General features: G+C 63.0%; 45 protein-coding genes and 1 pseudogene (1 of these 46 running past the window's edge). 20 read left to right on the forward strand and 26 right to left on the reverse strand.

Features of this window, described 5'->3' with window-relative positions; translation table 11 throughout:
* Together ACQKPS_RS25445 and ACQKPS_RS25450 are read left to right on the forward strand one after the other, a co-directional pair.
* The coding region (locus ACQKPS_RS25445) for a thiamine pyrophosphate-dependent enzyme (protein ID WP_427605977.1) at positions 1-711 on the forward strand (711 nt) is incomplete at its 5' end.
* A 192-nt stretch (positions 712-903) separates the two neighbouring features.
* Positions 904-1,620, forward strand: coding sequence for a helix-turn-helix domain-containing protein (locus ACQKPS_RS25450; RefSeq protein WP_283725292.1), 717 nt, complete (start codon positions 904-906; stop codon positions 1,618-1,620).
* A 77-nt stretch (positions 1,621-1,697) separates the two neighbouring features.
* Here the strand turns inward: ACQKPS_RS25450 and ACQKPS_RS25455 are convergent, their stop codons facing one another.
* The 3 genes from ACQKPS_RS25455 to ACQKPS_RS25465 all read right to left on the reverse strand — a co-directional run bounded on the left by ACQKPS_RS25455 (position 1,698) and on the right by ACQKPS_RS25465 (position 4,158).
* Entirely contained in the window at positions 1,698-2,339 is a 642-nt protein-coding gene (locus ACQKPS_RS25455) for a 3-oxoacid CoA-transferase subunit B (protein ID WP_254485137.1), read from the reverse strand.
* Positions 2,340-2,347: 8 nt separating this feature from the next.
* Entirely contained in the window at positions 2,348-3,043 is a 696-nt protein-coding gene (locus ACQKPS_RS25460; RefSeq protein WP_054887385.1) for a 3-oxoacid CoA-transferase subunit A, read from the reverse strand.
* Between the two features lie 200 nt (positions 3,044-3,243).
* Positions 3,244-4,158 carry a LysR family transcriptional regulator gene (locus ACQKPS_RS25465; protein ID WP_254485138.1) on the reverse strand — a complete coding sequence of 305 codons (915 nt, stop codon included), beginning with the start codon at positions 4,156-4,158 and terminating at the stop codon, positions 3,244-3,246.
* Positions 4,159-4,331: 173 nt separating this feature from the next.
* Between ACQKPS_RS25465 and ACQKPS_RS25470 the strand changes: the two genes are divergently transcribed.
* From ACQKPS_RS25470 to ACQKPS_RS25485, 4 genes are all read left to right on the forward strand, one after another.
* Positions 4,332-5,300, forward strand: coding sequence for an ABC transporter substrate-binding protein (locus tag ACQKPS_RS25470; protein WP_254485139.1), 969 nt, complete (start codon positions 4,332-4,334; stop codon positions 5,298-5,300).
* A gap of 73 nt (positions 5,301-5,373) precedes the next feature.
* Entirely contained in the window at positions 5,374-6,225 is an 852-nt protein-coding gene (locus tag ACQKPS_RS25475; RefSeq protein WP_254485140.1) for an ABC transporter permease, read from the forward strand.
* Positions 6,222-7,055: a quaternary amine ABC transporter ATP-binding protein gene (locus tag ACQKPS_RS25480; protein WP_427605981.1), complete on the forward strand. Its 834-nt coding sequence runs from the start codon at positions 6,222-6,224 to the stop codon at positions 7,053-7,055. Before ACQKPS_RS25475 ends, ACQKPS_RS25480 begins: the two co-directional genes overlap by 4 nt.
* A 12-nt stretch (positions 7,056-7,067) precedes the next feature.
* Positions 7,068-8,591 carry an HAL/PAL/TAL family ammonia-lyase gene (locus tag ACQKPS_RS25485; protein ID WP_283725295.1) on the forward strand — a complete coding sequence of 508 codons (1,524 nt, stop codon included), beginning with the start codon at positions 7,068-7,070 and terminating at the stop codon, positions 8,589-8,591.
* 9 nt (positions 8,592-8,600) lie between these two features.
* Here the strand turns inward: ACQKPS_RS25485 and ACQKPS_RS25490 are convergent, their stop codons facing one another.
* The 3 genes and pseudogenes from ACQKPS_RS25490 to ACQKPS_RS25500 form a co-directional block, all read right to left on the reverse strand.
* Entirely contained in the window at positions 8,601-9,149 is a 549-nt protein-coding gene (locus ACQKPS_RS25490; RefSeq protein WP_409519902.1) for a methyl-accepting chemotaxis protein, read from the reverse strand.
* Positions 9,147-9,920: pseudogene (locus ACQKPS_RS25495) on the reverse strand (PAS domain-containing protein); the annotation flags it as partial. The pseudogene ACQKPS_RS25495 and the gene ACQKPS_RS25490, both read right to left, overlap by 3 nt.
* Entirely contained in the window at positions 9,913-10,749 is an 837-nt protein-coding gene (locus ACQKPS_RS25500) for an EAL domain-containing protein (RefSeq protein WP_427605984.1), read from the reverse strand. The gene ACQKPS_RS25500 and the pseudogene ACQKPS_RS25495, both read right to left, overlap by 8 nt.
* A 361-nt stretch (positions 10,750-11,110) precedes the next feature.
* Here ACQKPS_RS25500 and ACQKPS_RS25505 point away from each other — a divergent pair, with 361 nt between their 5' ends.
* A complete protein-coding gene (locus ACQKPS_RS25505; protein ID WP_283725298.1) occupies positions 11,111-11,542 on the forward strand; it encodes a multidrug/biocide efflux PACE transporter in 432 nt (143 codons plus the stop codon).
* 31 nt (positions 11,543-11,573) lie between these two features.
* On the opposite strand, the gene ACQKPS_RS25510 is transcribed toward ACQKPS_RS25505, so the two are convergent.
* Together ACQKPS_RS25510 and ACQKPS_RS25515 are read right to left on the reverse strand one after the other, a co-directional pair.
* Positions 11,574-12,296, reverse strand: coding sequence for a FadR/GntR family transcriptional regulator (locus ACQKPS_RS25510; RefSeq protein ID WP_254485146.1), 723 nt, complete (start codon positions 12,294-12,296; stop codon positions 11,574-11,576).
* A 167-nt stretch (positions 12,297-12,463) separates the two neighbouring features.
* Positions 12,464-14,197: an IlvD/Edd family dehydratase gene (locus ACQKPS_RS25515; RefSeq protein ID WP_427605986.1), complete on the reverse strand. Its 1,734-nt coding sequence runs from the start codon at positions 14,195-14,197 to the stop codon at positions 12,464-12,466.
* A 184-nt stretch (positions 14,198-14,381) separates the two neighbouring features.
* Between ACQKPS_RS25515 and ACQKPS_RS25520 the strand changes: the two genes are divergently transcribed.
* The 10 genes from ACQKPS_RS25520 to proP all read left to right on the forward strand — a co-directional run bounded on the left by ACQKPS_RS25520 (position 14,382) and on the right by proP (position 32,534).
* Positions 14,382-15,704, forward strand: a complete 1,323-nt coding sequence (locus tag ACQKPS_RS25520) for an MFS transporter (protein ID WP_427605988.1) — start codon at positions 14,382-14,384, stop codon at positions 15,702-15,704.
* The gene (araD1, locus tag ACQKPS_RS25525; protein ID WP_254485149.1) at positions 15,695-16,684 is read left to right on the forward strand and encodes an AraD1 family protein; all 990 of its coding nucleotides are present in this window, start codon (positions 15,695-15,697) and stop codon (positions 16,682-16,684) included. Before ACQKPS_RS25520 ends, araD1 begins: the two co-directional genes overlap by 10 nt.
* A gap of 29 nt (positions 16,685-16,713) precedes the next feature.
* Complete coding sequence (locus ACQKPS_RS25530) at positions 16,714-18,282, forward strand: aldehyde dehydrogenase (NADP(+)) (protein ID WP_254485150.1); 1,569 nt, start codon at positions 16,714-16,716, stop codon at positions 18,280-18,282.
* A gap of 336 nt (positions 18,283-18,618) precedes the next feature.
* On the forward strand, positions 18,619-19,512 hold the full coding sequence (locus ACQKPS_RS25535; RefSeq protein WP_099815733.1) for a PA4780 family RIO1-like protein kinase: 894 nt from the start codon (positions 18,619-18,621) through the stop codon (positions 19,510-19,512).
* A 324-nt stretch (positions 19,513-19,836) separates the two neighbouring features.
* Positions 19,837-21,978 carry a type I secretion system permease/ATPase gene (locus ACQKPS_RS25540; protein WP_427605991.1) on the forward strand — a complete coding sequence of 714 codons (2,142 nt, stop codon included), beginning with the start codon at positions 19,837-19,839 and terminating at the stop codon, positions 21,976-21,978.
* Positions 21,975-23,393 (forward strand): HlyD family type I secretion periplasmic adaptor subunit, encoded by a 1,419-nt coding sequence (locus ACQKPS_RS25545; protein WP_254485152.1) that lies wholly within the window; start codon positions 21,975-21,977, stop codon positions 23,391-23,393. Before ACQKPS_RS25540 ends, ACQKPS_RS25545 begins: the two co-directional genes overlap by 4 nt.
* Positions 23,394-23,420: 27 nt before the next feature.
* The gene (locus ACQKPS_RS25550; protein ID WP_254485153.1) at positions 23,421-24,176 is read left to right on the forward strand and encodes a hypothetical protein; all 756 of its coding nucleotides are present in this window, start codon (positions 23,421-23,423) and stop codon (positions 24,174-24,176) included.
* A 1,169-nt stretch (positions 24,177-25,345) separates the two neighbouring features.
* Positions 25,346-29,704, forward strand: a complete 4,359-nt coding sequence (locus ACQKPS_RS25555) for a S8 family serine peptidase (protein WP_302329842.1) — start codon at positions 25,346-25,348, stop codon at positions 29,702-29,704.
* A 214-nt stretch (positions 29,705-29,918) separates the two neighbouring features.
* Positions 29,919-30,893 carry a porphobilinogen synthase gene (gene hemB, locus ACQKPS_RS25560; RefSeq protein WP_054887370.1) on the forward strand — a complete coding sequence of 325 codons (975 nt, stop codon included), beginning with the start codon at positions 29,919-29,921 and terminating at the stop codon, positions 30,891-30,893.
* Positions 30,894-31,031: 138 nt separating this feature from the next.
* Complete coding sequence (gene proP / locus ACQKPS_RS25565; RefSeq protein WP_427605994.1) at positions 31,032-32,534, forward strand: glycine betaine/L-proline transporter ProP; 1,503 nt, start codon at positions 31,032-31,034, stop codon at positions 32,532-32,534.
* Positions 32,535-32,537: 3 nt separating this feature from the next.
* Here the strand turns inward: proP and ACQKPS_RS25570 are convergent, their stop codons facing one another.
* From ACQKPS_RS25570 to ACQKPS_RS25585, 4 genes are all read right to left on the reverse strand, one after another.
* Positions 32,538-33,239, reverse strand: coding sequence for a YoaK family protein (locus tag ACQKPS_RS25570; protein ID WP_427605996.1), 702 nt, complete (start codon positions 33,237-33,239; stop codon positions 32,538-32,540).
* Between the two features lie 6 nt (positions 33,240-33,245).
* Positions 33,246-33,872 carry a riboflavin synthase subunit alpha gene (locus ACQKPS_RS25575; protein WP_313202357.1) on the reverse strand — a complete coding sequence of 209 codons (627 nt, stop codon included), beginning with the start codon at positions 33,870-33,872 and terminating at the stop codon, positions 33,246-33,248.
* An 82-nt stretch (positions 33,873-33,954) separates the two neighbouring features.
* A complete protein-coding gene (gene treS / locus ACQKPS_RS25580; protein ID WP_427605998.1) occupies positions 33,955-36,021 on the reverse strand; it encodes a maltose alpha-D-glucosyltransferase in 2,067 nt (688 codons plus the stop codon).
* A gap of 76 nt (positions 36,022-36,097) precedes the next feature.
* Positions 36,098-37,006, reverse strand: a complete 909-nt coding sequence (locus ACQKPS_RS25585) for a LysR family transcriptional regulator (protein ID WP_427606000.1) — start codon at positions 37,004-37,006, stop codon at positions 36,098-36,100.
* A 94-nt stretch (positions 37,007-37,100) separates the two neighbouring features.
* Between ACQKPS_RS25585 and ACQKPS_RS25590 the strand changes: the two genes are divergently transcribed.
* A complete protein-coding gene (locus ACQKPS_RS25590) occupies positions 37,101-37,952 on the forward strand; it encodes a type 1 glutamine amidotransferase domain-containing protein (protein ID WP_427606002.1) in 852 nt (283 codons plus the stop codon).
* A gap of 32 nt (positions 37,953-37,984) precedes the next feature.
* Here ACQKPS_RS25590 and ACQKPS_RS25595 read toward each other — a convergent pair whose 3' ends face one another.
* The 8 genes from ACQKPS_RS25595 to ACQKPS_RS25630 all read right to left on the reverse strand — a co-directional run bounded on the left by ACQKPS_RS25595 (position 37,985) and on the right by ACQKPS_RS25630 (position 47,269).
* The gene (locus ACQKPS_RS25595) at positions 37,985-40,141 is read right to left on the reverse strand and encodes a TonB-dependent siderophore receptor (RefSeq protein ID WP_427606004.1); all 2,157 of its coding nucleotides are present in this window, start codon (positions 40,139-40,141) and stop codon (positions 37,985-37,987) included.
* A 123-nt stretch (positions 40,142-40,264) separates the two neighbouring features.
* On the reverse strand, positions 40,265-41,104 hold the full coding sequence (locus ACQKPS_RS25600) for a TIGR03915 family putative DNA repair protein (RefSeq protein WP_427606006.1): 840 nt from the start codon (positions 41,102-41,104) through the stop codon (positions 40,265-40,267).
* Positions 41,095-42,315, reverse strand: coding sequence for a putative DNA modification/repair radical SAM protein (locus tag ACQKPS_RS25605; protein ID WP_254485163.1), 1,221 nt, complete (start codon positions 42,313-42,315; stop codon positions 41,095-41,097). The genes ACQKPS_RS25600 and ACQKPS_RS25605 overlap by 10 nt, the downstream gene beginning before the upstream one ends.
* A gap of 62 nt (positions 42,316-42,377) precedes the next feature.
* On the reverse strand, positions 42,378-43,913 hold the full coding sequence (locus ACQKPS_RS25610; RefSeq protein WP_427606009.1) for an ArnT family glycosyltransferase: 1,536 nt from the start codon (positions 43,911-43,913) through the stop codon (positions 42,378-42,380).
* Between the two features lie 9 nt (positions 43,914-43,922).
* Positions 43,923-44,195 (reverse strand): lipid-A-disaccharide synthase N-terminal domain-containing protein, encoded by a 273-nt coding sequence (locus tag ACQKPS_RS25615; protein WP_427606011.1) that lies wholly within the window; start codon positions 44,193-44,195, stop codon positions 43,923-43,925.
* Complete coding sequence (locus tag ACQKPS_RS25620; RefSeq protein ID WP_427606013.1) at positions 44,192-44,935, reverse strand: glycosyltransferase family 2 protein; 744 nt, start codon at positions 44,933-44,935, stop codon at positions 44,192-44,194. The genes ACQKPS_RS25615 and ACQKPS_RS25620 overlap by 4 nt, the downstream gene beginning before the upstream one ends.
* 34 nt (positions 44,936-44,969) lie before the next feature.
* Positions 44,970-45,944: an NAD-dependent epimerase gene (locus ACQKPS_RS25625; protein ID WP_427606015.1), complete on the reverse strand. Its 975-nt coding sequence runs from the start codon at positions 45,942-45,944 to the stop codon at positions 44,970-44,972.
* Positions 45,932-47,269 (reverse strand): UDP-glucose dehydrogenase family protein, encoded by a 1,338-nt coding sequence (locus ACQKPS_RS25630; protein WP_427606017.1) that lies wholly within the window; start codon positions 47,267-47,269, stop codon positions 45,932-45,934. Before ACQKPS_RS25630 ends, ACQKPS_RS25625 begins: the two co-directional genes overlap by 13 nt.
* Positions 47,270-47,517: 248 nt before the next feature.
* Here ACQKPS_RS25630 and ACQKPS_RS25635 point away from each other — a divergent pair, with 248 nt between their 5' ends.
* Positions 47,518-48,564, forward strand: coding sequence for a class I SAM-dependent methyltransferase (locus ACQKPS_RS25635; protein ID WP_313202366.1), 1,047 nt, complete (start codon positions 47,518-47,520; stop codon positions 48,562-48,564).
* Between the two features lie 100 nt (positions 48,565-48,664).
* On the opposite strand, the gene ACQKPS_RS25640 is transcribed toward ACQKPS_RS25635, so the two are convergent.
* From ACQKPS_RS25640 to ACQKPS_RS25665, 6 genes are all read right to left on the reverse strand, one after another.
* Positions 48,665-49,909, reverse strand: coding sequence for a saccharopine dehydrogenase family protein (locus tag ACQKPS_RS25640; RefSeq protein ID WP_054887353.1), 1,245 nt, complete (start codon positions 49,907-49,909; stop codon positions 48,665-48,667).
* 33 nt (positions 49,910-49,942) lie between these two features.
* Entirely contained in the window at positions 49,943-51,040 is a 1,098-nt protein-coding gene (locus ACQKPS_RS25645) for a carboxynorspermidine decarboxylase (RefSeq protein ID WP_254485169.1), read from the reverse strand.
* Positions 51,041-51,304: 264 nt separating this feature from the next.
* Positions 51,305-53,008, reverse strand: a complete 1,704-nt coding sequence (locus ACQKPS_RS25650) for an amidase (protein ID WP_254485170.1) — start codon at positions 53,006-53,008, stop codon at positions 51,305-51,307.
* Between the two features lie 136 nt (positions 53,009-53,144).
* A complete protein-coding gene (gene yghU, locus ACQKPS_RS25655; RefSeq protein WP_254485171.1) occupies positions 53,145-53,984 on the reverse strand; it encodes a glutathione-dependent disulfide-bond oxidoreductase in 840 nt (279 codons plus the stop codon).
* Between the two features lie 134 nt (positions 53,985-54,118).
* Positions 54,119-54,721, reverse strand: coding sequence for a helix-turn-helix domain-containing protein (locus ACQKPS_RS25660; protein WP_176510322.1), 603 nt, complete (start codon positions 54,719-54,721; stop codon positions 54,119-54,121).
* Between the two features lie 39 nt (positions 54,722-54,760).
* Positions 54,761-56,713: an FAD-dependent oxidoreductase gene (locus ACQKPS_RS25665; RefSeq protein WP_427606021.1), complete on the reverse strand. Its 1,953-nt coding sequence runs from the start codon at positions 56,711-56,713 to the stop codon at positions 54,761-54,763.
* A 188-nt stretch (positions 56,714-56,901) separates the two neighbouring features.
* On the opposite strand from ACQKPS_RS25665, the gene ACQKPS_RS25670 reads away from it, so the two are divergent.
* Positions 56,902-57,671, forward strand: partial view of an ABC transporter substrate-binding protein gene (locus ACQKPS_RS25670; RefSeq protein WP_427606023.1) — the 5' portion only. It continues 274 nt past the right edge of the window; 770 of the gene's 1,044 nt are visible here — the first part of the coding sequence; the start codon lies at positions 56,902-56,904; its stop codon lies off the right edge, out of view.

Here is a 57,671-nt window from a genome sequence, read left to right on the forward strand (position 1 = left end):
GACATCGCCAACGCCGTGTGGCAGATCAGCGAAGCGCTGAACGACACCGCGCACTGGGACTTCACCCGTCTGATGGCCATTCGCGAAGCGAACGAGGCGCAGATCGCCGAAGGTGCCGACGACAACCGCTTCCCGGTCTACCCGCAGCGTCTGGTCGCCGACATCCGTCGCGTGCTGCCGTCCGAAGGCATCGTGGCCCTGGACAACGGCATCTACAAGATCTGGTTCGCCCGTAACTACAAGGCGCACAAGCCGAACACCGTACTGCTCGACAACGCCCTGGCGACCATGGGCGCGGGCCTGCCATCGGCCATGGCTTCGCACCTGGTGTACCCGGATCGCCCGGTAATCTCGGTGTGCGGCGACGGCGGCTTCATGATGAACAGCCAGGAGCTGGAAACCGCAGTTCGTCTGGGCATGCACATCACCGTGGTGATCCTGCGTGACGACGGCTACGGCATGATCCGCTGGAAGCAGGCCAACATGGGCTTCACCGATTTCGGCCTGGACTACGGCAACCCGGACTTCGTCAAATACGCCGAAGCCTATGGTGCCCAAGGCCATCGCGTGGAATGCGCGGATGCCTTGCTACCGTTGCTCGATCACTGTATCTCCAATCCAGGGGTGCACGTGATCGACTGCCCGGTGGACTACAGCGAGAACGACTTCATCCTGAACATGCAGTTGCGTGAGCGCAGCATGGCCATCTGAGCCACGCTTTGCAGCGGGCCGGCAGGCGCGATGACGGGCCTGCTGGTCTTCTGCTCAAGGTTCTTCACCGTCGACGATGATGGTGCCGCATCGGCTCTTGCTGGCATGATGGCGGTTGCCAGGGCATTCGCAGATAATGATTTATCTGGGCCCTGACAAAGACCTGGGCAAATCAAATGTGAGGATCTACGGATGGTTAATGTTCGGCCGCGTCCTGCGGTGAATGGCGTGGCTTCGGCTGACCGCGTGCTGACAGTGCTCTCGGCGTTCCAGGTGGGCGACACGTCCTTGACCCTTGTGGAGCTTGTCGAGCGTACCGGACTGATCAAAAGTACCATCATGCGTTTGATGGTCTCGCTGGAGAACCATGGTTTCGTCAATCGCATGGCAGATGGGCGCTACCAGCTGGCCAGTGAGGTCATGCGGCTCAATGCGGTGTATGAGGAGGGCATTGATCTGGAGCGCCACGTGATGCCCAGGCTGCACCTGTTGGCAGAACGTACCGGCGAGACGGCCTCGTTCTACGTGCGACACGGCGCGTATCGGATGTGTCAGTACCGCGTCAATTCGCCCCATCGACTGCGCATGCACGTCCAGCCCGGCGACATGCGGCCGATGGACGACGCCGCTGGGGCCCAGGCGTTGCGCGCGCCGTTCGCCAGCGGTATCGCCATGCAAAAGCCGTTTTACTCGATGGGCGCCACCGACCCGCATGCCGCATCGGTCGCCTTTCCCGTGTACGGCGCTGGCGACGAGCTGATCGGCGCACTGGTGCTTTCCGGCCCATCCAGCCGGCTCACCCCGGAATGTGCCGAAGCTTTCAATGACATCTTCTTCGACGCTACCCGGGACCTGATGCGCAGCCTTGGCTGCAAGGCCGCAGATGGCTCGCCGGCAGCCGCGAAGTAGTCATCCCGGGCAGGGCGCGAGACTGTCAGAGCGCAATGATCGCTGTAACAGCTCGCCGCCCGGTCAGGTTCAGCAGATCACCGAATCAGCGGCACGCCACTGAGCTTCTGCAGCTCGTCGAAGTCGATATCCGCGCAGATTTCTACCACTTTCAGGCCATCGGCGGTGACTTCCAGCACGGCCAGGTCGGTATAGATGCGGCTGACGCAGCCGATGCCGGTCAGCGGGTAGGTGCACTCAGGCACCAGCTTGCTTTCGCCGGTCTTGGTCAGGTGGTCCATCATCACGAACACCTGGCGGGCGCCCGTGGCCAGGTCCATCGCGCCGCCCACGGCGGGGATCGAACCTTCGGCGCCGGTGTGCCAGTTGGCCAGGTCGCCCTTGACCGACACCTGGAAGGCGCCCAGTACGGCGATGTCCAGGTGGCCGCCACGCATCATCGAGAACGAGTCGGCGTGGTGGAAGAAGGCACCGCCGGTGAGCAGGGTCACGTGTTGCTTGCCGGCGTTGATCAGGTCGTCGTCTTCTTCACCTGGCGCAGGGCTCGGGCCCATGCCCAGCAGGCCGTTCTCGCTGTGCAGGAACACTTCCTTGTCGCCCAGGTAGTTGGCCACCAGGGTCGGTGCGCCGATGCCCAGGTTGACGTAGGCGCCTTCCTGGATGTCTGCGGCCACGCGCTGGGCCATCTCGGTGCGGGAGAGCTTTTTGGTGATGGTCATGGCAGGCCTCAGACAGCGTTGGCGATCGAAGAAGCGGCAGCGCCGGAAACGGCGACCACGCGCTGGACGAAAATACCCGGGGTGATGATGTGCTCCGGGTCCAGTTCACCGAGCTCGACGACCTGGTCGACCTGGGCGATGGCGGTCTTGGCGGCCATGGCCATGATCGGGCCGAAGTTGCGCGCGGCCTTGCGGTAGACCAGGTTGCCCCAGCGGTCACCCTTGTGCGCCTTGATCAGTGCAAAGTCGGCGTGCAGTGGCATTTCCAGCACGTACATGCGGCCGTCGATCTCACGGGTTTCCTTGCCTTCGGCGAGCAGTGTGCCGTAGCCGGTCGGCGAGAAGAACGCCCCGATGCCCGAACCCGCTGCGCGTATACGCTCCGCCAGGTTGCCTTGTGGCACCACTTCCAGTTCGATCTTGCCGGCGCGGTACAGTTCGTCGAACACGTAGGAGTCGGACTGGCGCGGGAAGGAGCAGATCACCTTGCGCACGCTGCCGGCCATCAGCAGAGCGGCCAGGCCGATCTCGCCGTTGCCGGCGTTGTTGCTGATGATGGTCAGGTCGCGGGCACCGGTGGCGATCAGGCCATCGATGAGTTCGGACGGCATCCCGGCGGTGCCGAAGCCACCGACCATGATGGTCGAACCGTCGGTAATCCCTTCCACCGCGCTGGCGATGGACTCAAACGTTTTATTGATCACAGCGAGCTCCTGGTTCTTCCTGGAGTATGAATTGTCGACCTGCCGCGTGTTGACGCGGTGGGGCCATTCAGCGCGTTGGCGTTGTGTGCTGACGTGCCCATAGCGTGCCGCAATAGCGTGAAACAGTAGAGAGGGTGGAGAGGAATTTGTGCGATTACCGAACTGTTGTGCGATTTCTGAGCGGCCCGGATCCCTGGTAATCACTCGGATGCAAACGACGGTCGCTCGGCGAACCAGGCCACCGCCAGCGCCTTGAACGCCTCGGCCGAAGGTGTCAGCGGATAGCGCTGGTCATGCGCCAGGACGATGCTGTGGGTGGGCAACTTCTCCTCGGTCGGCCGACAGACCAGTGCTTGTCCGTCGTAGCTACGGTCACCAAATGGCCGGGTGTAGATCAGCGCCACGCCAAAGCCGTTGGCGACAAGGCTACGCTGCAGCTCGAAGGTGCGCACACGGTGCACAACGGCCGGTGAAAGGTCGTAGAAGCTGAACAGGTCCAGCACATGCTGCCAGCTTTGCGCCTGATCGGTGACGACCAGGGTGTATTGCGCCAATGCCTTGAGGCTGACGCGCGGCTCCTTGGCCAAGGGGTGATCGGCCGCCAGCAGTACCTGAGCGGTCAGCTCGCACAGCTGTGTGCAGTGGGTGTTCGGTGGCAAACCCAGGTCGTAGGTGATCGCCAGCTCTATCGCCCCTTCACTGAGCCGCTTGCCCACGAAATCGAAACTGCCATCGCGCATGTCGACCGTGACCCGTGGGCAGGACTCCTGCATCCGCCGCACGATCTGCGGCAGGCAATAGGGCGCCAGGTCTTCGAAACAGCCGACCACCAGTTCGCCGACGCACTCACCGGCATTGGCATTGATTTCGGCAAAGGTCTGAGCCTCTGCCAGCACGCGACGGGCCTGGACCATGACTGTGCGACCGAAGGGCGTGAGCGATATGCCCAGGCCCCTTTGGCGGATGAAGATCGACTGCCCCAACACTTCTTCCAGCTCGGTGATGGCGGCCGAGATGGAGGGTTGTGAAACATGCAGCTCCATGGCCGCAGCCGTCAGGTTTCCATGCTTGGCCGCTGTGAGCGCATAGCGCAGTTGCCGCAGGGTGAACTTCATAGGTTTTTCCTTTGTGATGCATCAGCTCTTATTATTTTATCCTTTTTTTACATTGTGAAATATTTCTCCTGCGCAGTGCTCACCAAGGACGGCACGCCAGCCCGGCTGGCGTCCCGCTTTGGGCCGGATGCCCTCGAATACTGCAATCCATGTTCTTGTTTGGGAGCGTCACAATGACAATTACAAAGGCTCTGCTGACCACGACACTTTCTCTCGGGTTGCTGGCGTGCGCTGGCGGCAGCCAGGCCGCCAGTTGGTGCGAGTCTGGCAAACCGGTCAAATTCGCCGGTTTGAACTGGGAAAGCGGGATGCTGCTCACCGATGTGATGCAGTTCGTGCTGAAAAACGGTTACGGCTGCGATACCGATAGCCTGCCGGGTAACTCCATCTCCATGGAGAACGCCCTGAGCAGCAACGATATCCAGGTATTCGCCGAAGAATGGGTAGGGCGCAGCGAGGTCTGGAACAAGGCTGCGGCTGCCGGCAAGGTCGTCGGCGTCGGCGCGCCGGTGGTGGGCGCGGTCGAAGGCTGGTACGTGCCGCGTTATGTGATCGAAGGCGATGCCAAGCGCAAACTTGAAGCCAAGGCACCCAACCTCAAGCGCATCGCCGACCTGGGGCAGTACGCTCAGGTCTTCAAGGACCCGGAAGAACCGGACAAGGGGCGCTTCTACAATTGCCCGGCCGGCTGGACCTGTGAGCTGGACAACAGCGAAATGCTCAAGCAATACGGCCTGGAAAACAGCTATACCAACTTCCGCCCGGGCACCGGCCCGGCGCTGGATGCCGCCGTGCTGTCGAGCTACAAGCGGGGTGAGCCGATCCTGTTCTACTACTGGTCACCGACGCCGCTGATGGGCCAGGCCGACCTGGTCAAGCTGGACGAGAAACCCGGCGTGGACAAGTCCGTGACCATCCAGGTGGGGGTGTCCAAGGCCTTCCACGAGCAGGCGCCGGAACTGGTGGCAGTCCTGGAAAAGGTCAATCTGCCGATCGACCTGCTGAACCAGAACCTGGCGCGCATGAGCAAAGACCGCATCGAGTCGCCGGAGCTGGCCAGGTTGTTCCTCAAGGAACACCCCGAAGTCTGGCACAGCTGGGTCAGCGAAGACGCAGCCAGGAAGGTCGATGCGGCACTCTGAAACCGTGGTTCGTCCGGCGCTTGCCGGATAAACCCGCGTTGGTCCGCTCCATGCACTTGCTCGAGACAATTCCATGTTTCCCAAAAACTTCACGTTCTCCATTGCCGACTGGGTCAATGGCTGGGTCGATGCGCTGGTAAGCAACTATGGCGATGTGTTCCGGCACGTCTCCGACACCCTGTTGTGGGCCATCGTCAACCTCGAAGGCCTGCTGCGCGCGACCCCTTGGTGGCTGGTGCTGGCCATCGTCGCGGGTATCGCCTGGCACGCCACCCGTAAGCTCGCGGCCACCGCAGTGATCGTCGGCTTGCTGTTCCTGGTCGGGGCGGTAGGCCTCTGGGACAAGCTGATGCAGACCTTGGCGCTGATGCTGGTGGCCACGCTGATCTCGGTGCTGGTCGGCATTCCGCTGGGGATCCTGTCGGCGCGCAACGACCGCCTGCGGGCGGTGTTGATGCCGCTGCTCGACATCATGCAGACCATGCCCAGCTTCGTGTACCTGATTCCGGTGCTGATGCTGTTCGGCCTGGGCAAGGTGCCGGCGATTTTTGCCACTGTCATCTATGCCGCCCCGCCACTGATCCGCCTGACCGATCTGGGGATTCGCCAGGTGGATGGCGAAGTGATGGAGGCGATCAATGCCTTCGGCGCCAATCGCCTGCAGCAACTGTTCGGCGTGCAACTGCCACTGGCGTTGCCGAGCATCATGGCCGGTATCAACCAGACCACCATGATGGCCCTGTCGATGGTGGTGATCGCGTCGATGATCGGTGCCCGCGGCCTGGGTGAAGACGTGCTGGTCGGCATCCAGACCCTCAACGTCGGCCGCGGCCTCGAAGCGGGCCTGGCCATTGTGATTCTGGCGGTCGTGATCGACCGTATTACCCAGGCTTATGGCCGGCCACGGCATGGGGTGGGCAAATGAGCGCCAAGCAGATGATGAACAAGATCGAAGTAAAGAACGTCTTCAAGATTTTCGGGGCGCGCGCCGAAGATGCCCTGACACTGATCCGCCAGAAAAAGGCCAAGGACCAGGTGCTGGCCGAAACCGGCTGCGTGGTCGGGGTCAACGACCTTTCGCTGTCCATCGGCAGCGGTGAGATCTTCGTGATCATGGGCCTGTCGGGCTCGGGCAAATCGACCCTGGTGCGCCACTTCAACCGCCTGATCGACCCCACCAGCGGCCAGATCCTGATCGACGGCGAGGACATCCTGCAATACGACCTGCCGGCGCTGCGTGAATTCCGCCGGCACAAGATCAGCATGGTGTTCCAGAGCTTCGGCCTGCTGCCGCACCGCAGCGTGCTGGACAACGTCGCCTATGGCCTGAAAGTCCGTGGCGAAAACAAGGCCACGTGCAGTGAGCGAGCCCAGCACTGGATCAACACCGTGGGCTTGAAGGGGTATGAAAAATCGTACCCGCACCAGTTGTCGGGCGGGATGCGCCAGCGCGTCGGCCTGGCCCGTGCCTTGGCCGCCGACACTGACATCATCCTCATGGACGAAGCCTTCAGTGCGCTCGACCCGCTGATTCGCGCCGAAATGCAGGACCAGTTGCTGGAGCTGCAGAAGACCCTGCACAAGACCATCGTGTTCATCACCCACGACCTCGATGAAGCGGTGCGTATCGGCAACCGGATTGCCATTCTCAAAGACGGTCGCCTGATCCAGGTCGGCACGCCGAAGGAAATCCTCTATCAGCCTGCGGACGAATACGTCGATCGTTTCGTGCAGCGCCGCGTAGCTTCGCTTTAAGGAATCGCGTGTATGTCGTTTGCCGAAAAAATCATCATCGCCGATGCGCCTGTTCACTGGCAGGACGTGGTGGCCGTGGCGCGGCATGGCGCCAGGCTCGAGCTGGCGCCTTCGGCCTGGGCGCGGATCGACAACGCCCAGGCGATTGTCCAGCGCATCGTTGCCAGCGGTGAACGCGCCTATGGCGTCAACACCGGGCTTGGCGCTTTGTGCAATGTGTCATTGCAAGACGAACAGCTCAGCCAGTTGTCGCGCAATACCTTGCTCAGCCATGCCTGTGGCGTGGGGGCAGCGCTGTCGGATGAACAGACCCGGGCGATCATGTGCGCGGCGGTCGTCAATTTCAGCCAGGGCCGTTCCGGCCTGCAGCGCAAGGTGGTCGAGGCGTTGCTGACACTGCTCAACCAGCACATCACCCCGCAGGTTCCGAAGCAGGGGTCGGTGGGGTATCTGACCCACATGGCCCATATCAGCATCAGCTTGCTGGGGGTCGGCCAGGTCAGCTATCGCGGCCAGATCGTACCCGCCCAGCAAGCCCTGGCCGAGGTCGGCCTGGCGCCGGTCAAGCTGGGCGCCAAGGATGGCCTGTGCCTGGTCAATGGCACTCCGTGCATGACCGGCCTGAGCTGCCTGTCTCTGGACGACGCCACGCGGTTGAGCCAATGGGCGGACGTGATCGGTGCAATGAGCTTCGAAGCCCTGCGTGGCCAGCTCGATGCCTTCGACGCGCAAGTCATCGCGCTCAAACCGCACCCCGGCATGCAGCGTGTGGGCAGCAACTTGCGCCGCCTGCTTGACGGCAGCGAGGTCATTGCCAGCAGCCATGGCATCCGCACGCAGGATGCCTTGAGCATTCGTTCGATCCCGCAGGTGCATGGCGCCGCCCGCGATCAGTTGGCCCACGCTGCGCGGCAGATCGAAACCGAGCTCAACTCCACCACCGACAACCCGATGTTGCTGGGTACGCCCGAGTCGTATCGCGTGGTTTCCCAGGCGAACCCGCACGGCCAGTCGGTGGCCATGGCGGCTGACCTGCTGGCCATCGCGGTGGCCGAGATCGGGGCGATTGCCGAGCGCCGTCTCGACCGCCTGATCAACCCGTTGGTCAGTGGCTTGCCGGCGTTCCTGGTCAGCCAGCCGGGGGTGAATTCGGGCATGATGATCGTCCAGTACGTGGCCGCTTCCCTGTGTGCGGAAAACCGCCAGTTGGCGCAACCGGCCGTCATCGACAACTACGTCACCTCCGGGCTGCAGGAGGATCATTTGAGCATGGGCACCAATGCCGGTTTGAAGCTGCACCGCGCGTTGGAGAACTGTACGCAGATCCTGGCCATCGAGTATCTGCTGGCGGCCCAGGCATTCGAGTTCCTCAAGGAGCAGCGCTTTGGCGCAGGGACGGACGTTGCCTGGCGCTTGCTGCGCGAGCGGGTGCCGGCGTATGCCCAGGACCGGTGGCTGGCGCCGGATATCGTCAGCAGTGCAGCGATCCTCAAGGAACCGGGGCTGCTGGATGCCGCCTTCCCCGGGTTGCTGTGAGGTGGACTGTCATGGGTGCCCGACAGCGTTGCTGAACAGCTTGACGGCCTCCACGACTTGGCGCGCGCCGCTCTGAATGTCCTCGATCACCTGTCCCGCCTGGCCAACCATTTCGACGCCGAGGTCGGCTTTGCCCAGACTTTTCTGCATGCCCTGGACAGCGACTTGGGAGAGATCGTGGTTTCGCTTTACCACCTCCTTGATCTCCGTTGTCGCTTGAGCGGTTCGCACTGCCAACTTGCGAACCTCGTCTGCTACAACGGAAAAACCCCTGCCGTGCTCTCCCGCACGGGCGGCTTCGATCGCCGCATTCAGAGCCAAGAGGTTTGTTTGCTCGGCGACCTCGCGTATCGTTTGAATGATCCGGGTGATGGCTTCAGATTGGGCGTTGACTGCCTGAATCTGCTCTGCGGCTTTTGAAAGCTCATCGGCAATTTCTCGCACCGTGGCGATGGTCTGGCGAACGATGTTTGCACCTTCGTGAGCGTTGCGGTCGGTGTTGTGGGCGATTTCATAAGCCAGCGCGGCAGCCGCTGATTCAGCCTCTTGATGGTGCACTTGAGGTGTTATGTCGCGGGCAATTTTGACAATTTTGTAGAGCCTGTTCTCGGTATCAAACACTGGGTTGTAAGTCGCGCTCAGCCAGACGGTATTCCCGTGCCGGTCAACGCGCTGGAAGCGGCCAGAGAAAAACTCACCTGCATTCAGCCGTGTCCAGAATCGTTGGTATTCAGCCGAGTCCGCTTCCTGCGGCGTGCAAAACAGTCGGTGATGCTTGCCCAGGATGTCTTTTAATTCATAGTTGAATGTGCGCAAAAAGTTCTGATTGGCTTCAATGAGGTGCCCGTTCAGGTCGAACGAGACGATGGCCATTGCGCGATGGATGGCGTCTATTACACCGCGCTGCTCTTGTTCAACTTTTACCCGGCCTGTTACAACGGTCGCGAGCATCAGGATCTCTTCCACGTCACCGTTTGAGCGGAGAATCGGATTGTAGCTCGCTTCCAACCATACTTTCGTTCCCGCTTTATTACAGAGCGCAAACTGATCGCGTACGTACTCACCCCTGCGCAATTTTTGCCAGAGGTCGCTGTTGATGCCTGCTGGGGCGTCATCCTTGGGGGTGAGCAGGGTGTGATGCTTTCCAATCAGCTCGTCTTGACTGTAGTCCAGTGCCTGTAGAAAGTTCTGGTTGGCGCTGAGGATGATACCGTTCGGTGTAAGCGCCATCATCAGGTTGGACAGGTCGATGGCGCGCGCTCTTGCCTCGGTGTACCTTAGCGCCGATGAGACATGTTCAAGTTCGAGCTTTAATCGTGTGTTAAACATAAGCTTTCCTGGTGGTGCTTTGATTACGGGCTCGGTGCTTCCGTGTCATCAATATTGCGGCTAAGGCCAAATAACAGGGGGGGAGGGCCTCGATCGCTGGCTTTGCGAAAAAATAACCTTGAAACAAGTGGACGCCAATGTCTTGCAATGTGGTCAATTCTTCCGAGGTTTCTACGCCTTCGGCGATGACCTCGCTACCGAGCGCCTTGGCTATCGTTACGATGCCATGGGTTATCACTCTTTTGGCTTTGCTGTGCTGAATCCCTCGGATGAGATCCATGTCGATTTTGATGATGTCAGGTTGAAAATCGGCAAGTAAGTTGAGGCCTGAGTAGCCGGCGCCGAAATCATCGATGGCCGTTTTGAAGCCCTGCTTCTTGTAAGCGCTCATGACCTTCTTGATATGAGCCTTGTCAGTGATGCTCTCGCCTTCAGTGACTTCGAATATGATTCGCTCAATCGGGAATCCGAATCTCTCGGCGGCTTGCAGTGTGGTGCGGATGCAGGCTTCTGCCTGATAGACCGCGTTGGGCAAAAAATTGATGCTTAAAAAATTTTGAACCCCGGCTTTTGCTGCCAATTCTACGGCTTTGACACGGCATGCTTGATCAAAGCGGTATCGATTTGCCTCATTGACTTTGTCCAAAATGGATTTGGCACCCGCTCCATCTTTGCCGCGAACGAGTGATTCATAAGCGAATACTGTGTTGTTGGACGTATTTACAATCGGTTGAAAGGCCATGGTGAAGTCGACTTCAAAGCCTTGATTGTCCTTGCAGTTGCGACAACCGTGGGGCTGAGCCGTGACGGGTATGAGTTGTATAGACAAGCTGGCACCTCGTGTGGGGCGGTGGTGTGGCTCCGTGCCGATGTCTTGAGGTGCGAACAACGCTCCCTGAGGCGAAGTATTGCCCCAATAGTTGTACAAGGAAAGCTGTTTGTACAATTATTTTTGATGGTTGAGGCCGTGTATGTGCCAGAACAGGCAATGAAATTGCCATTTGGCGATTCTTTGTGGGCTTGTGGGCCTCAGGCTGTACAACGCTAGAGACCTTCGGGCGTCGCCATTCACTCACAAACGCCTCGGTTCGCGCTCTGGTGTATTGATAAAATCGATAGATACTATGTCGCAAGCATCTGTCCCATCAAAGAAAATGGGCTCACGACGTAACCACTTGATGGAATCTGCCATGAACAAAGTCTCTATCACCGAACGCATCGTCCATGCCGTCGGCTATGAAATCTTCGCCGTGCTGCTGTGTGCGCCATTGCTCTCGTGGATCATGGGCAAGTCGCTGGCCACGGCCGGCACCCTGGCGGTCACGCTGTCGTTGATCGCAATGGCCTGGAACATGGTCTACAACGCGCTGGTCGACCGCTTCGTGGCGACGCCGCGCATTCAGTGGAAAGCCCCGGCGCGTTTCGTCCATGGTCTGGGCTTCGAGGCGGGCCTGGTGGTCTGGTGCCTGCCGGTGGCGGCCTGGATGCTGGAGATCTCGCTGCTGCAGGCGTTCATGGTCGAGCTGGGCTTCTTCGTGATCATCCTGCCCTACACCGTGCTGTACAACTGGGTGTTCGACCGCGCCCGGCACCTCATCCTGCAGCGCCGGGCCGTGGCCTGAGGCCTCAGGCTACTTGCAGCGGCTGTAAGGCTTAGCCGATCGGGTCCTGGCCGAGCACCTTGCTCAACGCAACCCGGGCATCTTCCAGTTGCACCAGCGAAGCATGCCGGGCGCCGAGGGCGTCACCGTTCTGGATGGCGGTGAGGATCGCCTTGTGCCGTGGCAGGGCCAGCTCGTCGAAGTTGGGGCGCTGGTTGGAATAGCGCACCGACTCGCGCAGGGCCAGCGAAAGCATGTTGCACAGGTAGGCGAGCAGGTCGTTATGGGTGGCGTCGGCGATACGCGCATGGAAGTCCAGGTCCGGTTGCAGGCGCTCTTCGTGGGTGCGTGCGGCCTCCATGCGCTGATAGGCCTCGCTGATCGAGGCGACATCCTCGGCGCTGGCATTGGTCGCGGCCAGCGCGGCGGCGGCAGGCTCGATGACCCAGCGCACGCTGGACAGGGTCTGGAAGAATTCTTGCTGCGGGGTAGCCTGCATCAGCCAGTGCAGCACGTCGGGGTCGAGCATGTGCCAGTCATGGCGCGGGCGCACGAGTGTGCCGACCCGTGGGCGGGCTTCGATCAGGCCCTTGGCGGTGAGGGCGCGCATCGCTTCACGGAACACCGGCCGACTGATCGCATAGGCCTCGCACAGGCTGGCTTCGGCAGGCAGTTTCTGCCCCGGCTGGAGCTGGCCGGATACGATCTGCAGGCCGAGGTCCTGGACCAGGGTGGCGTGCATGCTCTTGCGCGTGGTGGGCTGGCGGTAGTTCATGTGCGGTGCTGGCGGTCCATCGGAGCGGGGTGGGCATCATAGCATCAGTCAACCTGTACCGGCCTCTGTGGGAGCGGGCTTGCCCGCGAACACCGGCAAAGCCGGTGCCACGCACCGCGCTGCTTGCTTCGCGGGCATGCCCGCTCCCACACAGTGCCAGTGCAGCATCAATGGGAGTGCTTGGGCACCGCAGAACCCCGGCAGCCCACCAGAAAGTCGAAGTCACACCCTTCATCGGCCTGCATCACATGGTCGAGGTACAACTTCGCATAGCCGCCGCTGATCAACTGCTGCGGTGCCTGCAGATCCGCCAGCCGGCCGGCCAGTTCCGCCTCGGAAATATCCAGGTGCAGGCGGCCCTCATGGCAGTCCAGCTCGATCCAGTCACCTTCGCGTACCGCCGCCAATGGCCCACCCGCCGCAGCCTCAGGGGCCACGTGCAGTACCACGGTGCCATATGCCGTGCCGCTCATGCGCGCGTCGGAGATGCGTACCATGTCGGTCACGCCTTGGGCCAGCAGCTTGGCTGGCAAGCCCATGTTGCCCACTTCGGCCATGCCCGGGTAACCTTTCGGGCCGCAGTGCTTCATCACCAGCACCGAGCTGGCATCGACCTCCAGCGCCGGGTCGTTGATGCGCGCCTTGTAGTCTTCAAAGTTCTCGAACACCACCGCACGGCCCCGGTGGCGCATCAGTTCGGGGGTTGCCGCCGAGGGCTTGAGCACCGCGCCTTTGGGTGCGAGGTTGCCGCGCAGGATGCAGATGCCGCCATCGGCCACCAGCGGCTTGTCGATCGGCCGGATGACCGCTTCGTCATACAGCGGTGCATTCTGGCAGTTGTTCCACAGGCTCTTGCCGTTGGCGGTCAGCGCGCCGGGGTTGGGCAGCAGGTTGTGCTCGCCCAGGCGACGGATCACGGCAGGCAGGCCACCGGCGTAGTAGAACTCTTCCATCAGGAAGCGCCCGGACGGCTGCAGGTCGACCAGGGTTGGCGTGCCGCGGCCGACGCGGGTCCAGTCTTCCAGTTGCAGGTCGACGCCGATGCGCCCGGCAATGGCTTTCAAGTGGATCACCGCGTTGGTCGAGCCGCCAATGGCGGCGTTGACGCGGATGGCATTCTCAAAGGCTTCGCGGGTAAGAATCTTCGACAGGCGCAGGTCTTCGTTGACCATCTCGACGATGCGCATGCCCGACAGGTGAGCAAGCACGTAGCGGCGCGAGTCCACCGCCGGGATCGCCGCATTGTGCGGCAACGAGGTACCCAGGGCCTCGGCCATGCAGGCCATGGTCGAAGCGGTCCCCATGGTGTTGCAGGTGCCTGCCGAGCGCGACATGCCAGCTTCGGCCGAAAGGAACTCGTCAAGGTCGATCTGCCCGGCTTTGTAGGCCTCGTGCATTTGCCAGACGATGGTGCCGGCGCCGATGTCGCGGCCCTTGTGCTTGCCGTTTAGCATCGGCCCGCCGGTGACCACGATTGCCGGCACGTCGCAGCTGGCAGCGCCCATCAGCAGGGCCGGGGTGGTCTTGTCACAGCCAGTCAGCAGCACCACGGCGTCGACCGGATTGCCACGAATGGCTTCTTCCACGTCCATGCTCGCCAGGTTGCGGGTGAGCATCGCGGTGGGGCGCAGGTTGGACTCGCCGCTGGAGAACACCGGGAACTCCACCGGGAAGCCGCCGGCCTCCAGCACGCCTTTCTTCACATGCTCGGCGATCTTGCGGAAATGCGCGTTGCACGGGGTCAGCTCGGACCAGGTGTTGCAGATGCCGATGATTGGCTTGCCCTGAAACTCATGGTCGGGAATGCCCTGGTTCTTCATCCAGCTGCGGTACATGAAACCGTTCTTGTCGGCGGTGCCGAACCATTGGGCGGAGCGCAGGGGGCGTTTGCTATCAGACATGACGGACACCTTATTAGTATTACTATTTATCGTTTTGCTTCGACTCTATCGCTAAAAATCATCGATGTGAAGGCTTGTTGATTTAAATAGTAATACTATATGCTCGTTTCATCGCGCCGGAGGTCTGCCCATGAAACCCCGGCCATGTGCTGTCCCCATTACAAGAACAATCGGAGACCTCGCCATGATCCAGGAGCAGCGGCTCGTCCGCCTGATCACCCTGAAACTCATCCCCTTTCTGGTCCTGCTTTACCTGGTGGCCTACGTCGATCGTTCGGCGGTGGGCTTTGCCAAGCTGCACATGGGCGCCGATATCGGCCTCGGTGATGCGGCCTACGGACTGGGTGCCGGGCTGTTCTTCATCGGCTATTTTCTGTTCGAAGTCCCCAGCAACCTGCTGCTCGATCGCTTCGGCGCACGGCGCTGGTTTGCCCGCATCCTGCTGACCTGGGGTGCGATCACCGTCGGCATGGCGTTCGTCACCGGGCCCAGCGGCTTCTACGTGATGCGCTTCCTGCTCGGCGCGGCGGAGGCGGGGTTCTTCCCTGGCGTGCTGTACTACATTACCCAGTGGTACCCGGTGCGCCATCGCGGCAAGATCCTCGGCTTCTTCATCCTGTCGCAACCGCTGGCGATGCTGATCACCGGGCCGCTGTCGGGCGCCTTGCTGGGCCTGGATGGCAACCTCGGCCTGCATGGCTGGCAGTGGCTGTTCGTCTGCATCGGCGCACCTGCAGTGTTGTTGGCCTGGCCGACCCTGCGGCTGCTGCCGGACGGCCCGGACAAGGTGCGCTGGCTGGATGATGCGCAGCGCAGCTGGCTCAAGGAGCAACTGGCCGAAGACCAGCGCGCGTTCGGCCAGACCCGCCACGGCAACCCGCTGCACGCCCTGAAGGATGGCCGGGTGCTGCTGCTGGCGCTTTTCTACCTGCCGGTGACCTTGAGCATCTATGGCTTGGGCCTGTGGCTGCCGACGCTGATCCACCAGTTCGGTGGCAGTGACCTGGTGACTGGCTTCGTTTCGGCAGTGCCTTACCTGTTCGGCATCATCGGCCTGTTGATCATCCCGCGCAGCTCCGACCGCCTCAACGACCGCTATGGGCACCTGGGCTTGCTGTATGCGCTAGGCGCGACGGGCCTGTTTCTCAGCGCCTGGCTGACCATGCCGGCGATGCAGCTGGCCGCGCTGTGCCTGGTGGCTTTCGCGCTGTTCTCCTGCACGGCGATTTTCTGGACCTTGCCTGGTCGTTTCTTTTCCGGGGCCAGCGCGGCGGCGGGCATCGCCCTGATCAACTCGATCGGCAACCTCGGCGGCTACCTCGGCCCGTTCGGCATCGGCGCGCTCAAGGAACACACCGGCCAGCTGTCCTCGGGCCTGTACTTCCTGGCCGTGATGATGGTGTTCGGGCTGGTGCTGACAGGTGTTGTCTACAACCGCCTCGAGCGCCGCCAGCGCCAGGCATCCGTGAACATTGCAACCGACAAGCGAGCACAAGCATGCGACTGATCCAATTCGAAACCGCCGCCGGCCAGCGCCGGGTCGGCGTGGTGGAGGGCGAGCGCGCCCTGGAAATCTGCGGCGTGAGCAGCACCCGCGAACTGGCCCTGCAGGCCATTGCTGCAGGCCGCGACCTGGTCAGCCAGGTGCAAACCGCGGGCCTGGGCGAGGGCCATGACTACCGGGCGCTGCTGGCCGAAGGCCGGGTGCTGCCACCGCTGGACCACCAGGACCCGGCGCACTGCCTGGTCACCGGCACCGGCCTGACCCACCTGGGCAGCGCCGCCACCCGCGACAAGATGCACCAGCCGCAGGCCGAGGGCACCGTTACCGACAGCATGCGCATGTTCCAGTGGGGCCTTGAAGGCGGGCGGCCGCCCGCAGGCGAGGAGGGCGCGCAACCGGAGTGGTTCTACAAGGGCGATGGCGCCATTGTCGTGCGCCCCGGTGCCGACCTGCCGCTGCCGGCCTTTGCCGAAGATGCCGGCGAGGAGCCGGAACTGGTCGGGCTGTATGTGATCGGCGAGTGCGGCACGCCGTTCCGTCTGGGTTACTCCCTGGGCAACGAGTTTTCCGACCATGTGATGGAGCGCCGCAACTACCTGTACCTGGCGCATTCCAAGCTTCGCGCCTGCAGCTTCGGCCCGGAACTGCGCCTGGGCGCGCTGCCGGCGCACCTGGAAGGCCGCAGCCGCATCCTGCGCGATGGCCAGGAACTGTGGAGCAAGCCGTTCCTGTCCGGTGAGCAGAACATGTGCCACAGCTTCGAGAACCTGGAGTTCCACCACTTCAAGTACGCCCAGTTCCTGCGCCCGGGCGATGTCCACGTGCATTACTTCGGCACCGCCACGTTGTCGTTCGGCGACGGCATCCAGGCCCGGCCGGGCGATACCTTCGAGGTCAGCCTGGACGCCTTCGGCGAGCCGCTGCGCAATGGCATCGTCGCCGCTGGACACGCAGTGCGCCCAGGCCTGGTGAAAAGCCTCTGAGCCTTCAATCGTTGTCACAGGAGTCAATCATGTCGGGAAGCAACTTCATCGGCGGCGCCCGCAGCGCCGCTGGCAACGTACGGCTGCAGAGTTTCGATGCGCGCACAGGCGAGGCCCTGCCGGTCGTCTTCACCCAGGCCACGCCTGATGAGGTGGATGCCGCCGCCCACGCTGCCGAGCAGGCCTTTGCCGAATACAACGGCCTGGCGCCGGAGCGTCGCGCGCAGTTTCTGGACGCCATTGCCGGGCAACTGGATGCGCTGGGCGAGGCATTCATCGACACGGTCTGCCGCGAAACCGCCTTGCCTGCCGCCCGCATCCAGGGCGAACGCAGCCGCACCAGCAACCAGCTGCGCCTGTTCGCCCAGGTGCTGCGCCGTGGCGACTACCTGGGTGCCCGCATCGACCGCGCCCAGCCCCAGCGCCAGCCGCTGCCGCGCCCTGACCTGCGTCAGTACCGCACCGGTGTCGGCCCGGTAGCGGTATTCGGCGCCAGCAACTTCCCGCTGGCGTTCTCCACGGCAGGCGGCGATACCGCTGCCGCGCTGGCTGCCGGTTGCCCGGTGGTGGTCAAGGCCCACAGCGGCCACATGGCCACTGCCGAATACGTCGGTGAAGCCATCCAGCGCGCGGCCGAGGCCACCGGCATGCCGGCCGGTGTGTTCAACATGATTTATGGCGCCGGTGTGGGCGAAGCGCTGGTGCGCCACCCGGCGATCCAGGCGGTTGGCTTCACTGGCTCGCTCAAGGGCGGCCGGGCGTTGTGCGACCTGGCGGCAGCGCGCCCGCAGCCGATCCCGGTGTTTGCCGAGATGAGCAGCATCAACCCGGTGTTGGTAATGCCGGCGGCGTTGCAGGCCAGGGGCGAGCAGGTGGCGGCGGAGCTTGCGGCTTCGGTGGTACTGGGTTGCGGGCAGTTCTGCACCAACCCGGGGTTGGTCATCGGCATGGTCGGGCCAGAATTCTCGGCGTTCGTGGCCGCACTGGCTGCATGCATGGCCGACCAGCCGGCGCAGACCATGCTCAATGCTGGCACCTTGCGTAGCTATGCCAGCGGCGTTGCGCGCTTGCACCAGCATCCGGGCGTGCGCCACCTGGCAGGGGCCGGGCAGAGTGGTGAACAGGCTCAGGCGCAGCTGTTCCAGGCCGATGTCAGCTTGCTGCTGAGCGGTGATGAGCTGTTGCAGGAAGAGGTCTTTGGCCCGACCACGGTGGTGGTCGAAGTGGCCGACGAAGCCGAACTGCGCCGTGCGTTGGGCGCCTTGCATGGCCAACTGACGGCCACGCTGATTGCCGAACCTCAGGACCTGCAGCGGTACGCAGCACTGGTGCCATTGCTTGAGCGCAAGGCCGGTCGCCTGCTGGTCAACGGTTATCCGACCGGGGTCGAGGTGAGCGATGCGATGGTGCATGGCGGGCCGTATCCGGCCACGTCCGATGCGCGGGGAACCTCAGTGGGGACGTTGGCCATTGATCGGTTCTTGCGACCGGTGTGTTATCAGAACTATCCGGATGGCTTGCTGCCGGCGGCGTTGAAGGATGGCAATCCGCTTGGGTTGTTGCGGTTGGTGGATGGTGTGTATAGCCGCGGGGCGTAAGTCTTGAGGTATGTTGCGCCTTTGAAATCGAGCGCCGCCCGCGCGGCGCATCGCGGATAAATCCGCTCCTACAGTTTGTTGCAACGTGGCCATGCCTGTGAGGCCATGGTTGTCAGCTGGTTTGCAAGGCTCAAGACGTGCACCAAGGCAGGCGACCATGGCGTTACAGGTTCGGCACGTTGCAACAAACTGTAGGAGCGGATTTATCCGCGATGCGCCGCGCGGGCGGCGCTCGGTCTCACAGGCGCAACAAGGCTGACGACAAACACTCACGTCCCAACCCCAGCCTGTGAGAGGATATCGGCCACCCCAGCCAGGACCCCCGAACGCAGCCTGATGAAGACACCAAAACGAATCGAACCACTGATCGAAGACGGCCTGGTCGACGAAGTACTGCGGCCCTTGATGAGCGGCAAGGAAGCAGCCGTCTACGTGGTGCGCTGCGGTGCCCAGGTGCGCTGCGCCAAGGTCTACAAAGAGGCCAACAAGCGCAGCTTCCGCCAGGCCGCCGAATACCAGGAGGGCCGCAAGGTTCGCAACAGCCGCCAGGCCCGGGCCATGGCCAAGGGCAGCAAGTACGGCCGCAAAGAAGCCGAAGACGCCTGGCAGAACGCCGAAGTCGCGGCGCTGTTCCGCCTGGCCAATGCCGGCGTGCGGGTGCCCAAGCCTTACGACTTCCAGGACGGCGTGCTGCTGATGGAGCTGGTCACCGACGCCGACGGCGATGCCGCGCCTCGCTTGAACGACGTGCACCTGGAGGCCGAAGAGGCCCGTGAGCATCATGCCTTCGTCATCCGCCAGATCGTGCTGATGCTCTGCGCCGGGCTGGTGCATGGCGACCTGTCTGAATTCAACGTGCTGCTCGGCCCTGACGGCCCTGTGATCATCGACCTGCCACAGGCGGTGGACGCGGCGGGCAACAACCATGCGTTCAGCATGCTGCAGCGGGACGTGGCGAACATGGCGCATTACTTCGGGCGCTTTGCCCCGGAGCTCAAGGCCACCCGCTACGCCGATGAGATGTGGGCGTTGTACGAAGCCGGCGAACTGCGCCCGGACAGCCCGCTGAGCGGGCAATTCGAGGAAGACGACCATGCCGCCGACGTGGCCGGGGTAATGCGCGAGATCGACGCCACCCTGCGCGATGAAGCCCGCCGCCGTGCGGCGCGGGATGAAGCCGAGCATGGGCCGGCCAAGGCTGAAGAGCCGACGCCGCCGTGGATGCAGTAAGGGTCTGACCGTTCCTGCGCTGCCTGGCATTTCGCTCTTGTCGGGGCTCCACCATTATCTGGGTAGCGTGGGGCTCTGAGGGAGCTGGCATGTAAATTAAGCACGCGCCAGTACTATCGGCTTTGAATCTAATATTCCTGCATATATTCTTACTTTGCAGGTAATAAATTCCTACGCATAACTTCGCTCTTCTCGGAATGCTCCTACAGTAGTGGATTGCTGTTGGATATATTCCTACAGGATAAGTCTGCTTCGTGTAGGACTATTACCCTGTTGCCAGGCGCTAATATCTGTCCATGTTCAAGTCGCACATGGAGTGGACAGGTGTCCGATCTATCTGAAGTTGCTGATCACCAAGTGAGTGACAGCGGTCTGGCCTGCCTTGTCATGCTGGCGCAGTATCACGATGTAGCGGTTTCTGCCGAACAACTGAGCCATGAGTTTGCAACCGATGGCGGGCCATTTTCAGTTGCCCAGATATTGCAGGCATCGCAGCGCCTTCGCCTGAAAGCCAAACATCGGCGCACTGATCCGAAGCGTCTGGCGCACCTGCCTTTGCCGGCCATTGCGGCAGATAGGCAAGGCGGCTATTTCATCATCGCCCGAGTCGAGGGCGAGCACGTGCTGGTGCAGGATCCTCGGGTTGGTACGCCGCAAACCTGGACGCTGGTTGAGCTGGAGCGGCACTGGGCCGGGGAGCTGATTCTGGTCCGCTCGGACGCGTCCTTGCCTCGGGGGCTTGAACGGTTTGATCTGACCTGGTTCATCCCGGCAGTGGTCAAGCATAGGAAGTTGCTGGGCGAGGTATTGCTGGTTTCATTCATCATCCAGATCCTCGCACTGTTGACGCCGCTGTTTTTCCAGGTGGTGATGGACAAAGTGCTGGTCCACCGGGGCCTGACTACGCTGGATGTCATTGCGCTGGGCCTGTTGACCGTATTGCTATTCGAAAGTCTGCTCAGTGGTTTACGTGCCTATGTGTCGGCGCATACCGCTTCGCGCATCGATGTCGAACTCGGTGCCAAGTTGTTTCAGCACTTGATAGAACTCCCGCTCGCGTACTTTCAGGCGCGGCGCGTGGGGGACTCGGTTGCTCGCGTGCGGGAGCTGGAGAACATCCGCAGCTTCCTCACCAGCAACAGCGTCACGCTGCTGTTGGATGTGTTGTTCGTCGCAGTGTTCATCGTGGTCATGTTGCTGTACAGCGGCTGGCTGACACTGCTGGTCATCGCTTCATTGCCGCTTTACTTGCTGGTCTCCCTGATGGTCACGCCCTTGCTGCGGGCCCGCATCGACCAGAGCTTTCAACGTGGCGCGGAAAACCAGGCGTTTCTGGTTGAAGCGGTCAATGGCATCGACACGTTGAAAGCCATGGCCGTCGAACCGCACGTCACGCGTCGCTGGAACCAGCAACTGGCGGCGTACGTTGCCGCCAGTTTCAAGACCCAGAACCTGTCCAACATCGCCCACGAAACGGTTGCCCTGATCGGCAAACTGGTCACGGTTGGCACCTTGTGGTTGGGAGCGCGGCTGGTCATCGATGGGCAACTGACCGTTGGCGAACTGATCGCCTTCAACATGCTCGCTGGCCGCGTGGCGCAGCCAATCATGCGCCTGGCGCAGTTGTGGACCAGCTTTCAGCAGACCGGTATCTCGATCCAGCGGCTGGGGGACATTCTCAACAACCGTACCGAGGTCAGTCATGGCGCGCAGTTGCCTGTGCTGAAAGGGCGAATCGAACTCGATCAGGTGTGTTTCCGCTATCGCCCGGGTGGTAACGAGATCCTGCGCGACCTCAGCTTGACGATCAGCCCTGGCGAGGTGATCGGCATCGTCGGCAAGTCAGGTTCCGGCAAGAGTACCTTGACCCGCCTGATCCAGCGCCTGTACTCGCCGGAAAGAGGGCGGGTGCTGCTCGACGGGGCCGACCTGGCACTGGCCGATGTCACGTCGCTGCGCCGGCAGATCGGTGTGGTGCTGCAAGAGAACCTGCTGTTCCGGCGCACCGTGCGCGAGAACATCGCGCTGGCCAACCCTGCTGCCACCCTTGAGGAGGTCATTGCAGCGGCCACGCTGGCAGGCGCGCATGAATTCATCCTCGAACTGCCTGACGGCTATGAAACCCTGGTTGGCGAGCACGGCGCCAGCCTGTCGGGTGGCCAGCGACAGCGGATCGCCATAGCACGTGCGTTGATGGGCAACCCGCGCATCCTGATCCTGGATGAAGCCACCAGCGCCCTGGATTACGAGTCCGAGCGGATCATCCAGCAGAACATGGCGCGCATCTGCGCGCGGCGCACGGTCATCATCATTGCTCACCGTCTTTCCGCCGTGCGCCATGCCGACCGCATCGTGGTCATGGAACGTGGGCAGGTCATCGAGCAGGGGGCTCATGATGAACTGCTGGGCAACCCGCAAGGCGCCTATGCCTACCTGCATCGGTTGCAGCAGGGGGCGGCAGCATGAGGGCGCCGATCCTTGACCTGCTGGAACGCTATCGCGAGGCCTGGTGCAACGCCTGGACGCGGCGCCGAACCTTGCAGGGGGCGCCACGGGAACCCGATGAGCTGGCGTTCCTGCCCGCAGCGCTGGCCTTGCAGGAAACCCCGGTGCATCCGCTGCCGCGCCGCCTGCAATGGAGCTTGCTGGCACTCATCGCGCTGGCCTTGCTGTGGGCCTGCGTAGGCGAAATCGATGTGGTCGCCAGTGCCGAGGGCAGGATCGTGCCCAGCGGCAGGAGCAAGCTGATCCAGGCCAGTGAGGTCGCAGTGGTGCAGGCGATTCACGTGGTAGACGGCCAGACCGTCGCCAAAGGCGACCTGCTGGTCGAACTCGAAGGGCAGCTGACCACCGCCGACATCAAGCGCCTGAACAGCGAGCTGCTGGCCGCCCGGATCGACCAGGCACGCGCCGCTACCTTGCTTGAAGCGCTCGAGGGCAACACCGCGCCGGCTTCCCTGGCGCCTCGCATTCCCCAGGCCACGGCACAACAACAAGCGGCAGCACAACGCTGGTTGCAGGGGCAGTACCAGGAACTGCGCGCCTCCCTGCAACAGGCCGACGCGGAAATCGCCCAGCGCGGCGCAGAAATCCGCTCGGCACAAGCCCGCGCCGAAGCACTGCAGCAGCTACTGGTGATCACTCGTCAGCTCACGGCGGATTACCAGCAATTGTTCAGCGAGTCGGCAGTCGCCAAACACACCTACCTGGAGAAGGAACAGGCCCGTCTGGAGCAGGAGCGCGAGCTGGCCATTCAACGTTCACGCATCGAAGAACTGGGCGCAGCTCGCCTGGCGGCCCAGCACCGCCGCGAAGGCGTCATTGCCCAGCTGCGCCGGGCCATGCTCGACCTGTATGCCGATGCCGAGCGGCAGATCGCGACCCTGAGCCAGGAACTGTACAAGGCCGAACAACGCCACCGGCTCAGGGCACTGACTTCCCCGGTCGACGGCACGGTCCAGCAGTTGGCCATTCATACCCAGGGCGGCGTCGTGACGCCTGCGCAGACATTGATGGTGATTGTACCGAGTGATCAGCCGGTTGAAGTGGAAGTGCAAATCGAGAACAAGGATATCGGCTTTGTTCGAGCGGGGCAGGCGGTGGAAGTTAAAGTGGAGACGTTCACGTTTACCAAGTATGGCGTTGTGCCGGGGATTGTTCAGAGTGTTTCCAATGATGCAGTTGAAGATGAGCGAAGGGGATGGGTTTATAACGCCCGGATTCAGTTGGGGTTAAGTAGTTTGCGGGTGGGTGATAAAGATGTGCCGCTTGCTCCGGGTATGGCGGTGCGTGCAGAGCTGATTATTGATAAGCGTAAGGTGATTAGCTATTTCCTTAGTCCGTTGCAGCGGCACGTTAAGGAAAGCTTCGGGGAACGTTGATTAAGAGCTGTTTTCTTGGGGGCGCAAATGCTGAAGAGTTATGCGGTTCGGCTGTATGTTGTTATTTGGCAAGCGTTGAGGGTCTGTGCTGGTTTGTTCTTGATGATGCGGGTCGCTCTATATTCTTCGGCACTATATTCTATTTACACGAGGCCGATGCAATCTTATGAGCCACCTCCTGTTGCCTGCGGGGTGATGGCGGGCGAGGTTTATGAGTTTTCCCGGCTCTATTTTCCGTTTTGGCCCGAGTATGAGGAACGTAAAAATGGTTCGTATTATGTGGGCAGGCGTGGCTGCGATAGAAACATCAAATTGATTGTCCTTGCAATGACTTGGCCGGCGTTGGAGCCCGCAAAAGATCGCCGGATTTATGAGCGGCTTTTAAATAATCAAGGCTTGTTGGTTGCAGTGAGTCCGATGGAGTTGAGTAAAAATGACCTGAAGCAAGTGCGAGACCATTTATTGGATAAGTTTTCATCCCGAGAGGCTTCAGTTGTTACATACGACAATTCGCTAGGCCTCTATAGAGTCGCGGGGGGCGATTATTTTTGGGGTAGGCGAAGCAGGAAATTATATTGGAGCGAAGAGTTGGGAGTAGTTACATCGGTGACTATTTGCAACTGGCAAAAGCAGGAGCCCGATTTTTATGCTTGTGAAATGACCTTTGTGATGAGCGGGGACTTGAGGGTGAAAGTTACGTTGTCGCCGGAAAATTTTGTGCGTTGGTTTGAGGTGCGGCGTGCGCTGGAAGAGTTTCTTGTCAGTAGCAAGAAGATTGTGTGATGTTTGATTGGCTAAGGAGGCTGCATGAAAAAGTCCTTGGGTATGTATGCGTTGATCGTCGTGTGGAACGTGCTGAGGGTTTAGTTTTTTTCATGATTTTTCTCCCAGTGGCAGGTGTTGGCTTTGCTGAAGGTGTTTGTGGTTTTCATCAATGAAATATGAGGTGATATATGTCTGGCTTGCTTCAGGAAGATGTAAGGCGTGCGCGTGAGCTCTTTGAGTCTCAGGGGGTGGGCGCAATGTATGATTATTTGGAAAGCAAAGGTGATCGTTATGCTACCCTCGCGAATGGTGTGGCAAAGGGGAATTCAATAGCAGGTGTTGCGGCGATCGACTTCATGAAACGCACGGAGCAGGGGGCCGGCCGTCCTATGCAGGAGGAGGATGTCGAGCACGTGCGAATCAAAATGGCCGAGGCCTATTTAGGTCTGCTGAGTGAGAAGGTCAAAGCAGGAACTATCGGTGTTGAAGTCAATCATTTGGAAGTCTGGAATTTTCACTCTGATGTTTTCAAAGACTTGGGGAGATCAAAAGATGCTTGGACGCTGAATACCATTTTTGATCTGCTTCATCCCGACAATCGGCAGACCTATTGGGAAGGTGTTCTGGACGCAGCAGGCAGTCCTGGCTCGGAACTCTTGTTAGCGATTCGAACTGATGCGAGCGTTGCATTTTCTGCAGCGTTGGCGCCTGAGGATTTACGCGCCAGAGCAGCATCATGGAAAGCGAGGATCGATTCACCTGGAGGACTAGGGGCGGTTGTGCTGGGCGTAGGTGCCGTCACGGCAAATGGAATCTACAGCTTGATTTCCGACCTTATTCGATCAGATGAGCCCGCACCTTCCCAACCCATCCAGATCGAAATCACCCCAACCACCGAATCCCGCCGCGACCTGCAAGGCCAGGACGACATCCGCAACGACGTCAGCGCCGGCTACGTCAACCGCCGCCTGACTCACAGCATCGCCTTCACCGACAACACCCTGAACAACACCGACTTCACCTCCGCCCAACTGGGCAGCCTGGCCACGGGCGGCATCCGCCCCGGCGAATTGCAACTGGACCCCAATGTCCGCCCCAACCAGCACCTGGCCCAGTTCTATCAGGATGGCGCTGACCAGCCGGACTTCAGCCTGCGCAACGCCGCCGTCCTGAACGGCCTGGCCGCCATGACCTCGGTCAACACCTTCGTCGACCCGCTGCTGTTCGACCTTAGCGGCCAAGGCGCAGGGCTGACCGGCATCGAAGACGCAGTGCTGTTCGATGTCGACAACAGCGGCCAGCTGCGGCGCACGGGCTGGGCCGATCGGCAGACCGGCATGCTGGTGCACGACGACGGCAGTGGCCAGGTTGTCAGCATCCGTCAGCTGTTTTCTGAATACTACGGCGGCCAGCCCGGCAGCAACGGCGCCCCAGGCGAGGCACCGTTCAAGGATGGTTTCGCTGCGCTGGCCAGTGTCGATGCCAATGCCGATGGCTTGATTACGGCTGACGATGCGGCGTGGGCGCAGTTGAAGCTCTGGGTCGATGCCAATCACAATGGCCGCGCCGATGCCGGTGAACTCAAGGCGTTGCCGGAGCACGGCATCACACAGATTGACCTGCGCCAGGTTCAGCCGCTGAACGAGGTTCGCCAGGGTAACGAAGTCATCTCCCGTAGTGCGTTCGTGGCCAATGGTGTGGAGCGTGAAGTGCTGGCAGTGAAGTACCTTGCTGACACTGTCGGTAACCTGGTCGAGCAGCAAGACGGTGCCACCTTGCTGACCTCCACCAGCGGGGCAACTTCGCGCCGTTCCTACATCAGCAACAGCCCGCAGGGCGCCGAGCTCGATGCCGCCGCGCTGGGTGTGGATACCCTGCAGGGCGGGGCCGGTGACGATGTGCTCAAGGCCGCCCCAGGCGGCAGCTGGCTGGTTGGCGGCGGTGGCAGCAACACCTATGTGGGCGGCGCCGGTGATGATGTGCTGGTGATCAGCGCCACTGACCAGCTGGCGAATATCCGTGGTAACGGCGGACGTGACACTGCCCTGATCGTCGGCGAGCAGGGGGTTGGCCTGAACATGGCCGAAGCCGGGCTGACCATTGCCCAGGGCGGGCGTGGCAAGGACGTCATCATCAGTGGCGGGCAGCGTGGTGTTTTCATCAAGGGCGGATCGGGCAACAGCCTGCTGATCGGTGGCGGCGGCAATGATGTGCTGGTCGGGGGCACGGGACGTAACACCCTTATTGGTGGTACCGGCAAGGCAGTGATTTATGCCGGCCCCAATGGCGATCGCATTCAGGCTTCGGCCGCTGGCAGTATCATCCATGCCGGTGGCGGTGCAGACCTGATCACCGGGGGGGCGGCGGATGATGTGATCGAGGCCGGGCGCGGCAATGCCACCATCGATGGCGCAGGCGGGGTCAACCTCGTCACTCTGCATGGCAATCACGATGAGTACCTGATTACCCGCACGGCGACGGGATACCAGATCAGTGATCGGCAGGCTGAGCGCGATGGCAGCCTTACCCTGAGCAATATTCAGAAACTCAGTTTTGCCGATATCGCGGCGGTCGATCTGCAGGCACCCGGCGCACTGCCGATTGGCGATACGCTTGCCCCGGTACAGCTGGCTGCATTCACCACCACGCCTGCCGCTCTGGTCATTCCTGCCTCGGTGCTGCTGGCCAATGACCAGCCACTCAACAGCACTGGCCCGCTGCGGATTGCCTCGGTCAGCGACGGCAAGGGCGCGACCGTCCGGCTCAATGAGCAGGGTGATGTCGAAGTCACGCCGTTACCCGGCCATGACACGGATGTGACCTTCCGCTACGACCTCGTCGATGCTGCCGGCAACCCATCGCTGGGCGTGACAGAGGTCGCCAGCGGCGCATCGGCCCCCTTGCGCGCCACGGTGACCTTGCGTCACCAGCAGTCGCCTGTCGACCCGTTGGCGGCGCGCCAGTGGTACCTCAATGAGATCGACGTTCAGCCGGTCTGGCGTGACTTCTCGGGCAAGGGCGTGAGGATCGGCCAGTTCGAGCCGGGAGGCGAATTTGCCGTTGCGCCCGAGATCTTCGATATCCGTCACCCGGACCTGCAAGCCAACATCGACCCCATCTGGCTGCAGACCCAGCGCAGCAATGGCACGCTGCCGGCCCTGGCGTCCAACCATGCGACGCAAGTGGCGGGGGTCATGGTCGGCGCGCGCAATGACCAAGGCGGCATCGGCATTGCCTATGACGCGAAACTCGGTGGGCACTATCTGGCCAACAAAGGCGACGACCTGACCAGCCTGGGGCAAATGGTCAACTACGACATCGCCAACCACAGCTGGGGTTTCAAGACCGATTTCGCCATTGGCAACGTGCCCGAAGGCAGGGTCGACACATCCCTGGCCCTGGCCTTCAGCGCAACGCTGGCGGCCACCAACGGGCGCGGCGGGCTGGGTACAGTCATCGTCACCTCGGGCGGCAATCAGCGCGAACAGGGCGGCAGTGCGCAAGGGTCGCTGATCAACAACAGCCGTCACGCCATTGAAGTGGCGGCCGTCAATGCCAAGGCAGACCTGTCAGTATTGCAGGTAGCCAGTGCGCCATTTTCCAACCCCGGTTCGAGCCTGCTGGTGGCGGCGCCGGGCAGCCATGTGCTGTCGAGTGGCATCAACCTGGAAGCCGAGCGGGGCGCAAAGGTTGGCAGTGCCTATGGCACGACCCAAGGCACCAGCTTCGCGGCGCCGATCGTCTCCGGTGTGGTGGCGTTGATGCTGCAGGCCAACCCGGGGCTTGGCTATCGGGATGTGCAGCAGATTCTCGCGTTGTCTGCGCGCAAGGTCGATGACCCGGCAACCGCCTGGCGCGACAATGCCGGGTTCAACTGGAATGGTGGCGGTATGCGTGCCAGCCACGATTATGGCTTCGGCATGGTCGACGCTCGTGCCGCCGTGCGTCTGGCCGAGTCGTGGGCTGGCCAGTCGAGCAAGGCCAACGAGCAGCAGCTGTCGGCTGGCAGCGAAGCGCTTGCGAAGTTGATTGCGCCGGGGCAAGTCAGCACATTCGCCTTGAACATGCCGGCCGGGGTACTGGTGGAACATGTCGAAGTCGATATTCACTCGCAAGTTGGCCGCCTCGGCGACATGACCGTCACGCTGATATCGCCTGGCGGAACGCGCAGTGTGCTGCTGGACCGTGCGGGCAAGGCACCGGGCTCGGCCGAGGACGACCTGGGCAATTTACGCTCGGGCGAATTCAAATACGGCTTCATGTCGACCCATCATCGCGGTGAACGCTCGGTCGGCGAATGGCGGCTGGAAGTCAGCAATGCCGGCAGCGGGCTGCCACTGACGCTTGATCGCTGGGCATTGCGCGTCGTCGGCAGCCCCAGCAACGCCAACGACGTCTATTACTACACCAATGACTACGCCGATGCCGTGGCCCAGAATGCTGCGCGCGCCGTGCTGGACGATGCGGTCAACGGCACTGCAGGCGGGCGCAACACCCTCAATGCCGCTGCGCTCAGCCGCAGTATTTCGGTCGATCTGGTCAGTGGCATTGCCAGTATTGGCGGGGCCGCACTCACCATTGCCCCGGGTGCGGTGCAAAACCTGATCGGTGGTGACGGTGACGACACCCTCATCGCTGGTGCGCAGGGTGCATGGCTCGATGGCGGGCGGGGTTACAACCTGCTCAAAGGTGGCAGCGGCACTGATCGCTACGTCATTCACAAGCGTGCGGACGGCCGTGATGAGCTCGAACAGTTCGAGCACTCCCGGGAGATCGTTGACCTGGTAGGGTTTGCTGGCAAGACCTTCGCCGACCTGCAACTGAACCAGGAAGGCTCGGCTGCTGTGGTCGGGCTTGGTAATGGGCAAACGTTGCGTTTCGCCGACCGTGCCATTGCCGACTTGCAGCCTGACCACTTCCGTTTCATGGACTCGCCGATTGCTGCGCCGGGTTATTTTGACGGCACCCCTGAGGGGCAAGCACAGGTGCCGGTCAGCGCTACCGTGCTGCTCAGTGGCGGGGCAGAGGGTGTATCGCTGTCAGCGGATGCATCGGGGCAGTTTGTCGCGTCACTGAAAGGCACGATCTATGGCCCGAGCAGTGTCACTCCCAGTGTGTTCGTGGTGGGCAAACAGGACGGTGTGACCGACTACAAGAATACGTTGCGTGGCTTCCGACACGGTATCGACAAGATCGACCTGAGCCAGACCGGTATCAGCCGCTACGAAGACTTGCAGCTCACCAAGGACGAGCGCTTTCAGTTGAATGGGTTCGCCCAGATACACGGGGTGACGGTGGCGGACCAGGGCAGCAGGGTGAAGCTGTTATACCTGGATGCGCTGGAGCTGGCTCAGGTAACGCCTGACGATTTCATCTTCGCCCCGCCAGCAGCGGCGGCCTTGCCTGTCATGGCACCCGTACAGACGCCCAACCTTGCCAACCTGGTGGATGCCATGGCGGCGTTCGCCCCGCAGGCAATCAGTACCCACCTGCTTGCCGAGAGCCCCGATCAGCGCTGGGAGTCAACCATTGCTGTAGCAGCCTGAGCACGGGCAGCAGGTAAAAATTGCAGTTCAAACCGAAGGCGGTACACGTTTGTTGCGCCAAGACGCGCTTCAACACAAGTGCCGCCGTTTCCTCGCCGCACGGGCAAGAAATCGGCTGTTGCGATTGACGCAAGGCAGTATCTCGTCATCCGGCCTTTTCACTGGCGCCGGACAGGCATAAGGTATACGCCGTTAAAAATGCCCTGGAGCTGTCATGTCCAACCGTTTCCCGTCCGTTCGTCCCCGCCGCCTGCGCCAGAACGAATCCCTGCGCACGATCTTCCAGGAAACCGAATTCCGCCTGGAAGACCTGATCCTGCCGATCTTCGTCGAAGAAGGCATCGATGACTTCGTGCCGATCACCAGCATGCCGGGTGTCAACCGCATTCCGGAAAAACGCCTGGCCCAGGAAATCGAGCGCTATGCCCGCGCCGGCATCAAGTCGGTGATGACCTTCGGCGTGTCGCACAACCTCGACGCCACCGGTAGCGACACCTGGAACGAGAACGGCCTGGTTGCGCGCATGTCGCGCATCTGCAAGGACACCGTGCCGGAGATGGTGGTGATGTCCGACACCTGCTTCTGCGAATACACCAGCCATGGCCACTGCGGTGTGCTGCACGACCATGGCGTGGACAACGACGCTACCCTGGCCAACCTGGGCAAGCAGGCGGTTATCGCCGCTGCTGCCGGTGCCGACTTCATCGCCCCGTCGGCGGCGATGGACGGCCAGGTGCAGGCCATTCGTAGTGCCCTGGACGGTGCCGGTTTCCACGACACCGCGATCATGGCCTATTCCACCAAATTCGCTTCGTCGCTGTATGGGCCGTTCCGTGAAGCAGGCGGCACCGCGCTCAAGGGCGACCGCAAGAGCTACCAGATGAACCCGATGAACCGCCGCGAGGCGGTGCGTGAGTCGCTGCTCGACGAGCAGGAAGGGGCCGATGTGCTGATGGTCAAGCCGGCCGGCGCCTACCTCGACGTGATCGCCGACATCCGCGCTGCGTCTCGCCTGCCGTTGGCGGCCTACCAGGTAAGCGGCGAATACGCGATGATCAAGTTCGGCGGCCTGGCCGGTGCCATCGACGAAGGCCGGGTGGTGCGTGAAAGCCTCGGTGCGATCAAGCGCGCCGGTGCCGACCTGATCCTGACCTATTTCGCCATGGACCTCGCTCGCGACGGGATCTGACCTTCCGCAAGCGCCGCTTCCGAGCGGCGCTTGCAGTGCGCGCAATGCGCTGGCGCAGGAAAAAAGCAGTAAGCGCTGAATTATTTAGTGTCCCGTTGTATCAGATCCCATAGAGCTATCAGCAACAGGGAAACGGGCATGAAATCTCGCAAGAAAAGTGTCAAGCCGATCGGTTTGAAAGACATCACCATCGTCGACGACGCCAAGATGCGCAAGGCGATCACCGCCGCCGCGCTGGGCAACGCCATGGAATGGTTCGACTTTGGTGTTTACGGCTTCGTCGCCTATGCGCTGGGCAAAGTGTTTTTCCCCAATGCCGACCCCAGCGTGCAGATGATCGCGGCACTGGCCACGTTCTCGGTGCCGTTCCTGATCCGCCCGCTGGGCGGGCTGTTCTTCGGCGCCCTGGGCGACCGCTTCGGGCGGCAGAAGATCCTCGCCGCCACCATCGTGATCATGTCGCTGAGCACCTTTGCCATCGGCTTGATACCGTCCTACGCCTCGATCGGCATCTGGGCACCGATCTTGTTGTTGCTGGCGAAGATGGCCCAAGGCTTCTCGGTGGGCGGGGAGTACACCGGGGCATCGATCTTCGTCGCCGAATACGCCCCGGACCGCAAGCGCGGCTTCCTCGGCAGCTGGCTGGACTTTGGCTCGATTGCCGGCTTTGTCCTGGGGGCGGGGGTGGTCGTGCTGATCTCCACCGTGCTCGGCGAAGAGAAGTTCCTCGAATGGGGCTGGCGCCTGCCGTTCTTCCTGGCCTTGCCGCTGGGCATCATCGGCCTCTACCTGCGCCACGCCCTGGAAGAAACCCCTGCTTTCCAGCAGCACGTCGACAAACTCGAGCAGGGTGACCGCGAAGGGCTGGCCTCGGGGCCGAAGGTGTCGTTCAAGGAGGTTGCCACCCAGCACTGGCGCAGCCTGATCACCTGCATCGGCGTGGTGATCGCCACCAACGTCACCTATTACATGCTGCTCACCTACATGCCCAGCTACCTGTCGCACAACCTGCACTACAGCGAAGACCACGGCGTGCTGATCATCATCGCGATCATGGTCGGCATGCTGTTCGTGCAGCCGATCATCGGCCTGCTGAGCGACAAGTATGGCCGCCGCCCGTTCATCGTGGTCGGCAGCGTCGGGTTGTTCGCCCTGGCCATCCCGGCCTTCATGCTGATCAATAGCGGCGCGCTGGGGCTGATCTTCTCAGGCCTGCTGATCATCGCCGTGCTGCTGAACTTCTTCATCGGTGTGATGGCCTCGACCTTACCGGCGATGTTCCCCACGCACATCCGCTACAGCGCCCTGGCCAGCGCCTTCAACATCTCGGTGCTGATCGCCGGCCTGACCCCGACCCTCGCCGCCTGGCTGGTGGAGAGCAGCGGCAACCTGTACATGCCGGCGTACTACCTGATGGTGATCGCCGTGGTCGGCCTGGTCACCGGCCTGACCATGAAGGAAACCGCCAACAAGCCGCTGCGTGGCGCAGCGCCTGCGGCGTCGGACATCGAAGAAGCGCGTGAACTGCTGCAGGAGCACCACGACAACATCGAGCAGAAGATAGAAGACATCGACGCGCAGATCGCCGAGCTCGAGGCCAAGCGCCAGGTGCTGGCGCAGCAGCACCCGCGTATCGACTGAGGCTCAGCGCGGCATGTAGCCGCGCTGCCAGGCGCGCGGAATGAAGCGCGACACCAGCGCCAGCAGGCAGGCCAGCGCGGCGCTGCCGGCCATCGCCTGCAGGCCCAGGCGCTGCTGTAGCCAGGCACCGAGGGCAGCGCCGAGCAGCATACCGGCCCAGGGCACCAGTTGCACCCGCCAGCCGTTACGCCGCTCGCCCAGCAGCCAACGGCCCAGGCCACGGCCGAAGCGCGACAGGGCGCCGGTGACGTAGGTCAGGCCGATGGGCAGGCCATTCACCTGTTCCACTACCGCATTGATCATGCCCATGGCCAAGGTGGCCGCCAGCAGCGCCGGGAACGTCGCCGCAAACGGCCACCCCGAGGCGCAGGCAAGCAGTGTGGCGACCACCAGCAACACGGGCCAGGCCCGGCGTTGGAAGCCACGGGCCAGCATGACACCCAGCGCGTTGCCGGCCACGAAGCCCAGCACGGCGCCACTCAGGCGCAGCACCATGGCCAGGTCCGCCTCACTGATGGCCACGGCCAGGCGCGTGGTGTTGCCGCTCATGAACGAGACGAAATCGCCCAATGCCAGCAGGCCGATAGCATCCGTCATGCCGGCCAGCACCGACAACCCGGCCACCAGGCCAAGGCCGACGCGGCCACGCAGGACCTGCAGGCGCAGGCGCCTGGCCGTGCGCGCGGGGAGGGCGTTGGGCAGCATGTGCGGTCAGCGCGGCATTTCGCGGGCGAGGGTGCTCTTGATGGTGCGCTCCACCACATCCACCAGCACCATGGTCTGGTGGTCCACCTCGATATTCAGCAGCTCGCCGGCCTGGTAGCGGGCGAAGGTGGTCTGGCGCAGGGTCTCGGGGATCAGATTGATGGTCACCACGTTGTCCTCGACATCGGCGACGGTCAGGCTGCAACCGTTGACGCCGATGAACCCACGCGGGAACACGTATTTGCCCCACTGCGGTGGCATGCGGAAGGTGATGAACGCGCCAGTCTCCTTGATCGACAGCTCGACGACCTCGGCGGTAGTTGCAATGTGGCCAGCCATCAGGTGGCCACCCACTTCGGCGTTCATTTTCGCCGAGCGCTCGATGTTGACCCCCTGGCCAGCCTTGAAACAGCGCAGGTTGGTGCGTTCGAGCGTGGCGGTCATGGCGTCGAACCTGACCTGGGTGCCGTCGATTTCGGTGACCGACAGGCAGGTACCTTCGACACTGACGCTGGCGCCGATCTTCAGTTCGTCGAGCAGTTCCGGGGTGAGGTCGATGGTGAACTGTTTGTGGCCCGGGTAGCTGGTCACATCAAGCAGAGGGCGGACGGCCTGGACGATGCCGGTGTACATGGAGTTGCTCCTGGGCACAGAGTGGGAAAACATCAGGAAGCTATGCCCATGGAGCGGCAAATGCAAGTTGCCCGTACCGGCCTCAGAGGTGCCCGCTGCTGTTCACGATCCGCAAGCACAGGGCCTCGTAAGGGTCCAGGTTGATCATCAGGCGGCCGTCTTCGCTCAGGTCGCCTTCGACCGTTTCGTTGATCATGTCCACCACCGTCCCGGGGGTGAAGCCGGTCAACTGCAGCTCCTCGGCAATCACCGCCTGGCCGAAGTTCAACGCGCTGATCTGGATGCCACGCCCGGCCGGCAGCTCATGCACCATCACCAGCAGCCCTGGGCTGCTGACCTCGGGTACCAGCACCTGGCGGCTGGTGGCGATGCCATAGGCTTGGCGCACGGCCAGCAGTTTCTTCACCTGGCTGGCGAACGACGCGGGGTTGTCCAGCTGACTGTCGATGCTGCCATACAGCGCGCGGGCGCGCGGCATGCCGCGCACCGAGGTGTCTGCCTGCGGAGCGAGCCCGGCCAGGTCGTAGCCACCCCGGTGGATCCAGCGGGTATCGCCGTCGGCCATGCGCTCGGCCACCGCCTCGGCCGGCAGTGGCAGGGCGCCGACCATGTCCCAGCCGGACAGCGCGACCACGCCCGGTTGCATGGCGTTGTACATCACCAGCAGCAGGTGCACCTTCTGGATCAGTGCGATGTCCGCCGGGCTGATTTGTTCGAGGTCGCGCATGCCCAGCGCGGCAGTGATCAGGCTGGCGGTGGTGCAGGCGATGCCGTTGGTGACGAATCGCAAGTTGTACGGTGCATGCTCACCTGACAGGCGTTCGTAGATTTCCTCGCGGATGTGCTCGCGCAGGATGCTGCCAGGCAGCGTCTGGCCCTTGTACAGGTATATGTCGTGGGCGTGCAGGGTCCAGAAGTGCACCAGCTCGACGGTCAGTTCGTCGTGGTTCTGCAAGGCGTGGATCAGCGACGCCGGATCGATGCCGAAGGCGTGCATCTCCTTGAGCATCAGGCGCAGGAATTCGGTGTCGCCGGTCAGCAAGGCGTGCTGGTAGGCGGGGCGGGTGATGAAGTCGTAGGACAGGTCGGCACCGCCCTTGGACATCTGCGCAATGTCGTCCAGGGTCAGGTTGAGCTCCTGGAAGCTGAAGCCGCCGGCCTTGCGGATCATGCCACCGATCAGCTGGTTGCCGACGATCGACAACGGGTGGCTCTCGGACCAAGCGCTGCCGCTGGCACGGGTTTCCACGCCGAGAAAACCGTTGGCATCCAGGCGCAGGCCGCGAGCACCCAGGCAGTCCAGCGCATGCAAGGCGTCGCCGATGATCATCTGCTGGGCTGCAAAGCTGGGGTCGAGCCAGTTCAGGGATGGCTGGCCTTCCTTGAAGTAATGCAGGTACACCCAGCGCCGGGTCTTGCCGTCGACCCCGGTGATGGGCGCGGTGGCGCTCCAGTCGGTTTCCTTGACCCCGGGTTCGAAGAAGATCACCCGCTGCAGCTGACCGACGATGTAATGGCGCGCCTTGAGCTCGTCGCACACGGCCGGCGACAGGTTCACGGCATCGCGGCCCTCAGGCACCTCGGGCAGCAGCGGCCAGTCTTCCTCGCGGATCTCGACCATGTGGTAGAGCCCGGGGTAGGCACCGTGGGCCAGCTCGGCCAAGCGAAAATCCGCACCCTTGCCGGTGTGCGAGGGGATCAGGTCGTCGATGGTCACGGCATTGTGCGCGGCGGCCAGGCGGCTCATCTGCACCAGCTCCTGCTCGGTGCCGTAGAGAGGGTCGATGTCAAAGCTGATGCGGTCGAAGTTGCCGTCGATGCTCGGGGTGAACTCACGTCCGCGAACACCACCAGACTGCTTGATGGGGCCGGTATGGATGCCCTGTACGCCGATCTCCGACAGGCGTTTCCACAGCGCTTCGTGGCCGAGAGCGGCGAGCACCGAGCAGTCTTCGGGGGCGATGATCGCGTCAGGGTAGACCGTCAGCCACACCGAGGCGATCTCGGTAGCGCGGCGTGGCTGGGCTTCGGCATAGGGGTTCTGCCACAGGCGTGACTGGCCGGAGTACAGGCGGGCTCGCTCCTGCGAGGCCTTGAGCATCGAACAGTCTTCGAGCCATTGCAGGTATGACGGGTCGGGCTGGGTCATTTCGCGTCCTCTTTGCGTGGCGGCACCGGCCAAGGTTATGACGGCACTGCGGGCGGATCGTTCGGCTTGGGGGCGGTCATTGCTGCGCCACGGCCCACAGTTGTTGACGAAACCATTGCCGCAGCGGGTCGGCATGGGTCCGCTCATGCCAGATCTGCATGAGTTCGATCTTCGGCACGTTCAGGGGCACAGGGTGCAGGCACAGGTCCGGTTCCCGCCCGGCGGCCTCTTCGGCGACCGAGCGCAGGCAGGTGAGCAGCAGGTCTGTGCCCGGTATCAGTCGTGTCGGGGCAATGAAACTGGACAAGCCAGCCACGATTCGCCGGCTGCGCCCGGCCGCTCGCAAGGCACGGTCCACCAGGCCGTCAAGGTCGCCGGTGAGGGTCGTCAGCAGATGGTCGCAGGCCAGGAACGCCTCAAGATCGAGCCCTGCATGCAGGCGCGGGTTGCTACGCGACGCCAGCACCACGAAGTCCTCGCTGAGCAGGCGTTGCTGATGGAAGGTGTCTGGCAGGTCGGTGAAGAAGCCCGCGATGGCCAGGTCGCAGGTGCCTTTTTCCAGCGCCTCGCGCGGCAACTGGCCAGCGGTGTTGTGGGTGACCAGCACCAGGTTCGGCGCCTGGCGGCGCAGGATCGGCAGCAGCCTTGGCAGCAGGGTCTGTTCCATGAAGTCGGTGCTGTACAGGTGCAGGCGCGCCGGGCGGGCGAGAAAGTCCTGGCCGTCACACCGTTCGTAGAACGCGGCCAGGCTTTCGACCAGCCGCTGTACTTCGGGGGCCAGCTCATGCGCCCGCGGGGTGGCGGCGAGGCCACGGGGGGCACGCACGAACAGCGGGTCGCCAAACTGGTGCCGCAGCTTGTTCAGCTTATGGCTGAGTGCCGGCTGGCTCAGGGCCATGCGCGAGGCGGCGAGGGTGGCGTTGCGCTCCTGGTAGAGCACATGGAACAGGTACAGCAGGTTGAGGTCCTTGCTGGCGATATTCATTTTATGGATCACAGGAATAAGAGCTTTCGAATTATCGAATTCTAGCGGCCTGATTACGATGGGCCCAGTTCCCATATCTGCTCAGGTGAAACCGATGAACAAGCTCAATACCCTGGCGCTGGCCATGACCGGTGCTCTGCTCGCCAGTACTGGCAACGCCGCACCCAAGGGCGAGGTAGTAGTGCTGTTATCCAGTGAACACCAGCTGCCGTTGCAAGACGGCAAGCAATATCCCACCGGTTATTACCTGAACGAGTTCGGTGTACCTGCCGATCAATTGCTCAAGGCCGGTTACAAACTGGTGCTGGTGACCCCCAAAGGCAATGCGCCCAGCGTCGATGTGCGCTCGGTCGATCCGCAGTACTTCGCTGGCGATGCAACGGAAATGCGGCGCATCGAGCAGGTGGTGAAGGGCCTGCCGGGCATCGACGACACCTTGTCAGTGAAGGAGCTGCTGGCAGGCGGGCTGGAGCGCTATGCCGGTTTGTTCATCCCCGGTGGCCATGCGCCATTGATTGACCTGGCCAACGACCCCGACGTAGGCACCTTGCTGCGCCATTTCCACGCGGCCGGCAAACCGACCGCAGCCATCTGCCACGGGCCTATTGCCTTGTTGGCCGCGCAACAGGACCCGGCCAGTTACCAGGCTGCCCTGGCGCGTGGCGAACAGCCGGCGGCCCGTGACTGGGTGTACCAAGGGTATCGGATGACGATTTTCTCCGACCCCGAGGAGCAGGTTTTCGAGCGCTCGCTCGCACCTCAGCGTTTGCAGTTCTACCCGGCCAAGGCGATGGCCGGGGCGGGCGGTGCCATGAGCTATGCCCAGGCCTGGCAGCCGCATGTCCAGGTTGACCGGGAACTGATCACTGGTCAGAACCCGTTCTCGGACAAAGCACTGGCCAAGGTGCTGCTGGAGAAGCTGGCTGAGCCCGGGCAGCGGCAGTGACTGCCAGCACGCCAGCGCCCCGCCCTTGAGTGCTAGAACGTGTACTTGGCCGTCATCATCAGGTTACGCGGCGCGCCCCAGGTGTCGCCGCCGTAATCTACCGAACTGGCAACGGCCGAGTAGTACTTGCGGTCGAACACATTGTTGGCATTGAGCTGCAGGTCGAGGTGCTGGTTGACCCGATAACCCGCCATCAGGTCGGTGACGGCGTAGGCGCCCTGGACCAGCCGGTACTCGCTGCCGTCGGCCACGGTGAAGTCGTTGTAGATGCGGCTCTGCCAGGCGATGTTGCCGCCGACGCGCAGCTTCTCCAGCGGGCCCTGGAAGTGGTACACGGTGTTCAGCTTGAACATGTGTTCCGGGGTGTCGGTGTCGAAACGCTGGTTGACGTTGGCAGGGTTGGCGGCGTCCTTGATGGTATGCGCGCGGGCGTAGGTGTAGCCGCCCCCGACCTGCCAGTTCGCTGTCAGTGCGCCTTGCAGTTCCATGTCGATACCCTGGCTGCGTACCTCGCCCGAGGCTTCGTAGCAGGAGGTTTGCGGGCAGTTCGCCACGAACACCTGGGTGCCGCGGTTTTCCTGGTCGATACGGAACAGCGCGATGCTGGCATTGAGCTCTCCGTCGAAATACTCGCCCTTGATGCCGACCTCGTAGTTCTTGCCGACGATCGGCTTCACCGGGGTCCCGGACGTGTCCTTGTAGCTTTGCGGGGTGAAGATGTCGCTGTAGCTCACGTAGACCGAATGATGGTCGTCGAGGTCATAGATCAGGCCGGCGTACTTGGTAACGTTGCGGGTGACCTTGTAGTCGCCGTCACCGTCGCGGTTGTCATAGTCGTACCAGTCCAGGCGCCCGCCGAGGATCAGCTTGAGCGGGTCGGCGAGGTTCAGCCGAGTGGTGATGTACACGCCTTCCTGGGTGGTGACTTCGCGCTGGTTGCCGGTGTGCACGAAGTCCGGTTTGCTGCCGTTGAGCGGCCAGTACATGTCGTACGGGCTGTAGTTGCGCGTGTCCATGTCGTAGATGCGCTTGCTCGCGCCGACCACCAGCTCATGGCTGCGACCGAGCAGTTCGAACGGGCCGCTGACGAAGCCGTCCAGGCCTGCCTGGTTTTCCTGGTGCCTGGACTGGTAGACCGTGCGCGCAATCGGCGCCTGCAGCCCGCCCCAGCGCGACTGGTAGGACCCGGTGAAGGTGGCCTGCTGCTGCGCGTAGTTGGCATTGACCTGCAGCTTCCAGTCGTTGGCCAGTAAATGGCGCAGTTCGGCGAACAGGGTATCGATCTGCTGGTCCTTGTTCTCCCAGTCGCTGCCGGGGTTGTAGGAACGTGAGAAGCCCAGGTGGTGACCATCGATCCCAGTGGGCATGGCGCCCCAGAAATTATTGGTCTTGTCTGTCTGGTGCGAGAAGCCGAGCATCAGGCTGGTGTCATCGGACAGATCGGCCTCGGTCACCGCATAGAACAGGCCGTGGTCTTCCTCGACATCATCGATGTAGCTGTTGGCGTCACGGTAGGACGCCACCACACGCCCGCGCAGGGTACCGCTGTCGTTGAGCGGGCTGGAGGCATCGACCTCGCCGCGGTAGTCGTCCCAGCTGCCGGCGGCGCCGGTCAGGGTGACCTTCTGCTCGCCCAGCGGGCGCTTGCGCACCAGGTTGATCGCCGCCGACGGGTTGCCGGCGCCAGTGACCAGGCCGGTGGCACCTCGCACCACCTCGACCCGGTCGAACATCGCCAGGTTCGGCTGGGCGCCGACTACCCAGCCGGTATAGCCGCTGGGGATGCCGTCGTACATCAGGTTATCGATGTTAAAACCGCGTGCCGTGTAGCTCTGCCGACCCGGGCCGCTGGAGTAGTCGAGGAACAGGCCAGGCGTGGCCTTGACCACGTCGTTGATGCTGGTCATGGCCTGGTCGTCCATGCGCTGGCGGGTGATCACGGTCACCGCCTGGGGCGTTTCGCGCATGCTCAGCGGCAGCTTGGTGGCGGTGGACATGGCGCCGGTAGTGTAGGAGCCCGAGCCCTCGGTGGTGCTGCCCAGCCTGTCCGAGCTGATTTCAGTCGCGCCCAGTTCCAGCGTGGTTGGCGCGTCTTCGGCCAGGGTGGGCGTGGCGATGGCCATGCTGATGGCCATGGCGAGCGTATGGTGGGCGGCGAGGGGGCGCGTGTGCGCGAGGGGCAACAACATGATAAGCAGGCTCCTGACTTTCGCTAACGTAACTAATTATGAGAATGATTAGCAGTTAGTTTGTCAGGCTGTGTCGCACCTTGGGAAGGTGGTATGCCAAAACCATTACAAAATTTTCACAAGTCACTCGGCGAGGGTGATCTTCTTGCCACGCTGGCTGGCCACTTCAATTGCCTGCCCGTCGCGCTGCTTGCCTTGCCGAGCCAGGCCTTCCAGCTGCGGAATCAGCATGCCTTCCGGCAGGTGCCGCCAGAACCGTCCCGGCATGTGCAGGCGCAGCGCGTCAGGGTTGAGCCGGGCCGGGTTGAAGGTGTGCCGGTAATAGGTACGCCACAGTTCCGCGCCGGGGTCGTCGGCATTGTGCGCCCATTGCCGCCAATCTTCGGGGCAATGGCGTCGATAGTCGAATGCCTGACCATCGAAGCGAATACCATCCTGCGGGGTTGCGATCAGCCAGCGCTGGCGCCCGAGGCGGTCGGCGAAGTGCGCGCTGGCGCTTTCCAGTATGTCGTGAGCGGGTTCGTGATAGGCCACCAGGTCCAGCTGCAAGCGCTCGGCCAGCGCCTCGGGCAGCGGCACGAAACGCACGAATGCGTGGAGGTGGTGCGCGTCGCGGCTGACCTGCTTGATGCGCCGCTGCAATTCGCTGCCCAGGCGGTCACCCGCCAGCATTGCGGTACGGTCGCCATGGGCCACGCGCCAGAGCACTTCGTACAGCAGGTTCCAGCGTTGTTCGCCGCGGTAGCGGGCCGCCTGCTCGAGTTGCGTCAGCAACGCGGCCGGCACCTTGGCACGGAAGGGACCGGGGCCTTCGGGCAGGGGAGCGGGCTGCGCCAGCAGGTCCTGGATCGGGCCTTGTGCCCAGGTCACGTCGGCGGGGTCGATGCCATGCCCAAGCAGGGTACGCGCCTGGTTGCGCCACGTGGCGAACAGGTCATCGCAATCGAGTGCAATCACCCCCACAACCCCATCTGCTGCGGCGCCTGGGGTTCGCGCAGGCGTGCCCTGAGCAAGCCACTGCGCAGCTCGCCATCGGCGGGGCGGTAATCGCTGGTGACGATGAACGGCCGCGCCTTGTCCAGCACGCAGCGCAGCTGGATCAGGTCGTCGTAGCGCACGCGCCGTTCGCGGCGCAGCGCCACCAGCCGTTGCACGCTGCGCAGGCCGATGCCGGGAATGCGCGCCAGCAGCGCAGGCTCGGCACGGTTCACATCAAGCGGGAACAGCTCGCGGTTGGCCAGCGCCCAGGCCAGCTTGGGGTCGATGTCCAGCGCCAGGTTGCCGGCCGGGCCGAGCAGTTCACCGGCCTTGTAACCGTAGCCGCGCAGCAGGAAGTCGGCCTGGTACAGGCGGTGTTCGCGCAGCAGTGGCGGGGCGGCCAGCGGCACACTTCCGGGGCTGTCGGGGATCGGGCTGAAGGCCGAGTAGTACACGCGCTTGAGGCCGTAGCCCTGATACAGCGATTCGGCGTTGCGCAGCAGGGTGCTGTCGTCGGTGGCATCGGCGCCGACGATGACCTGGGTGCTCTGCCCGGCCGGGGTGAAGCGTGGGGCTTTCGGTTCACCGGCCACGGCCTGCTGGCCCTGATGGATCACGCCCATGGCCTGGCGAATGGTATGTGCCTGCTTTTCCGGGGCCAGGCGCTTGAGGCTGGCGTCGGTGGGCAGTTCGATGTTGACGCTGAGGCGGTCGGCCAGGCGCCCGGCTTCCTCGATCAGCAGCGGGTCAGCGTCGGGGATGGTCTTCAGGTGAATGTAGCCACGGAAGTGGTGTTCCTCGCGCAGCAGGCGCGCCACACGGATCAGCTGTTCCATGGTGTAGTCGGCCGAGCGGATGATGCCCGAGCTGAGAAACAGGCCGCTGATGCAGTTGCGCCGGTAAAAATCCAGGGTCAGGCGCACCACTTCCTCGGGGCTGAAGCGCGCCCGCGGGACGTTGCTGGAGCGGCGGTTGACGCAGTACTGGCAGTCATACAGGCAGAAGTTTGTCAGCAGCACCTTGAGTAGCGATACGCAGCGGCCATCGGGGGTGTAGCTGTGGCAGATACCCATGCCATCGGTCGCACCCATGCCATTGCTGCCCCGCGAACTGCGTTTCGGCGCGCCGCTGCTGGCGCATGAGGCATCGTACTTGGCGGCATCGGCGAGAATGCCGAGTTTGGCAATGAGTTGCATGGGGATGTCTCGAAATACTGAGTATTCATACAGTATTTCGAGACTTGCGCAATTGCAACCTTCTAGCGGTGAATGTTTGTGGTAACAAGGTTTGAAGCCCAGGCGAAGTGGTAGACCTGTGCAGGTACAGCTGGCTGGCATTGGCCGTTGTCGGCATCGGCACCGACCACGTACCACTCGGCGCGCGAGGTATCGCCCAGCCGGTGAGCCTTGTCGGCGTTGAAGCAGCGGCCCAGTCCGGTTTCCGGAACCAGGGCGAAGGCCGTGGGGTTCTGGCGTAACCAATACACCGCGGTTTCCGGCCTGGACTGGTTGGCGAAACCGAAATGAACGAGAGGTTGTCGAGCGAACAGCCAGTGCCCTTCACGCCAGTTGACCAGCACCAGTTCGGCTCCACCGGTGGCGCGGGCGGCGTCGGCCATCAAGGATTCGTGCGGGTTGCTGCCCTCCTTGAGCGGCTCGACGAAGCCGCGGGCGAACCACAGGCAGAACCAGGCCACAGCAATGGCCGTGAACGCCTTGCGCCAGCCGGGGCGGCGCTGCAACCAGCGCTTGAGCAACCACGGCACCAGCGGGGCGATGGCCAGTACCAGGCCGGGCAGGGCCGGGAAGATGTACAGCTTGCGCTTGCCGCTGCTTAGGCTGAAGAACAGCAGCACCAGGGCCACCCAGCCGAGCAGCAGGAGGAAGCGCCCATCGCGTTTTTGCAGCTGCCGGCGCCAGGCCGGGACCAGCCACGGCAAGGCCAGGATCAGTGGCAGCCAGTACTGCGGGATGACCTTGACAAAGAAATACCAGAACGGCTCGCGATGGTCCCAGGCATTGGCGTAACGGTTAGCGGTCTGGCGCAGGAGAATTTCCTTCAGGTAGGCCAGCTCCGCGGCACCGCCGCCGTGGGCGATCGATATCAGCAGCGGTAGCAGCCACACCGCGCAGCCTGCCAGCAGCCAGACGAAACCCAGGCTCCAGCGCCAACCCTGGCCGTGATACGCCACCACGCCGCGCCAGCCTTTGCGCACGGCCCAGGCATAAGGCAGCAGCATCAGTGCGGGTACGAACCCCACGCCCTTGCTGATGATGCCCAGGCCCATGGCCGCACAGGCCATGTAGAACCAGCCCCAGGCAGGCCCGTGCAACAGATGGCGGACCATGCCGTACAGGCCCAGCGCCACCCACAGGCACAGGTAACTGTCGATCTGCCCGGTGCGCAGGATGCTGTAGCTCTGGTAGGTCGCCAGGAACAGCAGCGCGGCAATCACGCCGATGCGCCGGGTCCACAGGCGCCGTCCCAGGTCATGCAGCACCAGGGTAATGGTTGCCGCGGACATCAGCCCCGGCAGGTACAGGGCCACCTTGGACGAGCCGGTCAGGTAGCTGAACAGGGCCACGGTCCACATGAACAACGGTGGTTTGTCGCCGTAGATTTCCGCAGCGCGGTGGGGGATGAACCAGTTGCCGCTCTGCAGCATTTCCTGGGCGACGCCGAGAAAGCGCTCTTCATCGACGTTCATCGGCTGGCGCCAGCCGATACCGGCCCCAACCAGCAGCACGGCGAATACAACCAGGGCCAGGCGTTCGGCCCCCAGTGTCTTGAACATTGGCAAGGGCTATTCCTTCTGCTCTTGGTGGCGGGCAATCAACTGCAGGTTGCGCAGGTAGACCACCAGGCCGAACGACTGGCCGATGATGAATACCGGGTCCTCGCGGTAGATGGCGTAGACCAGCAGCAGGGCGCTGCCGAGCATGCTCAGGTACCAGAAGCCCACCGGGATCACGCTGCGTTTCTTGAATTCGCTGTACAGCCACTGCAGCACGAAGCGGCCGGTGAACACGACCTGGCCGGCGAAGCCGACGATCAGCCAGAGGGTTTCGCGGGTCATCCTTCGAACTCCTGAGGGTGGCTGTCGAGGCGTGTGCGGCGGATCAGCCACCAGACCCCGACCAGGTCGAGAATGCCGACCAGGGCGCGGTCCAGGTTGCCGTACTTGGACACGCCGGCATGGCGCGGGCGATGGTTCACCGGGTGCACCAGCATGCGGCCCTTGTGGCGCAGGATCAGCGCCGGGATGTAGCGGTGCATGTGGTCGAAATAGGGCAGGCGCAGGAAGGCTTCGCGGTCGATCAGTTTCAGGCCGCAGCCGGTGTCTGGCGTGGCGTCCTTGAGCAGGCGCCTGCGCAGGCCGTTGGCAAAGCGCGAGGCCCAGCGCTTGCTGGCGGTATCGCAGCGGTTGACGCGGTGCCCGGCGACCAGCTGGATGCCGCCGCCGAGGTCTGGGTTGCCGCGCACCAGGGCGAGCATGCCGGGGATGTCGGCCGGGTCGTTCTGCCCGTCGCCGTCAAGGGTGGCCAGCCAGCGGCCACGGGCAGCCTGGGCGGCGTGCCAGATCGAGGTGCTCTGGCCCAGCGAGCGGTCGTGGCGCAGCATGCGCAACTGGGGGAAGCCTTGCTGCTTGAGCTGTTTCAGCCTGTTGAGCGTCTGGTCAGTGCTGCCGTCGTCGACTACCAGCACTTCATAGTTTTCAGCGGCCAGCGCCGTGCGGATTTCCGCCAGCAGCGCCGGCAGGTTGTCGACCTCATTCTTGGCGGGGATCAGTACCGAGAGGTCAAGGGGATCAGTCATCGAGGCTACCTGTGTTCTTGTATGGATTGCGTGGTCAAACCCGGTAGAAGTCCCGGTACCAACCAACGAAAGCGGCGACTCCGTGCTCCAGTGAGGTGCCCGGCGAAAAATCGATCCAGCGCGTCAGTGAGTCCACATCCGCCCAGGTTTCCAGCACGTCACCCGCCTGCAACGGCAGGTATTCGCGCCGGGCCTTGATGCCCAGTGCGTTCTCCAGGCACTCGACGAACGCCAGCAGGCGCACCGGCTGGCCTCGGCCGATGTTGAACAGCTGGCAGGGCGGTTGCCCGGCATCAGGCCGAGGCGGCTTCTGGCGCAGGCGCAGGATGCTCTCGACGATGTCGTCGATGTAGGTGAAGTCGCGCGCCATCTGGCCATGGTTGTAGAGTTCGATCGGCTGGCCTTCGAGCATCGCCCGGGTGAACTTGAACAGCGCCATGTCGGGGCGGCCCCACGGGCCATAGACGGTGAAAAAGCGCAGGCCGGTGATCGGCAGCTGGTACAGGTGCGCATAACTGTGGGCCATCAGCTCATTGGCGCGCTTGCTCGCGGCGTACAGCGAAATCGGCTGCTCGACCGGGTCTTCGACGCTGAACGGCTGTTTGCTGTTGGCGCCATACACCGAACTGCTGGAGGCGTAGATCAGGTGGCGCGGCGGGTGCTGGCGGCAGGCTTCGAGCAGGTTGAGAAAACCGGTCAGGTTGGATTGCCCATACACTGCCGGGTTGTCCAGTGAGTAGCGCACGCCCGCCTGCGCCGCCAGGTGGATCACTTCGCTGAACGGCTGCCCGGCGAACAGTTGCTGCATGTCGGCGGCGTTGGCGATGTCGACCGTCTGGAAGCGGAAATTGGAATAGGCGAGCAACTGTTGCAGGCGCGCCAGCTTGAGCTCGACGCTGTAGTAGGCGTTGAGGTTATCGATGCCCACCACGTCGATGCCGGCTTCGCACAGCCGGCGCGCCAGGTGGAAACCAATGAATCCGGCGGCGCCGGTGATCAGGACGGGCATGCGTGTTTCACCTGGCCACGGCCAATGCCGTAATACGTCAGGCCCGCGGCGGCCATGTGCTCGGGTTCGAACAGGTTGCGGCCGTCGAACACCACGCGGTCAGCCAGTTGCTGCGGGACCTTGTCCAGGTTCAGTACCCGGTAATCCTGCCACTCGGTGACGATCACCAGGGCATCGGCACCCTGCAGGGCGTCGTCCTTGCAGGCCACCAGTTTCAGGTCTGGGCGAGCGCCGTAGTGCCGCTGGATCTCTGCCATGGCTTGCGGGTCGTGGGCCTGCACGCGGGCGCCGGCGGCCCACAGGGCTTCGAGCAGCACCAAGCTGGAGGCTTCGCGGATATCATCGGTATTGGGTTTGAACGATAGCCCCCACACGGCGAAGACCTTGCCGTGCAGGCCACCGGGGTAGTGGCGCTGGATCTTGCTGAACAGCCGGCTCTTCTGCCGATGGTTGACGGCATCCACTGCGCCGAGCAACAGCGGGTCGAAGCCTCTGGCCTCGGCTGCCCTGCACAGCGCCTGCAGGTCCTTGGGGAAGCACGAGCCGCCGAAGCCGCAGCCGGGGTAGATGAAGTCGTAGCCGATGCGCGGGTCCGAGCCGATGCCGCGGCGGACCATTTCGATGTCGGCGCCCAGGTGCTCGGCCAGGTTGGCCATTTCATTGATGAAGGAAATCTTGGTTGCCAGCATGCAGTTGGCGGCGTACTTGGTCAGCTCGGCGCTGCGCGCGTCCATGACCATGATTTTCTCGCGGTTGCGGCTGAACGGCTGGTACAGCTCCCGCAGCAACTCGACCTCGGCCGGTTCGGCACCGCCGATGATGATGCGGTCCGGGCGCATGCAGTCATCCACCGCCGAGCCCTCCTTGAGGAACTCGGGGTTGCTGATCACCTGGTAGCGTTCAGCGTCGGCCACCGCCTGGCTGATCCGCGCCTTGATGCGGTCTACCGTGCCCACCGGCGAGGTGGACTTGTTGACGATGACCTTGGGGTCATCGGCATGTTCGAGGATGCTGTCGATCACGCTGAATACATAGCGCGTGTCGGCGTTGCCATCGACCTGTGGCGGGGTGCCGACGGCGATGAACTGCAACCTGGCGTACTGCACCGCTTCAGCGGCGTCGGTGGTGAAACGCAGGCGGCCGCAGGCCAGGTTCTTCTCCAGCAGGGGCGCAAGGCCGGGCTCGAAGATCGGGCAATGCCCCTCGCTGAGCGCCGCCACTCGCTCGGCGTTGATATCCATGCACAACACCGAATGCCCCACTTGAGCCAGGCATACAGCCTGGGTAAGGCCGACATAGCCGGTACCGAAAACCGTGACATTCATCTGACAGCTCCATGGCTAGAAAGCTGAAAAAAAATGTCACATCGTTGTTTAGGAATTGTTACCTGAGCGCGGCGCGGTGCAAGCAATCCGGCCCGGCTGCTCCCGCTACCCGCGCCATGGCTCGACTAGACTTAGAAAGGCTCGCAGCCGCGCTCAAGGTAGCGAGCGCCAACCATCCAATCGACCACCGCCTCACCGGAGTGGACTTCCCTCGTCGACGGTGGCCTTCTTGCAGAGGAGGGCAGGTCATGGACGAGGCAAGGCTTCACGAATTCATGGGCAAGCTGGTGGGTGACATGGGCGCTGCGGCGACCCTGGCCAATGTCATCCTTGGCGACGAACTGGGGCTGTACCGGGCCATGGCCGATAGCCAGCCGACCAGCCCCGAGGCACTGGCGGCAAAGACTGGCTGCCATCCACGGCTGGTGCGCGAGTGGCTCAACGCCCAGGCAGCCTCCGGCTACATGGTGCATGACAAGGGCACGTTCGTGCTGCCTGAAGAGCAGGCCATGACCCTGGCCCTGGAAGATTCACCAGCCTATATGGCGGGTGGCGCGGCGGTGATCGCTGCCCTGTTCCATGACAAGGACAAACTGGTGGCGGCCATGCGCGGCGACGGCGGGCTGGCCTGGGGTGACCACCACCCGTGCATGTTCAGTGGTACCGAGCGGTTCTTCAGGCCCGGTTATCGCACGTTCCTCGTGGCGGACTGGCTGCCGGCGTTAGACGGCGTGGTAGCCAAGCTGCAGGCGGGGGCCAAGGTGGCGGATGTCGGTTGTGGCCATGGCGCCTCGACTTTGGTCCTGGCGCAGGCGTTTCCGGCTTCCAGCTTCACGGGTTACGACTACCACGCACCGTCCGTTGCCACGGCCAGTGAACGTGCGCGCGAGGCCGGGCTGGCGGGGCGTGTGAGCTTCCAGCAGGCGTCGGCCAAGGACTATCCGGGGCATGACCACGATCTGGTGTGCTTCTTCGATTGCCTGCATGACATGGGCGACCCCGTGGGCGCAGCGAAGCATGCCTACCGGGCACTGAAGGCGGATGGCACGGTGATGTTGGTGGAGCCTTACGCCGAGGATTCGCTGGAGGGCAACCTGACGCCGGTCGGGCGCTTGTTCTATGCGGCGTCGACGTTCATCTGCACGCCTAATTCGCTGTCGCAGGAAGTGGGGCTGGGGTTGGGCGCTCAGGCGGGGGAGGCGCGCTTGCGGGCGGTGTTCGAGGAGGCGGGGTTCACACGGTTCCGGCGGGCGACGCAGACACCGTTCAATTTGATCCTGGAGGCCAGGAAGTAGGCATTATTCTGTGCAGGCCTCTTCGCGGGCACGCCCGCGAAGAGGCCAGGCCTGCAAATGCAGAAGGGGCGCCATGTTGGCGCCCCTTCTGGTTTACGGCTTAGGCTTCAGCGTCCCACGGACGGTCGCCATTTTCATCTTTCACGCGGGTCGGCAGGCCCATCACGTCCAGCGCCTTGAGGAACGGCTCGGCCGGCAGTTCCTCGACGTTGACCATGCGCTTGGCATCCCACTCGCCACGGGCGACCAGCAGGGCGGCAGCCACTGGCGGTACACCGGCGGTGTAGGAAATGCCCTGGCTGTCGGTCTCGGCGTAGGCTTCTTCATGGTCGGCCACGTTGTAGATGAACACCTCACGCGGCTTGCCGTCCTTGGTGCCCTTGACCAGGTCACCGATGCAGGTCTTGCCGGTGTAGCCCGGGGCCAGCGAGGCCGGGTCAGGCAGTACGGCCTTGACCACTTTCAGCGGGACCACTTCCAGGCCTTCGGCCGTCTTCACCGGCTGCTCGGAGAGCAGGCCGAGATTCTTCAGCACGGTGAACACATTGATGTAGTGCTCGCCGAAGCTCATCCAGAAACGCACGTTCGGTACGTTGAGGTTCTTCGAGATCGAATGAACTTCGTCGTGACCGGTCAGGTACAGGTTCTGCGAACCGACCACCGGCAGGTCGTCGGTACGCTTGACTTCGAACATGGTGTTGCTGGTCCACTGGCTGTTCTGCCAGCTCCAGACTTGCCCGGTAAACTCGCGGAAGTTGATTTCCGGGTCGAAGTTGGTGGCAAAGTACTTGCCGTGCGAACCGGCGTTGACGTCGAGAATGTCGATCGAGTCAATGCTGTCGAAGTATTGCTGCTGCGCGAGTTTTGCGTAGCTGTTCACCACACCCGGGTCGAAACCGACGCCGAGAATGGCGGTAATGTTCTTTTGTTGGCACTCTTCGAGGTGTTTCCACTCGTAGTTGCCGTACCACGGCGGGGTTTCGCAGATCTTGCCCGGCTCTTCGTGGATGGCGGTGTCCAGGTAGGCGACACCGGTATCGATGCAGGCACGCAGCACCGACATGTTGAGGAAGGCGGAACCGACGTTGATCACGATCTGCGATTCGGTCTCGCGGATCAGTGCCTTGGTCGCCTCGACATCGAGGGCGTTGAGCGAGAAGGCCTGGATGTCGGCGGGTACCTTGAGGCTACCCTTGGCCTTGACGCTGTCGATGATGGCCTGGCATTTGGAGATGTTCCGTGACGCGATAGCGATACGACCCAGTTCGTCGTTATGCTGCGCGCACTTGTGGGCCACCACCTTGGCGACACCTCCTGCACCAATGATAAGAACGTTCTTCTTCAATTTACCTGTTGCTCCTTACTTGGGTAGCCGGTCTTACGACAGGCTGGAAACGTAGTCTTCGAAACCGAAATCGCGTACCACCTCGACGCTGCCGTCGAGCTGCTTGACCACGATCGATGGCATCTTCAGACCGTTGAACCAGTTTTTCTTGACCATGGTGTAGCCGGCGGTGTCGATGAACGACAGACGGTCGCCGATGGCCAGCGGACGATCGAATTGGTACTCGCCGAAGATGTCACCGGCCAGGCACGACTTGCCGCAGACCATGTAGGTGTGCTCGCCGTCGTTGGGGGCCATCTTGGCGTTGAGGCGGTAGATCAGCAGGTCGAGCAGGTGCGCTTCGATCGAGCTGTCGACCACCGCCAGATTCTTGCCGTTGTACAGGGTGTCGAGCACGGTCACTTCCAGCGAGGCGCTGTTGGTGATGGCCGCTTCGCCCGGCTCCAGGTAGACCTGCACGCCGTATGTTTCCGAGAAGGCTTTCAGGCGCGCGCAGAAGGCGTCCAGGGCATAACCTTCGCCGGTGAAGTGGATGCCGCCACCCAGGCTGACCCACTCGACCTTGTGCAGCAGGTGGCCGAAGCGCTCTTCGATGTGTGTCAGCATCTTGTCGAACAGGCCGAAGTCACCGTTCTCGCAGTTGTTGTGGAACATGAAGCCGGAGATCTGTTCGATCACCTGTTCGATCTTCACCGGGTCCCACTCGCCGAGGCGGCTGAACGGGCGGGCCGGGTCGGCCAGCAGGTAGTCGGAACTGCTCACCTGCGGGTTGACGCGCAGGCCGCGGACCTTGCCTTCGGACTGTTCGGCGAAACGCTGCAGCTGGCCGATCGAGTTGAAGATGATCTTGTCGCAGTTCTCGAGCATTTCCTCGATTTCGTCATCGGCCCACGCCACGCTGTAGGCGTGGGTTTCGCCGGCGAACTTCTGGCGGCCGAGCTTGAGCTCGAACAGCGAGGACGAGGTGGTGCCGTCCATGTACTGCTGCATCAGGTCGAACACCGACCAGGTGGCGAAGCACTTGAGGGCGAGCAGCGCCTTGGCACCGGAGTTTTCACGCACGTAGGCGATCTTCTCCATGTTGCGCAGGAGCTTGGTTTTGTCGATGAGGTAGTACGGCGTCTTGATCATTTAAAGGCCCCCGGCCAGGCCGGCCAAAAAAAAGATCCGCATTGTGCCTTCACTTGCCGCAGATCGAAAGGGCGGATGGAGTATTTCGTCTGCGCGGCGGTTGTTGCAGGTGAAATGATTCGGCAGCGGCGGGTTCAGTGGTACAGGAGGAAATGAATATTCTGATGACAGGGTGACCGGTGGTATGAGTTCGCCGTGGCATTTTTTGCGCCTGTCATATCAGCTGGCCCCAGCGTCGGCAGGTCGACGCCGGGGCCAGGATGGTCAGCCCAGCGGCGGGGTACGCGGCGGTACCATCCGGCGCGAACCGGTCGATTCAAAGGCCGCGGCAAAGCTCAGCAGCGCATTGTCGCTATACGCCTTGCCGGCAAAGGTCAGCCCCACCGGCATGCCGATATCGGCCATCACACCCATTGGTACGGTCACGGTCGGCACGCCCAGGTGGCGGATCGCCAGGTTGCCGTTGGCGACCCAGATGCCGTTACTCCAGGCGATGTCGGCCGAGGCCGGGTTGACGTCGGCATCGGCCGGGCCGACATCGGCCACGGTCGGGAACAGCACGGCGTCCAGGCCCTGCGCGTCCATCCAGTCTTCGAGGTCGATCTTGCGGGTTTTTTCCAGCCCGCGCAGGCCATCGGGCAGGGTCTCGATCTGGTCCCAGGTCTTCAGGCCGCGCTTGGCCATGTTGACGTATTCGTCCATGCCAGCGGCCAGGTCGTCCTCACGGTTGGGCAGGGTGCCCGGGTCGTGCGGGAAGATCTGCGGGCCGTCGACATCGGCCAGGCGGTTGAGCTTGGGGTCATCGTTGGCCCGCAGGAAGTCGTCGAAGGCCCAGCCCGACAGCTCCCACAGCTCGTCATGGAGGAATTCCTTGCTGACGATGCCGCGGTTGTAGACGGTCGGCGCCCCCGGGCGGTCGCCTTCGCAGTTGGATACCAGCGGGAAGTCCACTTCCAGCACTTCGGCGCCAGCCGCTTCCAGAGCCTGGCGAGCCTGTTGCCACAGGGCGATGACGCTGTCGCGGGTGACGATGCGCTGGCCGGTCGGGCCGCCGATGCCTGGCTTCTCCGAGGTGCCGGCTTCGGCGTCGGCATTGATGTACATGCGCGGTACGCCAAAACGCTTGCCCTTGAGCGAGCTGGCATCGACAGCCAGGTCCAAGTAGGACGCCGGGCGCACCGAGGAGGCAGCCGGGATCGGTACCCATGGCTGCAGGCGCCACAGGTCGCCGCGCTTGTCGGCATCGTCGGCAACCACCACGTCGAGGATTTCCAGCAGGTCGGCCATGGTTCGGGCATACGGCACCACCACGTCCATGGTCGGAGTCAGCGGCCAGTTGCCACGTACCGAGATCACGCCACGCGACGGGGTGTAGGCGCACAGGCCATTGTTCGAGGCAGGGCCGCGGCCGCTCGACCAGGTTTCTTCGGCCAGGCCGAAGGCGCTGAAGCTGGCGGCGGTGGCGGTACCGGCACCGTTCGACGAGCCGGAGGCGAAGGGGGCGGTCAGGTACTTGGCGTTGTACGGGCTTTCGGCGCGACCGTAGACGCCACGCTGCATGCCGCCATTGGCCATCGGTGGCATGTTGGTCTTGCCCAGGCACACGGCACCGGCGGCGCGCAGGCGCTCGATGGTGAAGGCGTCGCGTTGGGCGACCAGGTCCTTGAACGCCGGGCTGCCGGAGGCGGCGGTCAGGCCCTTGACCAGGTAGCTGTCCTTGGCGGTGTAGGGGATGCCGTCCAGCGGGCTCAGGGTCTGGCCCTTGGCGCGGCGGGCGTCGGAGGCCTCGGCTTCCTTGAGCGCATCAGGGTTGCGTACGACTACGGCGTTCAACGCGGTGGCGGTGTCGGCTCCATCGTAGGCGTCGATGCGCGCCAGGTAGGCCTTGACCAGCTCTACCGCCGTCGTGCGGCCCGTTTCGAGTGCGTCGCGCAGCTCGGCAATGGAAACCTCGGTTACCTCGATCATGCTTTCACCAAAATTTGTGCAGGTTGGGGCTAGTGCGAGGAGTGTACAAGAAGGGATCAGGGCTGGGAGGTTTGCGCGGCAGAAATGGTTTTTTGCAACGGGGCATTGTCGGGGCCGCACTGCGGCCCCGTCCGCCTCAGTCCAGGTCGGCCGCCGAGTGCCGCTCGGGCACCTGGCTGGCTTCGTCGCCCCAGGTACGGTTGACCCGGGTACCACGCTGCACGGCCGGGCGCTGGGCGATTTCCTCGGCCCAGCGCTTGACCTGCGGGTAGTCCTCCACCGCCAGGAATTCGGCCGCGCCATACAGGTTGCCGCGCACCAGCTGGCCGTACCACGGCCACACGGCGATGTCGGCGATGCTGTATTCGTCACCACCGAGGTAGCGGCTGACCGCCAGGCGGCGCTCCAGCACGTCGAGTTGGCGCTTGGCTTCCATGGTGAAGCGGTTGATCGCGTACTCGATTTTCTCCGGCGCGTACACATAGAAGTGGCCGAAGCCGCCGCCCAGGTAAGGCGCGGCACCCATCTGCCAGAACAGCCAGTTCAGGCTCTCGGTGCGTGCAGCCGGGGCCTTGGGCAGAAAGGCGCCGAACTTCTCCGCCAGATGCAGCAGGATCGAACCGGACTCGAACACCCGCACCGGCGGCTCGACGCTGCGGTCGAGCAGGGCGGGGATCTTCGAGTTGGGGTTGACCTCGACGAAGCCGCTGGAGAACTGGTCTCCCTCGCCGATGCGGATCAGCCAGGCGTCGTATTCGGCGCCGCTGTGGCCCAGGGCGAGCAGTTCTTCGAGCAGGATGGTGACCTTGACACCGTTGGGGGTGGCCAGGGAGTACAGCTGCAGCGGGTGCTTGCCGACGGGCAGGTCCTTGTCATGGGTCGGCCCGGCGATCGGCCGGTTGATACTGGCGAACTGGCCACCAGACGCGGCATCGTTGCGCCAGACCTTGGGCGGGACATATGTGGGCTTGCTCATGCAGGGGGTCTCCTTGGAAAGCGCGAAAGCGTCCACCTGAGGACGTGGACCTGCATCTATGCCATGGGTTCGGAGAAAAGCGCAAATGCAACGGGCGCAAGCGTCAGCTGCAAGGTGCGCCGGCCGTGCGACTTTCAAAATGTGGGCGGGGTGATGACCCAGATCACCACGGCATCCACCTCGCCAGGGTTGCCGTAGCGGTGCGGCTCCTGGCTGGAGAAACTGAAGCTGTCGCCTTCACCGAGCAGGAAGTGGCGTTCACCCACCCACACTTCGAAACTGCCCGAGAGCACATAGCCCGCTTCGTCACCTTCATGGCTGTAGCTCTGCTGGCTGTAAGTGCCTGGTGGAAAACGCGAATGCAGCATCTCCAGCTGGCGGTTGGGTTGCGGAGTCAACAGCTGGTCGACGATGCCGTCCTCGTAATGCACGCTCAACCGGCTGTTGCGCCGCACCACGTAACCCTGGTCTTCGGGTGCGGTGGTGGCTTCGCTGGCGAAGAACCACTGGATGGTCACGCCGAGGCTGCGGGCAATGTTGAACAGCGCCGGGATCGACGGGTATGACAGGTTGCGCTCCAGCTGGCTGATGTAGCCGGCGGTCAGCTCGCTGTGCGCCGCCAGCTCCGCCAGGGTCATGCCGCGGCGCTTGCGCAGGCCGCGGATGCGGCCACCGAGGAACTGTGGCGCGCTGCCACCGTCTGCGGCGGCGGGCGGGAACTGGGGTTGCTGGCTCATGCGCTTCGGTCCATCGGGAAAGCCGCAGTATGGACAGCCTCAGAGTGCCCAGGCAACTGTCAGGCCCTCATGGATCGCCTCTTCGACCGTGCGCGGGGCCAGGCAGTCGCCAATGCGCCGTACCTCCACCAGGCCTGCCAGTTCCGTTGCCAGGGTGTCCTGAGGCTGGTGGCCGAGGCACAGTACCAGGGTGTCGATACCGTCGAAGACCATCGGTTGGCCGCTGGCGGTGTGCTGCAGGTAGACGGTGTTGTCGTCGCACCCGTACAGGCGGGCATAGGGTGTGATCGGGATGCCCAGGCGGTGCAGTTCGCCGGCCATCTGGTCACGGACGTACAGCGGCAGGGTTTCGCCGCAGTGGGTGCCGTTCACCGCCAGGTGCACCTGGTGGCCTTCGCGGACCAGGCGCTCGGCGATGCCGGGGCCGATCCAGTCGCAGCGCCAGTCGATCACCAGCACCGAGCGGCCGAGGGTGACTTCATTGCGCAGGACCTGCCAGGCGTCCACCACCTGCAGCTCGCCGCTACGTTCGAACGAGGGCCAGTAGGGCGTGGCGCCGGTGGCGGCAATCACCAGGTCGGGGCGTTCGCGTTCGACCAATGTGCGGTCAACACGCGTATTACGTACTACGCGTACCCCGGCCAGTTCCATCTCGCGCTGCAGGTTGGTGCTGGCGCCGCCGAACTCGCTGCGCCGTGGCAGCAGTTGGGCAAGCTGTATCTGGCCACCGAGGTGTGTACTGGCTTCGTACAGCGTGACGTCATGCCCGCGGGCGGCAGCCACGGCTGCGGCCTTCATGCCTGCGGGGCCGCCGCCCGCCACCAGGATGCGCTTGCGCGCAGTAGCGGGGGCTGGGTGCTGGTACTGCAATTCGCGCCCGGTCTCGGGGTGCTGGATACAGGAGATCGGCAGGCCGCGGTGGAAGTGGCCAATGCAGGCCTGGTTGCAGGCAATGCAGGCGCGCACGTCCTCGACGTTGCCGTGCTCGGTCTTGGCCGGCATTTGTGGGTCGCAGATCAGCGCGCGGGTCATGCCACACACGTCGGCCTGGCCACGCGCGAGGATCAGCTCGGCTTCCTGCGGCTGGTTGATGCGCCCGGTGACGAACAGCGGGATGTGCAGGTGCTGCTTGAAGGTGGCGGCTTCGCGTGCCAGGTAGGCCGGGGCGATGGCCATGGGCGGCACGATATGCACGGCGCCCCCCAGCGACGCCGAGGTCCCGGCGACGATGTGCAGGTAGTCGACCTGGTCTTGCAGGGCCTGGGCGGCGGCAAGCGATTCGTCCTCGCTGAGGCCCTCGCTGTCGCGCTCGTCTGCGCTGATGCGCAGGCCGACGATGAACTCCTCGTCGGTGGCCGCCCTGACCGCTGCCAACACTTCCCGCAGGAAGCGCAGGCGCTGTTCCAGTGCGCCGTTGTAACCGTCGTGGCGCTGATTGACCCGCGGGTTGAGGAACTGCGCCGGCAAGTAGCCATGGCTGGCCACCACCTCGACACCGTCCAGCCCTGCCTGGTGCAGGCGCCGCGCAGCGCTGGCGTAGCCTTGGACGATCTCGTCGATCATCGCCTGGTCCAGCGCCCGTGGCATTACCCGGAAGCGTTCGTTGGGCACTGACGAGGCCGAGTAGGCCACTGCCAGCAGACCGTCCGCCGATTCCATGATTTCTCGCCCCGGGTGGAACAGTTGCGACAGCACCACCGTGCCGTGGGCATGGCAGGCTTCGGCCAGGCGCCGGTAGCCGTCGATGCAGGCGTCGTCAGTGGCCATCAGCACATGCGAAGTGTAACGGGCACTGTCATGCACCCCGGCCACCTGCAGCACGATCAGGCCGACACCCCCGGCGGCACGGGCGCGCTGGTAAGCGATGAGCTTGTCGTTGACCAGGTTGTCGGTGGGCAGGCAGGTGTCGTGGCCGGTCGACATGATGCGGTTCTTCAGGCGTTTGCCGCGGATCTGCAGGGGTTCGAACAGGTGGGCGAAGGCGGTCGTCATGCGGGCGGCTCCGGTGCAGTGTCGTTCTTGTTTTCCTCATGAAAGTGTAGCGCCAGTAAAAAATCAACTTGTTTTTTTACTGATGCCCGACTAGCTTTTCCCCCGCCACGGCCGTGGCGCGTGACCTCACTACAACAACAAACGGGCCTTCGAGCTAACGCTCGGCGGTACCGACAGGAGGCAACTCGATGCAGGCATTTCCTCGCAGTACCGGCCTTTGCGCAGCGCTGCTGGCCTTGGGCCTGGGCAGTGCGCAAGCGGCGCCGCAGATGGTCGTGGTCGGCTATGGCGGCGCCGGTCAGAAAGCCCAGGATGTGGCGATCTTCCAGCCTTTCAGTGCCCAGGACGGCAGCCAGTTGATCCAGAGCGAATACAACGGCGAGATGGCGCGCATCCAGGTCATGGCCGATACCGGCAACGTCGACTGGGACGTGGTGCAGATCGAGGGGCCGGACCTGATGCGCGGCTGCGACGAGGGCATCTACGAGCACCTCGACTGGCAGCGCCTGGGGCACACCGCCGAACTGATCCCCGCTGCCGCCCAGGATTGCGGCTCGGCGGCGCTGGTATGGAGCGTGGCGATCGCCTACGACCGTGACAAGCTGGCCCATGCACCGACCTCGTGGGCCGACTTCTGGAACGTGCAGAAGTACCCGGGCAAACGTGGCCTGCGCAAGCGCGCGGTGTACAACCTGGAGTTCGCCTTGCTGGCCGATGGGGTCAAGGTCGATGACGTTTACAAGGTGTTATCGACCCCGGCAGGCGTCGAGCGGGCTTTCGCCAAGCTCACCGAGCTCAAGCCGTATATCCAGTGGTGGGATGCCGGCGCGCAACCGGCGCAGTGGCTGACCGCAGGTGACGTGGTGATGACCTCGACCTACAGCGGCCGCATCGCCGTGGCCGCGCAGCAAGGCAGCCCGCTGGCGGTGGTGTGGCCCGGCAGCCTGTATGGCATGGA

Origin of the sequence: Pseudomonas sp. NPDC086566 (assembly GCF_050280885.1) — a bacterium.
GTDB lineage: Bacteria > Pseudomonadota > Gammaproteobacteria > Pseudomonadales > Pseudomonadaceae > Aquipseudomonas > Aquipseudomonas vlassakiae.

What these genes read in the sequence shown, in the direction of transcription:
- ACQKPS_RS25450 (WP_283725292.1), top strand. Translation starts at nt 904, where the DNA reads ATGGTTAATGTTCGGCCGCGTCCTGCGGTGAATGGCGTGGCTTCGGCT.
- ACQKPS_RS25455 (WP_254485137.1), bottom strand. Translation starts at nt 2,339, where the DNA reads ATGACCATCACCAAAAAGCTCTCCCGCACCGAGATGGCCCAGCGCGTG.
- ACQKPS_RS25465 (WP_254485138.1), bottom strand. Translation starts at nt 4,158, where the DNA reads ATGAAGTTCACCCTGCGGCAACTGCGCTATGCGCTCACAGCGGCCAAG.
- ACQKPS_RS25470 (WP_254485139.1), top strand. Translation starts at nt 4,332, where the DNA reads ATGACAATTACAAAGGCTCTGCTGACCACGACACTTTCTCTCGGGTTG.
- ACQKPS_RS25475 (WP_254485140.1), top strand. Translation starts at nt 5,374, where the DNA reads ATGTTTCCCAAAAACTTCACGTTCTCCATTGCCGACTGGGTCAATGGC.
- ACQKPS_RS25480 (WP_427605981.1), top strand. Translation starts at nt 6,222, where the DNA reads ATGAGCGCCAAGCAGATGATGAACAAGATCGAAGTAAAGAACGTCTTC.
- ACQKPS_RS25485 (WP_283725295.1), top strand. Translation starts at nt 7,068, where the DNA reads ATGTCGTTTGCCGAAAAAATCATCATCGCCGATGCGCCTGTTCACTGG.
- ACQKPS_RS25505 (WP_283725298.1), top strand. Translation starts at nt 11,111, where the DNA reads ATGAACAAAGTCTCTATCACCGAACGCATCGTCCATGCCGTCGGCTAT.
- ACQKPS_RS25510 (WP_254485146.1), bottom strand. Translation starts at nt 12,296, where the DNA reads ATGAACTACCGCCAGCCCACCACGCGCAAGAGCATGCACGCCACCCTG.
- ACQKPS_RS25515 (WP_427605986.1), bottom strand. Translation starts at nt 14,197, where the DNA reads ATGTCTGATAGCAAACGCCCCCTGCGCTCCGCCCAATGGTTCGGCACC.
- ACQKPS_RS25520 (WP_427605988.1), top strand. Translation starts at nt 14,382, where the DNA reads ATGATCCAGGAGCAGCGGCTCGTCCGCCTGATCACCCTGAAACTCATC.
- araD1 (WP_254485149.1), top strand. Translation starts at nt 15,695, where the DNA reads ATGCGACTGATCCAATTCGAAACCGCCGCCGGCCAGCGCCGGGTCGGC.
- ACQKPS_RS25530 (WP_254485150.1), top strand. Translation starts at nt 16,714, where the DNA reads ATGTCGGGAAGCAACTTCATCGGCGGCGCCCGCAGCGCCGCTGGCAAC.
- ACQKPS_RS25535 (WP_099815733.1), top strand. Translation starts at nt 18,619, where the DNA reads ATGAAGACACCAAAACGAATCGAACCACTGATCGAAGACGGCCTGGTC.
- ACQKPS_RS25545 (WP_254485152.1), top strand. Translation starts at nt 21,975, where the DNA reads ATGAGGGCGCCGATCCTTGACCTGCTGGAACGCTATCGCGAGGCCTGG.
- ACQKPS_RS25550 (WP_254485153.1), top strand. Translation starts at nt 23,421, where the DNA reads ATGCTGAAGAGTTATGCGGTTCGGCTGTATGTTGTTATTTGGCAAGCG.
- ACQKPS_RS25555 (WP_302329842.1), top strand. Translation starts at nt 25,346, where the DNA reads ATGACCTCGGTCAACACCTTCGTCGACCCGCTGCTGTTCGACCTTAGC.
- hemB (WP_054887370.1), top strand. Translation starts at nt 29,919, where the DNA reads ATGTCCAACCGTTTCCCGTCCGTTCGTCCCCGCCGCCTGCGCCAGAAC.
- proP (WP_427605994.1), top strand. Translation starts at nt 31,032, where the DNA reads ATGAAATCTCGCAAGAAAAGTGTCAAGCCGATCGGTTTGAAAGACATC.
- ACQKPS_RS25570 (WP_427605996.1), bottom strand. Translation starts at nt 33,239, where the DNA reads ATGCTGCCCAACGCCCTCCCCGCGCGCACGGCCAGGCGCCTGCGCCTG.
- ACQKPS_RS25575 (WP_313202357.1), bottom strand. Translation starts at nt 33,872, where the DNA reads ATGTACACCGGCATCGTCCAGGCCGTCCGCCCTCTGCTTGATGTGACC.
- treS (WP_427605998.1), bottom strand. Translation starts at nt 36,021, where the DNA reads ATGACCCAGCCCGACCCGTCATACCTGCAATGGCTCGAAGACTGTTCG.
- ACQKPS_RS25585 (WP_427606000.1), bottom strand. Translation starts at nt 37,006, where the DNA reads ATGAATATCGCCAGCAAGGACCTCAACCTGCTGTACCTGTTCCATGTG.
- ACQKPS_RS25590 (WP_427606002.1), top strand. Translation starts at nt 37,101, where the DNA reads ATGAACAAGCTCAATACCCTGGCGCTGGCCATGACCGGTGCTCTGCTC.
- ACQKPS_RS25595 (WP_427606004.1), bottom strand. Translation starts at nt 40,141, where the DNA reads ATGTTGTTGCCCCTCGCGCACACGCGCCCCCTCGCCGCCCACCATACG.
- ACQKPS_RS25605 (WP_254485163.1), bottom strand. Translation starts at nt 42,315, where the DNA reads ATGCAACTCATTGCCAAACTCGGCATTCTCGCCGATGCCGCCAAGTAC.
- ACQKPS_RS25610 (WP_427606009.1), bottom strand. Translation starts at nt 43,913, where the DNA reads ATGTTCAAGACACTGGGGGCCGAACGCCTGGCCCTGGTTGTATTCGCC.
- ACQKPS_RS25615 (WP_427606011.1), bottom strand. Translation starts at nt 44,195, where the DNA reads ATGACCCGCGAAACCCTCTGGCTGATCGTCGGCTTCGCCGGCCAGGTC.
- ACQKPS_RS25620 (WP_427606013.1), bottom strand. Translation starts at nt 44,935, where the DNA reads ATGACTGATCCCCTTGACCTCTCGGTACTGATCCCCGCCAAGAATGAG.
- ACQKPS_RS25625 (WP_427606015.1), bottom strand. Translation starts at nt 45,944, where the DNA reads ATGCCCGTCCTGATCACCGGCGCCGCCGGATTCATTGGTTTCCACCTG.
- ACQKPS_RS25630 (WP_427606017.1), bottom strand. Translation starts at nt 47,269, where the DNA reads ATGAATGTCACGGTTTTCGGTACCGGCTATGTCGGCCTTACCCAGGCT.
- ACQKPS_RS25635 (WP_313202366.1), top strand. Translation starts at nt 47,518, where the DNA reads ATGGACGAGGCAAGGCTTCACGAATTCATGGGCAAGCTGGTGGGTGAC.
- ACQKPS_RS25645 (WP_254485169.1), bottom strand. Translation starts at nt 51,040, where the DNA reads ATGATCAAGACGCCGTACTACCTCATCGACAAAACCAAGCTCCTGCGC.
- ACQKPS_RS25650 (WP_254485170.1), bottom strand. Translation starts at nt 53,008, where the DNA reads ATGATCGAGGTAACCGAGGTTTCCATTGCCGAGCTGCGCGACGCACTC.
- yghU (WP_254485171.1), bottom strand. Translation starts at nt 53,984, where the DNA reads ATGAGCAAGCCCACATATGTCCCGCCCAAGGTCTGGCGCAACGATGCC.
- ACQKPS_RS25660 (WP_176510322.1), bottom strand. Translation starts at nt 54,721, where the DNA reads ATGAGCCAGCAACCCCAGTTCCCGCCCGCCGCCGCAGACGGTGGCAGC.
- ACQKPS_RS25665 (WP_427606021.1), bottom strand. Translation starts at nt 56,713, where the DNA reads ATGACGACCGCCTTCGCCCACCTGTTCGAACCCCTGCAGATCCGCGGC.